Origin of the sequence: Pseudomonas sp. (assembly GCF_046581935.1) — a bacterium.
Classification (GTDB): Bacteria; Pseudomonadota; Gammaproteobacteria; order Pseudomonadales; family Pseudomonadaceae; genus Aquipseudomonas.
Window position 1 is genome coordinate 1 of the sequence record NZ_JAYGFK010000012.1, and the last position, 57,671, is coordinate 57,671.

At 57.2% G+C, this 57,671-nt stretch carries 46 protein-coding genes and 3 tRNA genes (1 of these 49 running past the window's edge); 12 read left to right on the forward strand and 37 right to left on the reverse strand.

The genetic code is table 11. The features are described from left to right. Positions 1–568: 568 nt before the first annotated feature. From VCA57_RS07805 to VCA57_RS07830, 6 genes are read left to right on the forward strand one after another with little or no spacing between them, the layout of a single operon-like run. On the forward strand, positions 569–1,528 hold the full coding sequence (locus tag VCA57_RS07805) for an AAA family ATPase (protein WP_411184411.1): 960 nt from the start codon (positions 569–571) through the stop codon (positions 1,526–1,528). A gap of 5 nt (positions 1,529–1,533) precedes the next feature. Beyond that, the gene (locus VCA57_RS07810) at positions 1,534–2,475 is read left to right on the forward strand and encodes a DUF58 domain-containing protein (RefSeq protein WP_411184413.1); all 942 of its coding nucleotides are present in this window, start codon (positions 1,534–1,536) and stop codon (positions 2,473–2,475) included. Continuing rightward, positions 2,472–2,966: a DUF4381 domain-containing protein gene (locus VCA57_RS07815; protein ID WP_411184414.1), complete on the forward strand. Its 495-nt coding sequence runs from the start codon at positions 2,472–2,474 to the stop codon at positions 2,964–2,966. Before VCA57_RS07810 ends, VCA57_RS07815 begins: the two co-directional genes overlap by 4 nt. Beyond that, on the forward strand, positions 2,959–3,990 hold the full coding sequence (locus VCA57_RS07820; RefSeq protein WP_411184415.1) for a vWA domain-containing protein: 1,032 nt from the start codon (positions 2,959–2,961) through the stop codon (positions 3,988–3,990). The genes VCA57_RS07815 and VCA57_RS07820 overlap by 8 nt, the downstream gene beginning before the upstream one ends. After that, entirely contained in the window at positions 3,987–5,738 is a 1,752-nt protein-coding gene (locus VCA57_RS07825; RefSeq protein ID WP_411184416.1) for a VWA domain-containing protein, read from the forward strand. Before VCA57_RS07820 ends, VCA57_RS07825 begins: the two co-directional genes overlap by 4 nt. Further along, the gene (locus VCA57_RS07830) at positions 5,735–7,375 is read left to right on the forward strand and encodes a BatD family protein (protein WP_411184417.1); all 1,641 of its coding nucleotides are present in this window, start codon (positions 5,735–5,737) and stop codon (positions 7,373–7,375) included. Before VCA57_RS07825 ends, VCA57_RS07830 begins: the two co-directional genes overlap by 4 nt. Before the next feature lie 294 nt (positions 7,376–7,669). Here the strand turns inward: VCA57_RS07830 and VCA57_RS07835 are convergent, their stop codons facing one another. The 10 genes from VCA57_RS07835 to VCA57_RS07880 form a co-directional block, all read right to left on the reverse strand. After that, the gene (locus VCA57_RS07835; protein WP_411184418.1) at positions 7,670–10,024 is read right to left on the reverse strand and encodes an efflux RND transporter permease subunit; all 2,355 of its coding nucleotides are present in this window, start codon (positions 10,022–10,024) and stop codon (positions 7,670–7,672) included. 15 nt (positions 10,025–10,039) lie between these two features. Next, complete coding sequence (locus VCA57_RS07840) at positions 10,040–11,110, reverse strand: WD40/YVTN/BNR-like repeat-containing protein (protein ID WP_411184932.1); 1,071 nt, start codon at positions 11,108–11,110, stop codon at positions 10,040–10,042. 209 nt (positions 11,111–11,319) lie between these two features. Continuing rightward, positions 11,320–12,690 (reverse strand): DUF1329 domain-containing protein, encoded by a 1,371-nt coding sequence (locus tag VCA57_RS07845; RefSeq protein ID WP_411184419.1) that lies wholly within the window; start codon positions 12,688–12,690, stop codon positions 11,320–11,322. 66 nt (positions 12,691–12,756) lie between these two features. Continuing rightward, a complete protein-coding gene (locus VCA57_RS07850) occupies positions 12,757–14,712 on the reverse strand; it encodes a DUF1302 domain-containing protein (protein WP_411184420.1) in 1,956 nt (651 codons plus the stop codon). A 630-nt stretch (positions 14,713–15,342) separates the two neighbouring features. After that, entirely contained in the window at positions 15,343–18,003 is a 2,661-nt protein-coding gene (pepN, locus tag VCA57_RS07855) for an aminopeptidase N (RefSeq protein WP_411184421.1), read from the reverse strand. 54 nt (positions 18,004–18,057) lie between these two features. Further along, positions 18,058–18,894 carry a DUF2797 domain-containing protein gene (locus VCA57_RS07860; RefSeq protein ID WP_411184422.1) on the reverse strand — a complete coding sequence of 279 codons (837 nt, stop codon included), beginning with the start codon at positions 18,892–18,894 and terminating at the stop codon, positions 18,058–18,060. Further along, positions 18,894–19,157 (reverse strand): YeaC family protein, encoded by a 264-nt coding sequence (locus VCA57_RS07865; RefSeq protein ID WP_411184423.1) that lies wholly within the window; start codon positions 19,155–19,157, stop codon positions 18,894–18,896. Before VCA57_RS07865 ends, VCA57_RS07860 begins: the two co-directional genes overlap by 1 nt. A 45-nt stretch (positions 19,158–19,202) precedes the next feature. After that, entirely contained in the window at positions 19,203–20,072 is an 870-nt protein-coding gene (locus VCA57_RS07870; RefSeq protein WP_411184424.1) for a rhomboid family intramembrane serine protease, read from the reverse strand. Further along, positions 20,069–21,043 carry a metallophosphoesterase gene (locus tag VCA57_RS07875; protein ID WP_411184425.1) on the reverse strand — a complete coding sequence of 325 codons (975 nt, stop codon included), beginning with the start codon at positions 21,041–21,043 and terminating at the stop codon, positions 20,069–20,071. Before VCA57_RS07875 ends, VCA57_RS07870 begins: the two co-directional genes overlap by 4 nt. After that, on the reverse strand, positions 21,043–21,930 hold the full coding sequence (locus VCA57_RS07880) for an NAD(+) kinase (RefSeq protein ID WP_411184426.1): 888 nt from the start codon (positions 21,928–21,930) through the stop codon (positions 21,043–21,045). Before VCA57_RS07880 ends, VCA57_RS07875 begins: the two co-directional genes overlap by 1 nt. Before the next feature lie 96 nt (positions 21,931–22,026). Between VCA57_RS07880 and VCA57_RS07885 the strand changes: the two genes are divergently transcribed. Further along, positions 22,027–22,971 carry a DUF1853 family protein gene (locus VCA57_RS07885; protein WP_411184427.1) on the forward strand — a complete coding sequence of 315 codons (945 nt, stop codon included), beginning with the start codon at positions 22,027–22,029 and terminating at the stop codon, positions 22,969–22,971. 19 nt (positions 22,972–22,990) lie between these two features. Here VCA57_RS07885 and VCA57_RS07890 read toward each other — a convergent pair whose 3' ends face one another. The 5 genes from VCA57_RS07890 to VCA57_RS07910 form a co-directional block, all read right to left on the reverse strand. Then, on the reverse strand, positions 22,991–24,100 hold the full coding sequence (locus VCA57_RS07890; RefSeq protein ID WP_411184428.1) for a cyclic nucleotide-binding domain-containing protein: 1,110 nt from the start codon (positions 24,098–24,100) through the stop codon (positions 22,991–22,993). 27 nt (positions 24,101–24,127) lie between these two features. Further along, positions 24,128–25,036: a 1-aminocyclopropane-1-carboxylate deaminase/D-cysteine desulfhydrase gene (locus tag VCA57_RS07895; protein ID WP_411184933.1), complete on the reverse strand. Its 909-nt coding sequence runs from the start codon at positions 25,034–25,036 to the stop codon at positions 24,128–24,130. A 41-nt stretch (positions 25,037–25,077) separates the two neighbouring features. Then, a complete protein-coding gene (locus tag VCA57_RS07900) occupies positions 25,078–26,451 on the reverse strand; it encodes a chromosome partitioning protein ParA (RefSeq protein ID WP_411184429.1) in 1,374 nt (457 codons plus the stop codon). Between the two features lie 264 nt (positions 26,452–26,715). Then, positions 26,716–27,147 (reverse strand): nuclear transport factor 2 family protein, encoded by a 432-nt coding sequence (locus VCA57_RS07905; RefSeq protein WP_411184430.1) that lies wholly within the window; start codon positions 27,145–27,147, stop codon positions 26,716–26,718. Between the two features lie 64 nt (positions 27,148–27,211). Continuing rightward, positions 27,212–29,245 carry an FAD-dependent oxidoreductase gene (locus VCA57_RS07910; protein WP_411184431.1) on the reverse strand — a complete coding sequence of 678 codons (2,034 nt, stop codon included), beginning with the start codon at positions 29,243–29,245 and terminating at the stop codon, positions 27,212–27,214. A 229-nt stretch (positions 29,246–29,474) separates the two neighbouring features. Between VCA57_RS07910 and VCA57_RS07915 the strand changes: the two genes are divergently transcribed. Beyond that, entirely contained in the window at positions 29,475–30,515 is a 1,041-nt protein-coding gene (locus tag VCA57_RS07915; protein WP_411184433.1) for an AraC family transcriptional regulator, read from the forward strand. A gap of 254 nt (positions 30,516–30,769) precedes the next feature. Here the strand turns inward: VCA57_RS07915 and VCA57_RS07920 are convergent. From VCA57_RS07920 to leuC, 17 genes are all read right to left on the reverse strand, one after another. After that, positions 30,770–30,846: transfer RNA gene (locus VCA57_RS07920), tRNA-Asp, on the reverse strand. A 98-nt stretch (positions 30,847–30,944) separates the two neighbouring features. After that, a tRNA-Asp gene (locus tag VCA57_RS07925) sits at positions 30,945–31,021 on the reverse strand. 33 nt (positions 31,022–31,054) lie between these two features. After that, positions 31,055–31,130 (reverse strand) — tRNA-Val (locus tag VCA57_RS07930). A 568-nt stretch (positions 31,131–31,698) separates the two neighbouring features. Continuing rightward, a complete protein-coding gene (locus tag VCA57_RS07935; RefSeq protein WP_411184434.1) occupies positions 31,699–32,910 on the reverse strand; it encodes an O-succinylhomoserine sulfhydrylase in 1,212 nt (403 codons plus the stop codon). A 43-nt stretch (positions 32,911–32,953) separates the two neighbouring features. After that, entirely contained in the window at positions 32,954–34,462 is a 1,509-nt protein-coding gene (gene purF, locus VCA57_RS07940; RefSeq protein WP_411184435.1) for an amidophosphoribosyltransferase, read from the reverse strand. A 45-nt stretch (positions 34,463–34,507) separates the two neighbouring features. Further along, positions 34,508–35,062, reverse strand: a complete 555-nt coding sequence (locus VCA57_RS07945) for a CvpA family protein (RefSeq protein ID WP_411184436.1) — start codon at positions 35,060–35,062, stop codon at positions 34,508–34,510. A gap of 146 nt (positions 35,063–35,208) precedes the next feature. Further along, positions 35,209–35,823 carry an SPOR domain-containing protein gene (locus VCA57_RS07950; RefSeq protein ID WP_411184437.1) on the reverse strand — a complete coding sequence of 205 codons (615 nt, stop codon included), beginning with the start codon at positions 35,821–35,823 and terminating at the stop codon, positions 35,209–35,211. Then, positions 35,807–37,114 (reverse strand): bifunctional tetrahydrofolate synthase/dihydrofolate synthase, encoded by a 1,308-nt coding sequence (gene folC, locus VCA57_RS07955; RefSeq protein WP_411184438.1) that lies wholly within the window; start codon positions 37,112–37,114, stop codon positions 35,807–35,809. The genes VCA57_RS07950 and folC overlap by 17 nt, the downstream gene beginning before the upstream one ends. After that, entirely contained in the window at positions 37,111–37,995 is an 885-nt protein-coding gene (gene accD / locus VCA57_RS07960) for an acetyl-CoA carboxylase, carboxyltransferase subunit beta (RefSeq protein WP_411184439.1), read from the reverse strand. The genes folC and accD overlap by 4 nt, the downstream gene beginning before the upstream one ends. Positions 37,996–38,218: 223 nt before the next feature. After that, on the reverse strand, positions 38,219–38,839 hold the full coding sequence (locus VCA57_RS07965) for a phosphoribosylanthranilate isomerase (RefSeq protein WP_411184440.1): 621 nt from the start codon (positions 38,837–38,839) through the stop codon (positions 38,219–38,221). A gap of 92 nt (positions 38,840–38,931) precedes the next feature. Further along, entirely contained in the window at positions 38,932–39,813 is an 882-nt protein-coding gene (gene truA, locus VCA57_RS07970; protein WP_411184441.1) for a tRNA pseudouridine(38-40) synthase TruA, read from the reverse strand. A gap of 3 nt (positions 39,814–39,816) precedes the next feature. Further along, positions 39,817–42,618, reverse strand: a complete 2,802-nt coding sequence (locus VCA57_RS07975; protein ID WP_411184442.1) for a FimV/HubP family polar landmark protein — start codon at positions 42,616–42,618, stop codon at positions 39,817–39,819. A gap of 153 nt (positions 42,619–42,771) precedes the next feature. Beyond that, positions 42,772–43,782, reverse strand: a complete 1,011-nt coding sequence (locus tag VCA57_RS07980) for an aspartate-semialdehyde dehydrogenase (protein WP_411184443.1) — start codon at positions 43,780–43,782, stop codon at positions 42,772–42,774. A 145-nt stretch (positions 43,783–43,927) separates the two neighbouring features. Next, on the reverse strand, positions 43,928–45,040 hold the full coding sequence (gene asd / locus VCA57_RS07985; RefSeq protein WP_411184444.1) for an aspartate-semialdehyde dehydrogenase: 1,113 nt from the start codon (positions 45,038–45,040) through the stop codon (positions 43,928–43,930). A 55-nt stretch (positions 45,041–45,095) separates the two neighbouring features. Continuing rightward, positions 45,096–46,178 (reverse strand): 3-isopropylmalate dehydrogenase, encoded by a 1,083-nt coding sequence (gene leuB, locus VCA57_RS07990; protein WP_411184446.1) that lies wholly within the window; start codon positions 46,176–46,178, stop codon positions 45,096–45,098. Between the two features lie 50 nt (positions 46,179–46,228). After that, positions 46,229–46,876, reverse strand: a complete 648-nt coding sequence (gene leuD, locus VCA57_RS07995) for a 3-isopropylmalate dehydratase small subunit (protein ID WP_411184447.1) — start codon at positions 46,874–46,876, stop codon at positions 46,229–46,231. A 10-nt stretch (positions 46,877–46,886) separates the two neighbouring features. Next, positions 46,887–48,314: a 3-isopropylmalate dehydratase large subunit gene (gene leuC, locus VCA57_RS08000; RefSeq protein ID WP_411184448.1), complete on the reverse strand. Its 1,428-nt coding sequence runs from the start codon at positions 48,312–48,314 to the stop codon at positions 46,887–46,889. A gap of 188 nt (positions 48,315–48,502) precedes the next feature. On the opposite strand from leuC, the gene VCA57_RS08005 reads away from it, so the two are divergent. Continuing rightward, positions 48,503–49,396, forward strand: a complete 894-nt coding sequence (locus tag VCA57_RS08005; RefSeq protein ID WP_411184449.1) for a LysR family transcriptional regulator — start codon at positions 48,503–48,505, stop codon at positions 49,394–49,396. A 103-nt stretch (positions 49,397–49,499) separates the two neighbouring features. After that, positions 49,500–52,799 carry a PAS domain S-box protein gene (locus VCA57_RS08010; protein ID WP_411184450.1) on the forward strand — a complete coding sequence of 1,100 codons (3,300 nt, stop codon included), beginning with the start codon at positions 49,500–49,502 and terminating at the stop codon, positions 52,797–52,799. Between the two features lie 66 nt (positions 52,800–52,865). Here VCA57_RS08010 and VCA57_RS08015 read toward each other — a convergent pair whose 3' ends face one another. After that, complete coding sequence (locus tag VCA57_RS08015) at positions 52,866–53,312, reverse strand: Hsp20 family protein (RefSeq protein WP_411184451.1); 447 nt, start codon at positions 53,310–53,312, stop codon at positions 52,866–52,868. 129 nt (positions 53,313–53,441) lie between these two features. On the opposite strand from VCA57_RS08015, the gene VCA57_RS08020 reads away from it, so the two are divergent. Then, positions 53,442–54,188, forward strand: coding sequence for an SDR family oxidoreductase (locus tag VCA57_RS08020; RefSeq protein WP_411184452.1), 747 nt, complete (start codon positions 53,442–53,444; stop codon positions 54,186–54,188). Positions 54,189–54,372: 184 nt separating this feature from the next. Here VCA57_RS08020 and VCA57_RS08025 read toward each other — a convergent pair whose 3' ends face one another. Then, positions 54,373–55,353 (reverse strand): tRNA dihydrouridine synthase, encoded by a 981-nt coding sequence (locus VCA57_RS08025; protein WP_411184453.1) that lies wholly within the window; start codon positions 55,351–55,353, stop codon positions 54,373–54,375. A 204-nt stretch (positions 55,354–55,557) separates the two neighbouring features. Here VCA57_RS08025 and VCA57_RS08030 point away from each other — a divergent pair, with 204 nt between their 5' ends. Next, on the forward strand, positions 55,558–55,953 hold the full coding sequence (locus VCA57_RS08030; RefSeq protein WP_411184454.1) for a hypothetical protein: 396 nt from the start codon (positions 55,558–55,560) through the stop codon (positions 55,951–55,953). 3 nt (positions 55,954–55,956) lie between these two features. Here VCA57_RS08030 and VCA57_RS08035 read toward each other — a convergent pair whose 3' ends face one another. The 3 genes in view from VCA57_RS08035 to edd are tightly spaced (at most 35 nt apart) and all read right to left on the reverse strand, a layout consistent with a single transcriptional unit that may run on beyond the window. After that, positions 55,957–56,406 (reverse strand): acyl-CoA thioesterase, encoded by a 450-nt coding sequence (locus VCA57_RS08035; protein WP_411184455.1) that lies wholly within the window; start codon positions 56,404–56,406, stop codon positions 55,957–55,959. Next, the gene (locus VCA57_RS08040) at positions 56,403–57,053 is read right to left on the reverse strand and encodes a bifunctional 4-hydroxy-2-oxoglutarate aldolase/2-dehydro-3-deoxy-phosphogluconate aldolase (protein WP_411184456.1); all 651 of its coding nucleotides are present in this window, start codon (positions 57,051–57,053) and stop codon (positions 56,403–56,405) included. The genes VCA57_RS08035 and VCA57_RS08040 overlap by 4 nt, the downstream gene beginning before the upstream one ends. Before the next feature lie 35 nt (positions 57,054–57,088). Continuing rightward, on the reverse strand, positions 57,089–57,671 hold the 3' end of the coding sequence (edd, locus tag VCA57_RS08045) for a phosphogluconate dehydratase (protein WP_411184934.1). It continues 1,226 nt past the right edge of the window; the window shows 583 of its 1,809 coding nt (coding positions 1,227–1,809); its start codon lies off the right edge, out of view — the gene reads right to left on this strand; its stop codon occupies positions 57,089–57,091.

Sequence of the window (57,671 nt, forward strand, 5' to 3'; positions counted from 1 at the left end):
CTTCCGTCAAGTGATTTCGAAAATTTCTTTTCAAACTCAACCACTTGCGCTTTCGATCAACTTCTAGCTTCTCGTCAGCGGGAGGCGAATTCTACAGCGTTTCAAACCGCTGTCAACTGCCTCTTTTACCGCTTTCGATCAACTCGACCGAACCACCGACAGGACCAAACCACCGCCCTACCAGCCCGGCGCATTTTACGCCGCGTCCAGCACCACCACCTGAAAGAACGATAAGAGTGCCCAAGACAGGGGCAACAGAGAAAGACAGCAATACGCCTATATATAGAAGACTCATATCTTTGCTCTGCCCGCCAGATGCCACCTAAATCGACGGACTGCTGCGCTGTCGCTTGTATGAGAGACAGCAAGACCAGCATCAGCAAGATCGAACCTGCTATCTACCATGGTGCGGCGCCCCCCATCTTAGATGTCGAGTCATACATAGCCTGACGCTCGGCAAATGCTTTAAAGTCTCGTCTCTAAGTGCAATGGCAGCAGCCACTGGCACCTTACTCGCGGCCCCTGTTGTCGTTGCACGACAGTACCTTCATCCAGAAAGAGCCCAACGATGGAACACCGTGAAGCGCTTGTCGCACTACGTCATTTTCTTTCCAGCCAAATTCTCGGCCAGGAAAAACTCATCGAAAGGCTGCTGATCGCCTTGCTCGCAGACGGCCACATGCTGGTTGAAGGCGCTCCTGGCCTGGCCAAGACCAAGGCCATAAAAGAGCTGGCCGAAGGCATCGAAGCAGAGTTTCACCGAATCCAGTTCACCCCTGACCTTCTGCCTGCCGATATTACCGGCACAGAGATCTACCGCCCGGAAACCGGCAGCTTCGTGTTCCAGCAAGGGCCGATCTTTCATAACCTGGTACTGGCCGACGAGATCAACCGCGCGCCAGCGAAGGTCCAGTCAGCCCTGCTTGAGGCCATGGCCGAGCGCCAGGTCAGCGTAGGCCGCAGTACCTATAACCTGTCGCCACTGTTTTTGGTGATGGCCACACAGAACCCGATTGAACAAGAAGGCACCTACCCACTGCCCGAAGCGCAGCTAGACCGCTTTCTGATGCATGTAAAAATCGGCTTCCCAGACGCCAGCGTTGAACGCAAGATCCTCGCCCAAGCACGTGGCGAGGCGCTAAACGGTGAGACCAAACCCGAACAATTGGTTAGTCAGCAGGCAATCTTTGCCGCCCGCCAAGAAATCCTCGGCCTTTATATGGCCGATGCAGTAGAGGAATACTTGGTGCAGTTGGTGATGGCCTCACGCACGCCGGCTAAGTTTGATGCGGAACTGGCCGAGTGGATTGCCTATGGCGCGAGCCCGCGGGGCTCGATTGCCTTGGACCGCTGCTCACGCGCGCATGCCTGGCTGGCTGGACGTGATTTTGTAAGCCCTGAAGACATCCAGGCGGTACTGTTCGACGTACTGCGCCACCGCATCATCCTATCGTTCGAGGCGGAAGCCGCCGGTATCGACCAAGACCGCGTGGTGCAACGTATTCTCGACGTTGTGGCGGTTGCCTAAGCGCCATGCACGAACTCCCCACGCAACCTGGCATTCGCGTCAGCCTCGCTGAGCTGATTGAGATGCGCCACCGCGTGCGTGAAGTGCAGCTGTTCTCCACACCAGCACGACGCAGCCCGCTAATAGGCCTGCACCACTCCAAGTTGCGCGGACGCGGCGTAGACTTCGACCAGGTGCGGGTTTATCAAGCGGGCGACGATGTGCGCACCATCGACTGGCGGGTTACAGCGCGCACTCAGGAGCCACACACCAAGCTGTTCCATGAAGAGCGCGAACGGCCGATTTACATCATGGTTGAGCAAAGCAGGCAGCTGTTCTTCGGCTCCGGCCTGATGTTCAAATCAGTACTCGCGGCCCAAGCAGCAAGCCTGATCGGCTGGGCTGCACTCGGCCACAATGACCGCATCGGCGGCCTGGTATTCGGTGACCTAGAACACCACGAAGTCAAACCGCGACGCAGCAAGCAGAGCCTGTTGCAACTGCTCAGCCGCCTCGCTAAAGCCAATCAAGCATTGAACAGCGACAGCCAGGGAGAGCGTGACAGTTTCGGTCTGGCTCTGCGTCGTGCCCGCGAAGTCCTGCGCCCAGGCAGCCTGGTGGTCGTACTGTGTGATGAGCGCACCCTCACTGACAGCAGTGAACAACAGCTACAACTGCTCGCGCGGCATACCGACCTACTGTTACTACCACTTTCCGACCCACTCGATCATGCGCTGCCGAACGCCGGCCTGCTGCGCTTTACCGAGCATGGCGCGCAGCTGGAGCTGGACACCCAGGACGCCGAACTGCGCCAGGCCTACCGCAGCCTGGCCGATGCCCGCCAAGCGCGCTGGCAGCGCCTAGCGCAGAAACTCGGCGTACCGCTGCTGGCCCTCAATACCCAGAGTGAGATGGTCGAACAACTGCGTGAGCACCTGAATGCACAACGCCCGAGGAAATCTCTGTGAATCCGCTGGAGCAGCTCGAACCGCTTATCGCTCCGGCACCGATCAGTTGGTGGCCACCCGCGCCGGGCTGGTGGATGCTCGCCGTTTTGCTACCACTGCTTCTGTGGGCCAGTTTCAAACTCATTAAACGCCTACCAAACAAGGCAAAGAGCCAGCCAGACGAAAGCCTGCTCGAACCATTGCGCCAGGCCGCACTGAATGAACTTGAACAGCTGCGCAAACCTTACGATGGCGTGGAGGCCGGCCCCTGGTTGCAGCAACTTAACGCCATCCTCAAACGCCTCTGTCGCGAGCGCTACCCGCAAAGCCATAGCCACGTACTCAGCAGCCGCGCCTGGCTAGCCTTTCTCGACAACCGCTGCCCCGCTGCAGGCCTAACGCGCTGGATGATCCTGGTCGAAGGAGCCTATCGCCCGCATTGCAGCCTGGATGACAAAGCAATCACTGGCCTCAACCAGGCCGTGGCAACCTGGATCCGCAAACATGTTTGAGTTTGCCTGGCCCTGGGTCTTTCTGCTCGCCCCCCTGCCCTGGCTTCTGCGCACCTGGTTACCGCCAGCAGACAGCGGCGAGGCGTCGTTGAAAATCAGCTTTCTCGCTGAATTGGAAGGTCTCAGCGGCCGCCGCGCTCGGCCGCGCCTGCCGGCCTTACGCCAGCAGGCACCCTTTATCCTCATCTGGCTATTACTGCTACTGGCTAGTGCACGCCCACAATGGCTCGGCGAACCACTGCCGCTACCCGCCAGCGGCCGTGACCTGCTGCTGGCTGTCGATGTGTCCGGATCGATGGATTACGCCGACATGACCTGGGAAGACCAGGAAGTCAGCCGCCTAACCTTGGTCAAACATCTGCTCGGTGATTTTATCGACGGCCGCCAAGGCGACCGAGTCGGTCTGATCCTGTTTGGCAGTCGCGCTTATCTACAGTCGCCGCTGACATTTGATCGGCAGACCGTACACACCTGGCTGGATGAGGCACAGAAGAATATCGCCGGACCGCAAACCGCCATCGGCGACGCCATTGGCCTAGCGGTAAAACGCCTGCGCGAGCGTCCGGCGCAGAGTCGCGTACTCGTACTGGTCACTGACGGTGCCAACAACGGCGGCGAAATCGACCCGCTGATGGCCGCTCGCTTAGCCGCAGATGAAAACATCACCATCTATCCCATAGGCATCGGTGCCGACCCCGAACAAAGTGGCGTATTGGGCATGCTCGGCTTCAACCCTGGTATTGATCTGGATGAGCCCAGCCTGCAGGCGATTGCCGAGGCCACCGGTGGCGAATACTTCCGTGCCCGTGACAGCGACGAATTGCAAGCCATTGAGGCCACCCTCGACCGTCTCGAACCCGTCGCGCAAAAACCTGCACTGGCCCGCCCAACACTGCCACTCTACCCCTGGCCACTGGGCCTTGCCTTGCTGCTCAGCATGCTGCTGGTAAGCCGACCACTCTGGCCAACCCTGCGGCAACGCTGGCGTGCCGAGCTGACCTTGCTTCGGGGGAAACAGCCATGAATCTGCTGAACAGCCTCTGGCCGCATTGGCAACGGCCCTTCTGGCTGCTGCTGATACCGCTGCTGGGCCTACTGCTGTGGCAGCTCTGGCACCGAGAAAAACGCAGTGGCCGCTGGCAAGCCCTGCTACCGGGAGCCTTCCACGCCGCACTGCTGACCAGCAGCCGCGGACGCAACAGTCGCCTACCCTGGATAGTTCTCGGCCTGGCTTGGTTACTGGCACTCTTGGCGCTACTCGGCCCAAGCTGGCAACGCATTGAGCAGCACAATCCCAAACCTGCAGACCCACTGGTGGTGGTGCTGGAACTAACACCAGAGATGCTCGCCAGCGACGCCTCGCCCAATCGCTTGGCGCAGGCTAAGCGTAAGTTGCTCGACCTGCTGGAAGCTCGCCAAGATGCACAAACCGCTATCGTCGTGTATGCCGGCAGCGCGCACACTTTGGTGCCGCTGTCTGATGACCTGGCCACCAGCCGCAACCTGCTCGATGCACTAACGCCAGGGATCATGCCGGAAGCGGGTAAACGGGCTGATCTGGCGATAGAAAAAGCCCTGCAACTCCTTGAGCAAGGTGCCCAAGGCAACGGTCGTCTACTGCTGCTGACCAGTGCCCTAAGCGAGGAAGAGCGCCAGGCAATTACGCCAATGCTGGGCAGCCGCGGAGAGCGCCTGAACATTCTCGGCATTGGTAGCACTCAGGGCGCACCGATCATTCAAGAAGACGGCTCGTTTTTAAAGGACTCGCAAGGAGCCATCCTGCTACCGCGTTTAGCCAGCAGCGGCCTCAAGCGCTTTGCCAATGAGCTAGGCGGCCAATACCAAGGCGTGACTCTTGATGACAGCGACCTGCGCAATCTGGGTCTGCTCGATGCGCCACAGCAGGTACGCCGTGACGGCGAGCTAACGCGCCTGCAGGCCTGGGCCGATCAAAGCCACTGGCTACTCCTGCCCTTGCTATTACTCGCAGCCTTTGCCGCACGCCGCGGCTGGTTGCTGTGTCTACCGCTGTTGCTACTGAGCGTGCCGCAAAACAGCTATGCCTTCGACTTTCAAGACCTCTGGCTACGGGCCGACCAGCAAGGCCAACGTCTACTCGACGCCCAACAACCAGCAGCCGCTGCGCAGCGCTTCACTGATCCACGTTGGCAGGGAATGGCGCTCTACCAGGCCGGTGACTTTGCGGCGGCTGCCGAACGCTTCGCCACTGGTGACACCGCCCACGACCACTACAATCGCGGTAATGCCCTCGCCCGCAGCAATGAGCTAGAAGCCGCCGTAGATGCCTATACCCAGGCCTTAGAGCTACAGCCGGGTCTAGTTCAGGCGCAGAAGAACAAGGCCTTGGTCGAAGCATTACTACAAAAGAATCAACAACAGCAGAATCCGGCCGACGGCCCGCCAAAGCCGGACACCCAGCAGAATCAAACCAACGCACAGCTGCAGGCCGGACAAGCAGGACAAAACACCCAAGAGCAAAGTGCGCAGTCATCTACCGCACAGAAGGCTCAAGGTGATGAAGAGCAGAAACCACAATCACCCGCTTCAGACACCGACGCCGCAACACTGTCAGCCCAGCAGGCAGGCGACGACGAAAGTCGTGAAGCGCAAGCAACCAGCGCCGAACCGGGTCTCGACAGCGAACGACGGCAAGCATTAGAACAATGGTTGCGACAAATCCCCGATGATCCGGGCGAACTGTTGCGGCGCAAATTCAGGTTGGAACAACAGCGTCAGGAACAACTGCAATGAGCCGACTGCTCTGTACCCTTCTACTCAGCCTGCTAGCCCTACATGCCAGCGCGCAAAGCCTGATTGCCAGCGTTGATCGTACGCGCCTGAATGCTGGCGAAAGTGTTGAGCTGATCCTCGAGTCAAATGACGCGACGCTGTTTGGCAAACCCGACTTGCAGCCGCTCAATGAGCTGTTCGAGGTGCTTGGCACCCGCCAGGTCAATCGCCTAACCGGAGGCAATAACGGCGCGCAGGCCAGCACCCGCTGGATAGTCACTCTGCAACCCAAGCACAGTGGCTATGTGGTGATACCACCGCTGACCCTCGGCCAACTGCGCAGCGAGCCAATCACCCTGCACGTCCAGCAGACTTCTAATGCCAGTGACAACCGCCTAGCACCGATCTTTATCGATGCCAGCCTGGACCAAGAAAGCGTCTATGTGCAGGCGCAAACTGTGCTGACACTGCGCATTTACCACTCTGTCTCGCTATATGACGACAGCAGCCTCACACCGCTAAACATGCCCCAAGCACGCATCGAAGCGCTGGGTAAACCACGCACCTATGAGAAAGACATCAATGGCGTGCGCCATGGTGTAATCGAACTGCGCTATGCCATCTTTGCCCAAGAAAGCGGCGAGCTGCTGATCCCGGCACAAACCTTCACAGCTACCGCAGTCGACCGTTCAAGCAGCAATTCCTACAACCCATTCGGCCCGAAGCCCGGCAAGGTGGTTCGGGTGAAATCCCCGGAAATACCCCTGAAGGTAAAAGCCAAACCAGCCAGCTACCCAGCCGATGCGCCCTGGCTACCTGCGCGTTCGCTGAGCCTCAGTGAAGTGTGGAGCCCGCAGCCGGAGGCCGCACGTGTTGGGGACTCGCTGACCCGTAGCCTGCTGCTTAAAGTAGACGGGCTTGCCAGTGCGCAGTTACCGCCTTTGCCGAGCACTCAGGTCAGCGGCCTGCGCAGCTATCCCGACCAACCGCAGCTGGCCAACCAGGCCAGCGACAACGGCCTGGTTGGCAGCCGTGAAGAACGCGAAGCCCTAGTGGCTAATCGTGAAGGCGTAATTACCCTGCCCGCCGTGGAGGTACTGTGGTGGAACACCACAACCGATCAGCTGGAACGCAGCAGCCTACCAGCACGCGAACTGCAGGTAGCGGCCAATCCAGACTTGGAAACACACCCTGCTGAACCGGATCGTTTTGCTCCAGTTGCAACATCTTCTGCAGTGTTGTGGCCCTGGCAATTAAGCACCGCCGTGCTAAGCCTGACGACCCTACTCGGCTTCTTCCTCTGGTGGCGCGCACGCCGCCAGCCGGCCGTATTGCCCAGCCAACAAACGGGCCCGACCCCACGCAACCTGCTGGATGACCTCAAGCGCACCTGCTTGGCCAACGACTCACAAGCCACCCGCCACGCCCTAGACGCCTGGGCCCGCCAACAACCGGAAACCTTGGCAGATATGGCCGCGCGCTTTACCCCGCTGTCAGATGCTCTCGACAGCCTGAACGGCGCGCTATACAGCGAAAGCGGTCAACACTGGCAAGGTCGCAACCTGTGGCAAGCAATCCGCAGCCTACCGGCGATGGAAGACCTAGAAAGCACCTCCAATCCCGACACCAGCACACTGCCTCCGTTATATCCGCGCTAGTCGTAATGCAACCTCCCAGCTTCTGCGCACAGATTTTGTAGAGTGGGTGGCGCGGAGCTGGGTTTGAGCACCAACAGCGCAATCTAAGCGCCACGTAACCCACCAGCGCTATCGGTTTTTCTCAGCTAATGGGTTATACGTCGGCTATGCAGAAGCGGACTTGTCCGCAACAACCACTGGCCTCGAGGCGATTCGCGGACAAGCTCTCCCTTACAAAAGCCATCTGTAATCGCTCCCGTAGACAATAAAAAACCGCGACCCAAGGGCCGCGGTTTTTAGTACTGCGTATCAGGCCTAGGCCTTATTGCGCAGCTTCTCCGGGTTGATCAGGAAGCGTGCCAGAGCCGGCAGCAGCCAGATCGCGCCAATCATGTTCCAGAGGAACATAAAGGTCAGCATCAACCCCATATCGGCCTGGAACTTGATGGCCGAGAAGATCCAGGTTGCCACACCGATTGCCAGGCAAACGCCAGTAAACAGCACGGCCTTACCCGTCGACTTGAGCGTCTCGTAGTAGGCTTCCTGCAGTGACAGGCCCTGACGCAGATACGTCTCCAGGCGGCTGTAGATATAGATGCCGTAGTCAACACCAATACCCACACCCAATGCGATTACCGGCAGCGTCGCGACCTTCACCCCGATGCCCATAAAGGCCATCAGTGCGTTACCCAGTACCGATGTCAGCACCAGCGGCAGGATCACACATAGGGTGGCGGCCAGCGAACGGAAGGTCAGCAAGCACATGATGCTCACGGCCGCATAAACCGCGATCAGCATGGTAGTTTCAGAAGCCGCAATCACCTCGTTAGTGGCGGCTTCGATCCCTGCGTTACCGGCGGCCAAGATGAACTCAAGGCCTTCCTTGTTGTTCTCTTTGGCAAAATCTTCGGCCACTTTAACCGCACGGGACAGGGTTTCTGCCTTGTGGTCAGTGAGGAACACCAACACCGGAGCAACCGAGCAATCGCCGTTGTACAAGCCGTCGGCCCGAGCGATGGAGTTGTTCAGTACGTCCTGGTTACGCGACAGGGTTTCCCACTTCAGGCTGCCCTCGTTCATACCTTTGATCACCTGACGCGACACGGTGACCATGGAAATGGCCGACTGTACGCCCTCGGTGTTCTCCATCTTCCACATCAACTCATCCATGGCCGACAGTGTCGGGTAAGTCGAGCAGCCTTCAGCCGCCGTCTTGACCATGATCACCAACACATCAGAGCTGGTGGAATAGTTGCGGATGACAAAGTCGTTATCTAGGTTGTAGCGCGAATCCGGATGCAGCTCGGGTGCACCCTGATCGAGGTCGCCGATCTTCAGGTTTTGCCCATACCACACACCACCAGCCAGCGCGACAACAGCAACGACAACAGAGATCGGCGCAACCATCGGGTGCGCACAGTTGGAAATCAAACGCCAGAACGGATGCTCCTTCTCGGCCTCATCCCGACTGATCTGCACGGCCTTCTTGCTAATCCCCACATAGGAAATCATCACTGGCAGCAGAATCAGGTTGGTCAGGATGATCACCGCCACGCCCATGGAGGCGCCAATCGCCAGCTCGCGGATTACCCCAATGTCGATCAACAGCAGGGTGATAAAGCCCACGGCATCCGACAACAACGCCACCAGCCCCGGGATAAACAGCTGGCGGAACGCCATACGCGCAGCGGACAGCGAGTCAGTCGCCTCCCCGGAGGCCATGGCGATACCGTTGATCTTCTGCACACCATGGGAAATACCAATGGCAAAGACCAGAAACGGCACCAGCATCGAATACGGGTCAAGACCGAAGCCTAGTGTATGCAGCAAGCCTAACTGCCAGATCACCGCAACCAGGGTTGTGAGGACGACTGCCAGGGCGCTCTTGAAGCAATGGGTGAACCACAGCAGCAGAACGAAGGTGATTGCGATGGCGACGGCAAAGAAGATTGCCACACCAAACAAGCCATCAATCAGATCGCCAACTTTCTTGGCGAAACCGATGATATGAATTTTTACATTAGGGTTTTGCGCTTGGTACTTGTCGCGGATCTTCTCTTCCAGCTCGTGGGAGAACTTCTGATAATCCAGCGGAATCTGCTTACTTTGGTCGTTAGGGTCGGCGTATGACTCCAGCAACGGCAAATCAATGATGCTCGATTTGAAGTTGTTACCTACCAAGCGGCCGATCTGCCCGGACTTGAGGATATTACTGCGCAGCTCCTCAAGGCTTTCCGAGGAGCCATCGTAGGTTTGCGGAATAACCTCGCCACCGGCAAAGCCTTCTTCAGTCACTTCGGTCCAGCGAACGCTAGGGCTCCAGAGCGACTTCAGACCAGAACGATCAACACCCGGAATATAGAAGGCTTCGTCGTTGATCTGACGCAGCGTCTCCATGTACTCCTTGGTAAAGATATCGCCATCAACCGCTTCCACCGAAATACGTACGGTGTTGCCCAGGTTGGCCAGATCATTACGGTGCTCAAGCATCTTTTGGATGTACGGATGCCCCAGCGGAATCATCTTCTCGAAGCTGGTCTGCGGGCGGACCTGCGCCGCTTGGAAAAACAGAAACAGGCTGATCAACAAGCACAGCAGAATGACCGCCGGGCGATTGTTGAAGATCAACCGTTCCAGAAAGGAGGCAGGTTGTTGTTGGTGCTTACTCATGCAAAGGCTCCCGGCTTATTGTTGTTGGCCCAGATCGGCGCCAGTAGGTGCAGCGGTATGAACGCCACCCTGCCCTACCAGAATCAGATTGCCGTTTTCCATTGCTGCAACGCCAGCCAGCGAAAGCCGGTCGGCACGATTGATTACGCTGAAACTGCGGCCATCATCGGTGCTTTTAAGCACAGTACCGCCATGACCAACCACCACAATTGAGCCATCAGCCAGACGATTACCGTCAGCCAGACCAAACTCAAGCGGACCATTGTGGTCGGTTTTCAGGCTGATTGCCTGCCAGCTCGAGCCGAAGTCGGTCGAACGAAACAAATGGCCGCGCAGGCCGTAAACCAACAAAGTACCAGGCTCGCCTGTGCCGATGACACCAAATAGCGAGCCCTCATAAGGACTCTCCACGGTTTCCCAGGTTTTGCCCCAGTCCGGGGAACGGAACATCGCGCCTTGCTCGCCGACAATAAACAAGCCGGAGTCTTTGACTTCGCCGATGGCATTGAGGTGATAGGTGTCTTCGTTGTCCAAGCGGTCGCTGACGTCCTCCCAGTTGGCACCACCATCAGTGGTTTCCAACAAGGCACCGTAAGCGCCTACCGCATAGCCGTTGTTGCGGTCCTTAAACCATATGTCGAGCAAAGGCGCTTCACGCTCAAGGTCTTCGAACTGCTTGGTCCAAGTAGCACCACCATCGGTGGTGGCAAGGATCTGTGAGTCATGTCCAACCGCCCAGCCGTTGCGTTCATCAATAAAGAACACCGCTGTGAGCATTTGTTTGGTTGGCACTTTTGCTTGGGTCCAGCTCGTCGCATTGTCATCGGAGAGCAGGATGTGGCCACGATCACCCACAGCAACCAGACGTTTACCAAGGCTGGCAACATCGAGCAAAAGGGAATGTGAGGCCTTGGCAGATGTAACCGAAAAATTATTGGCTTCAGCACTGGCAGCTTGCAGTGGAACACTGGCAAACATCAGCATGGATAGCACACTGCACAGCGACAGCGCTTTGGCTATCGGTGAGCGGCGGAGCACTGGTGCGCGGGATAAACCTGCAACACGCTCGGCCAGGGTGCGCCGCATAACGGGCTCACTCATATACCTTCCCCTTATTCTTATAGGTAGCACTACCCTTATAGCAGTGCACCTATCCTACTGAGCTTTCAAAAGGCCTGACAATCGGCGCGACGTTATGTTTTGTTAAACCGGCCCGTCTACCATGCATTGTTCGGCTGACAAATAGCAAAAGGCCGCTACAACAGTAGCGGCCTTTTGCTCAACCGACACGCGGATTAGCGCGTGCCGCGGCGACGCAGAGCGGCTGGTTTGAAATAACCATCATCCGGAACAGGCTGGCTGAAGTCGATGGTGCTCGGTTCTTCATTATCCAGGTTCTGTACGTGATAACGACGGGCCTGCAGATCGTGGAACGTATCCAGCGCAGACCAGGTCGTCGGTAGGTCGTAGAAGTTCTTCAGGTAGGCAATCGAGACGCGCCACAGCTCGCCACGACCGTCGTACTGATCAACCACAGCAGCCTGCCAGCTGTCCTCGTCGAGGAACAAGGTACGCTTGGAATAGATATGGCGAGCGCCTGCCTTCAGCGTGCCCTCTACCACCCATACGCGGTGCAGCTCATTGCGTGTGTATGCCGGGTTCAAGTGACCCACTTGCAGCAGATCCTCGTACTTGACGTCCGGGCTGGTGACTTTGTAGCTGTTGTACGGAATGTAGATTTCCTTCTTACCCACCAGCTTCCAATCAAAGCGATCTGGCGAGCCATTGATCATGTCGGTGTCGTCTGCAGTACGCAGGCCGTCCGCAGCAGCAATCGGGGTGTCATAAGCCAGGTTCGGCGCACGACGTACGCGACGCTGACCGGCGTTGTAGCCCCAAGCCTGACGCGGCTCTTTTACCTGATCCAGGGTTTCATGCACCAACACCGCACCACCAGCCAGGCGCGCCGGGCTCTTGGTGAAGGACAGGTAGTAGAACATGATGTTATTCAGATCAGCTGCAGTGCCTTTCGGGTTGTAGAACTTGAACAAGGCTTCCTGTTGCGAGGTTACCAGCGAGTAGCTGCCGTTACGCTGTACAGCCACTTCCGAGGCGCGACGCACGATGTAGGTACCACGGTAGCGGGCGATGTGGTTCCACAACGCTTCTACACCATTTTGCGGAATCGGGAACGGAACACCGCCATAGGCATCGGAGAAACCGTTACCACCATCAAGCAGCTTGGCAGTGGTCGCGTTTTTGATGGTGTTGTCATACACCCACTGCGGCGCAGAACCAGAACGACGAGTCGGGTAGACCGGCATCTGGTAGCTGTTTGGGTAGGTATTGAACATCGCAATCTGACCAGGCGTCAGGTGGTCTTTGTACTGATCCAGATTGGCCTTAGTGATGGTGAACAGCGGCTTGTCATCAGCAAAGGGATCAACGTGGTGCTGGCCTGGCGTGGTGTAACCGGCTGGAGCCTTGGTGATACCACCGGTCCACTCAGGAATGGTACCCGCAGCGTTACCGGCTTTCTCGGCACCGAACGGGGTGAGGCTGGCACCCAATTTGGCTGCCTCCTGAGGGGAAACGGCTGCCAGCGCGCTACCGGCGGTCAACGCCAGAACAATCGCTGCACTCATCAGCGTGTGCTTTTTCAGCATCTTGATTCTCCGTGAAATAAGTTATCAACCAAGTGCCCGCAGGCACTCGGTATTTTCTAGTTCTGTTTAGAAGGAATACTTGACGTTCAAACCGATATTGTCGCGGTCACGACTGGCGTTGTTTTGGCCACCGCCCGAGAACTCGGTGTAAGCCAGCTCGCCTTCCAGACTGTTCAGGTAACTGGCTTTTACACCGAGGGTGTATGCCTTGCGACCTTCAATAAAGTTACCGGTCTGGTAGGAGTTACCCTCGAAGTCATCTTTATAAACCACGTACGGGGAAACGTTCACACCGGCATATACATCGTTCCAGGTGCCGGAAAGCACCAGAGTGTAGCCATAAGCATTTTTGTTGACTTGATCATCGCGATCAGCTCCGCCCACATAGGAACTGTTGCCACGACCAGAGTAGTAACGAGTTGACCCGTCCAAGGCGGTGTACTTCAGATCAGAACCACGTAAGTGTTCAGAAGCCAATTCAGCAACACCGAATAGCGAGTCAAAACCTGCGGTTGGACCAAAATTATAAATAGTACCCAGGGAGGTGTTGTACGCCTCTACGCGTTCTACGTTGTGAATTTCGTCGCCAAGGCGAACTTGCTGACCACCGATGTTCACGGTGCTACCACTAGCCAGAGGAGTAGCCTGCTTAAGTAAGTCGCCCAGCAAGTCGTTAGTGGTAGCAATACCGATTGGCAAGTTTGGACGGTAGGCCAACTCACCAAAAACCGAGGCATTACCAACGGTAGTATTGAAACTGAAGCCGTACATTTGAATGTCTTCAGCGTACTCACGACGGGCATTGACGTTGTTTGCCACGTCGAGGGTGGCGAGACCACCTGCGGCAGTCGCAAAGTTGGTGTTCAAAAATGTCGAGTCCGCACAGAGCGGGTTAGCACCCAACGAAGCAACACAAGCACCAGCTGCAATCTGACCTACATTCAAGCCTTGATAGCTCCCAAGATCAGCCTCAATAGTGGGCTCTTTCGAGTGATAGTTCACGAAGTACAGGCCGAACTCGGTGGAATTCAGTTCTTCAGCGATGTATTTGAAGTTAAAGCCGTATTGACCATCGTTTTTGGCGTTAAGGTCGGAGCCAATTTTCGCAACTTGGATATTGCCGTTGGAGTCGACATTACGACCACCAGTCAAACCACCAGTATTACCTGCACTCAGGCCTGGATAAAGGGCACCAGCAGCGATGAGGGCTTTTTGCGTCGAGTAAGCAGTGTTACCCCCATCTGCAAACAAGTCGGTCTCAGAGAAGTAAGTGCCGACTGGATCGATAGCCGATTCTTTCCAGTTAAACTGGTAGAACGCTTCCATAGAAAGGTTATCGGTCAGGCCGACGTTGAAGCTCAACGCTTCAACCGGCACCAGCACCTCTTTCAGCTCTGAACCAGGCAGGCGAAACTTGGCAGCATCTACCGGGTTGGTGGTGTTTACGCCACCACGATAGAACAAGCCTTCACCCCAGTTGAAAACCTGCTTACCCAAACGACCAGAGACTGGCATATCGGCAACATCCCAGTTGCCATAAACATAGGCATCCAGGATCTGTGCACCGCGACCAGCCTTGTCACGCGTCTCATTGGTGAAGCTTGAGTTGTTTGGCGTATTTTGGCTCGGTTGGGAGGGATCGTTCTGACTCATGTAGTCGTTGCGCTTGTCCATGATCTGCGTGTCATAGAACGCAGTACCGCGCACAAATACGCCGTAATTCTGATAGCGAGCTTCCATATCCGTGGTGATTTTGAATACTTCGGAAACTAGGCCAGTATCGAAGTTACGATTACCGTCATTAGTATTGATGTCATCGTTGGTCTTGTCCTGGCCTTGTACACGCCAAAGCTGACCGTACGATACGGTGGAGTCGATGGAGCCGCTGATTTCATTGTCGGCGAAGCTGAATTCCACTGCTTGGGCATGGGCCGCAATCAGCAGCGGGAGGACACCAACAAAAGCAAAACCTGCCTTGGCAGGCGCGAAGCGCAATACGGGCTTACGGGACTTAATTTCCATCGAAACGTTACTCCGTGGACAGATCATCTTTTTTGCACCCCAACCGCAGGGTACGTTTTGGCCATACTGATGACGGCCTTAATGTTGATTGGAGGCAATCCCCCAAACTCGTTTTCACGCACCTCACTGCTTGGCATAGCCATAAAGAGGTCATATCAATGTTGCCTTCTGCAACCATAGTGCCAATTCAAACAAGCGTATAAAAAAATCACTCCGAATGAAACTAAACTACACAACCGCATTGTGACTGATCATTCAGCAACCAATTAACGTCACGCTGTAACCGTTTTACCCTTTTTTGTCCTACGATCTGGCGCGATTAGTCACTTTGGCTACACGGCTCAAGCACAGGCGTTTCAAACAAAACAGAGAAGGTCAAGGCAAGCTGCTCAAGCGGCATTACGAAGATTTTCTAACCTGCCGCCAGGTAACACAAAAAGTGTTACCAAGCCGAGCCAGGTAACACTTTTATGCAGATAAAAAAACTGAGTGAAAAATCTGGGCCCCTGCGACCGGACATCGAGCTGCTTGAGCAACACTTTAGTGTTAGCAGTCCCAAGTAGACCAAGCTGACAACTGCCGAATACCGCTGTAATGGTATTCGGCTCCAACACTGTCACAGGCTAATTACTAGCCCGCCAGACTCTTGCTAAGCACCTCATAAACATCGCTGGACAGCTCGCCAGAGGCCAGAATGCGCTGCAGTTCGGCCTTCATCTGCGCCTGACGCGCGCTGCCGTATTTCGCCCAACGTGTTAGCGGACCTAGCAAGCGCGAAGCAATTTGCGGATTAAGGGCATTCAGGGTGATCACCTGATCAGCCAGGAAGCGGTATCCGCTACCGTCAGCCTGATGGAAGCCCTGTAGATTCTGCCCGGCAAATGCACCGATCAAGGCGCGCACCTTGTTCGGGTTCTTCAGGGTAAACGCCGGATGCTGCATCAATTGCTCAACGCGCTGCAGCGCACCTGGCAAAGCGCAGGCAGCTTGCACGCTGAACCACTGATCCATCACCAGCGGGTTGTCTTTGAAGAAGTCCGCAAAACTGGCCAGTGCAGCGGCTTTCTCAGCCTCAAACGGCGAATTGACCAATACCGCCAAGGCCGTCAGGCGCTCAGTCATATTGTCGGCATTCTCGAACTGCTCCAAACAAGCCGCCAACACCTCGGCATTGCCGTTAAGCATCAGGTAGGACAAGGCGATGTTTTGCAGGCTGCGCCGGGCAAAGTGCCCTGCCTCAGCCACATAGGCACTGGCGCGGGAAACCTTGTGATTGTTCTGATAGCGCTGCCACAGCAGATCAAACAAGGCATCAGAGAGTTGCAGCCGAGCAAACTCACGAGCCGCGTGAATGGCCTCAACATCAGCGACTTCGCTGATTTCCGTCAGATACGCCTCACCTGGCAGTGAGAGCATTTCAGCCACCATGGCCTGATCCAGAGAGTCGTCGGCCAGCAGCGTGCGGAACGCCTCGACCAGACGCTGATCAAGCACCAGCGCGTCGCCGCGTTGATGCTGTCCAACCAGATCCTGCAATACCTGTACAGACAGCTGCTGCCCTGCCTCCCAGCGATTAAACCCATCACTGTCGTGCTGCATAAGGAACATCAACTGGTCACGGCTGTAAGGGAAGTTCAGCTTGACCGGTGCCGAAAAACCGCGCAGCAAAGAAGGCAGTGGTTGTTCCGCGAGGTTGATAAAGGTGAACGCCTGTTCGGCTTCCGTCACCTGCAGCACACGGGAAAGCCCCTGCGCGGCATCTTCACCGACCAACTGCAGCGGCAACTCGCGACCCTGAGCATCCAGCAGAGCCAACTCCACAGGAATAACGAACGGTTGTTTCTCCGCCTGCCCAGGTGTTGCCGGGCAGGTTTGGCGAAACTGTAGGCGGTAGCTATTGGCTGCTGCATCGTAGCTTTCGCTGACCTCCAAGCGCGGCGTGCCGGCCTGGCTGTACCAGCGTTTGAACTGGGTTAGGTCGATGCCATTGGCTTCTTCCATCGCGCGGATAAAATCGTCGCAGGTCACCGCCTGGCCATCGTGGCGGGCAAAGTACAGATCACTGCCTTTACGGAAGCCCTCGGCACCGACCAGGGTGCGGATCATCCGCACCACTTCCGAGCCCTTCTCATACACCGTCAGGGTGTAGAAGTTGGAGATTTCCATAAAGGCATCCGGGCGTACTGGATGGGCCATCGGGCCAGCATCTTCGGCGAACTGATGGGTGCGCAAGTAGGCGACATCCTCGATGCGCTTGACCGTGCGCGAGTGCATATCGGCACTGAACTCGGCGTCGCGAAATACCGTGAAACCTTCCTTGAGCGACAGCTGGAACCAGTCGCGGCAAGTAACCCGGTTGCCCGACCAGTTATGAAAATACTCGTGTGCAACAACGGCCTCAACGCGCTGGTGCGCAGCATCGGTCGCGGTCTCGGCCTTAGCCAGTACGCAGCTGGAGTTGAAAATGTTGAGGCCCTTGTTTTCCATGGCCCCCATGTTGAAGTCGTTAACTGCAACGATCATGAAGATGTCCAGGTCATACTCGCGGCCATAGACCTCTTCATCCCACGTCATAGACTTCTTTAGGCTGTCCATGGCGTGCTGGCATTTGTCGATATTTTCTGGCTCGACATAGATGCGCAGTGCCACTTCACGCTTGCTCATGGTGGTGAAGCTGTCTTCCACACACCAGAGATCACCCGCCACCAGCGCAAATAGATAAGCCGGCTTCATAAACGGGTCTTCCCAGGTCGCCCAATGCCGACCATCGCCCTCGTTACCACTGGCAATCGGGTTGCCGTTGGACAGCAGCACTGGATAGCTGTGCTGCTCGGCGCTCAGGGTGGTGGTGAACTTGCTCATCACGTCTGGGCGGTCGAGGTAGTAGGTGATCTTGCGAAAACCCTCGGCCTCGCACTGGGTGCAGAACATGCCACTGGACTTGTACAACCCTTCCAGCGCGGTGTTGCTCTCTGGGTGGATACGCACGCTGCTGTCGATAATAAAACTGGCACTATCGGGCTGCAGGGTCAGGTGGTTTTCGGTCAGCTGGTAATCATCGACCGTCAATTCGCGATCGTTCAGCGCCACCGAAAGCAGCTCCAGCTGCTGACCATCCAGCTGCAACGGCGGCAAACCGCTGCCGGCAGCCGGGTTACGGCGCATCACCAGTTGCGCGTGAACCAGGGTGTGATCCTCGAACAACTCGAAGGTCAGGTGCGTTTCATCGATCAGATAATCCGGGGCCTGGTAGTCCTTGAGGTAGATCATCTTCGGCTGTTCGGTGCGCATGGCTTGTGGCCCTTTATCTGCGGCGCGCAGGCGCCGGGTTCGCGAATAGAAAAGTCAGGCGGCCAGTTCGTGGACGGCCAACTGATAAGCAGTGTATTTACGGATATTGATCACACCGGTGTCGAACATCAGGTACTGGCCCTTGATACCCAGCAGCGTGCCTTCAGCCAGTGGGTTCTTATCCAGATTGAAACTGTTGATCTTGGCTGGGTAGGCGTCAATCGGATAAGCAATCTGCACCACCGGCTGCTCACTCAGCGGCTGAATGGCCTGGAGACCAAAGCGTTGTTGCAATTCAGTCAGGCCGCTGCCGCAACTGGTAAACAGCTGTTCGCGCACGGCGAGCAGATCGACCGGCGTGGCATCGCCCTTGAGCAAGGCCCGCCAGTTGGTTTTATCCGCCACTTGGCTGCGCAGTAGATCCTCAACAAAGCCGGACTGCTGGCGAGTGGCTACGCGCAGAATCGGCAACGCCTGGGTCGCACCTTGATCAATCCAGCGTGTCGGAATTTGCGTGGCACGGGTAATACCCACTTTCACGCCCGACGAGTTGGCCAGGTAAACCACGTGATCGGTCATGCAAAACTGCTCGCCCCAACTCGGCTCGCGGCAGGTGCCGGCGTCGTAGTGGCAGCGCTCCGGGCTCATGATGCAGATATCGCACTGCGCCAGCTTTTGCATACAGGGGTAGCAATAACCTTGGCTGTAACTGCTTTTGGTTTTGCGCCCGCAATGGCTGCAGTGGATCGCACCGAGGAACTCCAGGCGCAGGGTTTTTCCAATTAGTGGATTAACCGGCAGCAGTTCATCGCCGAGACGAAAGCTGTACTGCACGGGGGCATCCAGCTGCACTGCCATTTTGCTCAGGGCACCACGCGCCAACTCACTCATCAGTGCAGGGTATCCGACGATTTGAATAGCAGATTAGGAACCGCCTCGGACTTCGAGCTGCACTCTTGCGGGCCCATATAACCGATGCGCTCTTCTTCGGGCAGGTTGTGCATTTCCCAGGCAATCAGCGCTTGCAGGGTCAGCTCCTTTTGCTCTTGGGTCAGCTTGCGGCCATCCGGCCATTTGCCGATTTCAACAGCCAGTTTGAGGTTTTGATAAATCTCAGGGGTGATGTTTTCAATTGCTTCAAGAAAGGACGACATGGCGCCTCCAAATACAAAGTGGCAGTTTACCAGCCTGTTGCACAACTAACTGCGCTGCTGACGCGCCAGCAACCCGCCGAGCAGCCCAGTTAGACAACCTGCCAACAGACCGCCTACGTGCGCGGCATTGGCAATCGCGCCGAACTGCAGCAATTCGAAGATGCCTGTCATGCAGATCAGCAGCCAGGCCAACATCATCACCAGCACACCGGGCGGCAAGCGATAGGCATTGTTCGGGGCCAGGCGCTGATAGATCCAGCAATGCCCGAGCAAGCCATACAGCACCCCAGACAGCCCGCCAAACAATGAAGGGCCGGCCCACCAGTACTGCGCAAAATTCGACGCCAGACTAAACAACAAACTCAACCCCAGCAGGCCGATAGCGCCCTGACGAAACTCGATACGCCGGCCAAGCTCCCAGTACCACAGGCTATTCATCGCCAGGTGCAGCCAACCGAAGTGAATCAACATGGGCATGACCAGCCGCCACCACTGGCCGCTGGCCAACGTGTTATTGAGGTTGGCGAAGTAGATGTAATCACCCTGCACGCGGTAGTCGATAAAGCTCAGCCAACTCACCGCTTCCAGGTTATCGCCAAGCAGCGTGATAGCGGCGGCGACAAAACATAGCAACAGAACCACCGCAGTCATGCGACTGGTGCGCAACTGCTGAATAAAGCCTGGCATGGCACTCGTCGCGATTGGCGGCGACTCAAGCGTTATCGCGGCATCGCCTTGCGGATAACGTGCATACAGCGTTCGCACCTGCTCGGCCAGTTGCTCATCAGGCACCCAGAGCACCTGCTCGCCTGCCTCTTCCGCCACGCGATGGGTCACCTGCAAGCGCTGTAGCAGGCCAATAAAACCACTCAGGTCGACCTGCGTGGATAGACGCATCGCCGCAACTGCTTTCATGGCCGAGCCTCCGGGCTATCGACATCGACCCAAACAAACTTGCTGGCATCCAGGCGTGCTTCCTGGTCGAGCCGATACGCCACCAGCTTGCCATTGAGCACCGCGCTGTAATCCAGGCACGCCAGGTTGTTGCGAATCGGCGCGGGCTTACCGCTGCGCCAGTAGTGGCCAACAAACAGCAGCGGTTGATCAGCGCGATATTTGAGTAATTCGGTCTTCTGCATTTCGCTGAGCGGCATCTGCGCCGCCAGCTCCGGCAGCGCATCGGGCTGGAAGACGATATCACCATAGGTTTGCGGATCTTCCTCCCAGAATTTGGTGCGAAAGTGCGCGCGGGTAAAGCCATCATCGCTGGTCAAGGTCATGCCGTGTGGCAAGCGCATGTCAGTGCCGCGCAGCAAACGATCAAATGCCGTATTGGCAAAGCTGCCGTGCACCGCAGAGGCCTGAAGGAAATGCTCATCGATACAGCCATCAGCAAACTGCGCACGCAGTGGCTCGATCAGACTTTCGTCCCAACAGGCATGCACCACCCGAAAACGCCCGGCATCGAGAAATAAGGGCAACTCATAAAACCAGTCGAGAAATTCCCGCCACTCAGCTGGGTAGGCCTCGAATTGCTCCAGGGTCTCCTTGATCAGCCGCGTATGCCGAGGCGTATGTTCGCGCACGAACTGCCGGCCACTGCCTGGCGCTGCCGGCGTACTCCAGGCCAAGGCATTGAACTCATGATTGCCCATGATGCATAGCGCCTGCCCGGCCACGACCATGTCGCGCACCAGATGCAACGCCTCACGGATACGCGGGCCACGGTCGACCAGATCACCGAGAAAAATCACCATACGCTGCGGATGACGCCATACCCCAGCCTGCTGGCGATAACCCAGGGTGCTGAGTAAGCGCTCCAGGGTTTTCGCACAACCGTGAATATCACCAATCAGATCGTAACCACGTGCGAGGTCGAGGTGCATCAATCGCCCCCTCCAAGCCGGCTGCCCCAACCCAGCTTATTGCGGCAGACTTCGTAGTAGTTGTGATCCAACGGATGAATCAAGCGAAGCTTTTGTGGACGCTTGGCCACAGTGATGGTGTCGCCGGGCGCGCAGGTGAAGTGATTTTGCCCGTCGCAGGAAACCAACGGATAAATCTGCAAGTCCTTGGACACGACAATTTTCAGCTCGCTGCTGGCATCCACCACAATCGGCCGACTGGACAATGTGTGCGGGTACATCGGCACGATAACAATGGCATCCAGTTTGGGATGCATGATCGGTCCACCCGCCGACAACGCATAAGCGGTAGAACCGGTTGGGGTCGCCACGATCAGGCCGTCGGCCTTCTGACTGCAAACAAACTGGCCATCGATATACAACTCAAACTCAATCATCCGGGTGGATTTACCCGGATGCAGCACCACGTCATTCAGCGCGTCGCCTTGGCCAATGGCTTCACCATGCCGTCGGACTTCCGCCTCAAGCAGAAAGCGGTTCTCGGTCAGGTAGTGCCCTTCGAGCACTTGCGCGACCTTTACCTCCAGCTCATCAGGGCGAATATCGGTGAGAAAGCCCAGGCTGCCACGGTTAATCCCCAGCACGGGCACCTTATGCCGCGCCAGTGCCCGTGCGGCACCCAGCATACTGCCGTCACCACCAACCACGATCACCAGGTCGCAGATTTCCCCGAGAATCTTCCGTGACGAGGTCTGTAGACCATGCCCCGGCAGCACTTCGGCGATGGTGTCTTCGAGAATCACATGCAGGTGACGAGCGAGCAGAAATTTCTTCAGCCGGCGAATAGTGTCGAGAACCTGGGTGCTGCCCAGCCGACCAATGATGCCGATATTACGAAATTGCTCCATGGTGCTCCCGCCAGGCTGTAAATCTAAGGTCCGGATTATGGGCGAAAGCCCATGCTAGCGGCAAACCGCTGACCGGCTCTGCGCTATGCTCGCTGCATGATGCCCTTTCACTCACTGACCGACTTACCCTCACAACTACGCGACCCCGCCGTACGTGACCTGGCCTGGGCGCTACTTTCACCCCCACTGCTGGCGCAAACGCCCTGGCCACAGCGCCACCCACTCAGCGCCAGTCGCTGGAGCCAACACCCCGGCGAACTGGCGGGCTGGCTGTTGAATCTGGATGCTGACAGCCAGGCGCTGACGCATTGGCTTAGCCAAAAGTCGGTCCGTCGCCTGGGCCTGTACTACGAACGCCTCTGGCAATTCGCCCTGCATGCGGCTCCCGACATTGAAGTGCTGGCAGCTAATCTTGCCATCCGCCAACAAGGCCACACGCTAGGCGAGCTGGACATGCTGCTGCGCGATGAGCAAGGCGTGCACCACTTGGAACTGGCCATCAAACTCTACCTAGGCCGGCAACATGCCGACGGTAAAGACCTGGCAGACTGGCTCGGTCCCGGCAGCCACGACCGCCTGGATATCAAACTGGCACACCTAGGCCAGCATCAACTGCCGCTTTCAACACGCCTGGAAGCGCAACAGGCGTTGGGCGAACGCAATATTGCCCAACCACAAGCCGCTCTATGGCTGGCTGGCTACCTGTTCTACCCGTGGCAGCAGCCATACAACGCGCCGCACGGCGGCGACCCCACGCACCTGCGTGGACACTGGCTACACCGTAAGGATTGGCCGAACTTTGCCGCCCACAACCCGGGCCATTGGCAACCGTTGGCACGCCAGGCTTGGCTGGCACCTGCGCGCATCGATGGGCAACAGTTGTGGCCGCATGAGCAGTTCAAACAATGGCTGGCAACATTGCCGAACGATGCCAACACCCAGTTGCTCGTGCACCTGATCGAAGGCCCGCAGGGTTGCTGGCAGGAAATGCAGCGGGTTTTTCTAGTGAATGATTGCTGGCCAACCCAACCTGGCGATTAGCCAGACAAGCCACTCGCGCTTATACGCTGCGCTCGGTGCGGCCACCCGAGCGGGCCAGGTAACCCGCCCCACTCTCACAGAGCAGCGCATCGCGCTGTAATGCCGGCAAAGCATCCACCCCGTCACGCAAGGCATAAGCGCTGTAACCCAGCTGTGACAGAAGAAACACCGCGCTGTCACTACGCTTGCCGCTGTCGCAGTAACACAGGTAGGTGCGCGCCTTGTCCAACAACCGGGCCTTCAGGCGCAGCAGCTGCAGTGGCATATGCAGTGATTGCAGCGCATGAGCGCGCTCATACTCGTCTTGCAAGCGCACATCCAACCACTGCGCGCCTGACGCCAGCAAACGGGACGCCTCACCCAGCGACACCTCATCGACCACCGGTGCTTTGAGCAACGCGAAGAAGTCCTGGCGATCCAGGCGCAACACCACACCATCCTCAAGCATGGTTACTGTGGCATTGCGCGGACTGTCGGCCAGCAACGCTTCCTCACCAAAGCACGCACCAATTTCCAGTTCGGCCAACACCTGCTTGGCACTGCCAGCACCGCGAATCACCTCGGCCCGGCCGCTTTTCAAGAAGTAGCAACTGTCGCCTGCTGCGCCTTCCAATAGAACGGTGCTGCCTGCGTCCAGCGCAATGCGCTGCAGACGCCCAAGCATCGCGCGAACATTTGACGGCGGCACTTTGGCGAATAGCGGATTTTCCAGAAGCCGCTCTAGCCACTCGACCTCATCATGGTTCTGCCCCAGCTCCAGCAACAGATCCTGATAGGCCAAGCGCCAGGTAAGCAGGCGATTGAGCGTCGCGGTATCCAGCGCCAGCACACTGACATCGGTCAGCGCCCGCGCCTCATGCAAACGCGGCAAACTCGGCGATAAGGGGTGGCAACTGGCTTCACTGCCGACCTGCAAACGCTGCTCTTGACCATCAATAGAGCGCAACAGCAACTCGCCGGCCAGCAGGTAGTAGGTCAACCGCGCCTGATCCCCTGGGCGAAACAACAACTGCCCCGCCAGCAACGGCTGTGGGACCAATTGCGTACGCAGCTCGCGCCATTGCTGCTCAGACAACACATTAAGCGGCGTCAGGCTGCGTAACTGTTCGGGGTTAAGGGGTTCGCTCATGGAATATCCAGGCTCCGCTGGTTGGGTTCAGTCTAGCTGTGTTACACCTGCGTGCTGCAATAACGCAGCAGCACGACCTTGCAGACCACCGGTATGCACAAACACCACGCGGCTGCCGCGAGCAAAGTAACCGGCCCGGACTTGCTGGCGCAACGCCATTAACGCCTTGGCGGTGTACAGCGGCTCAAGCGGCAAGGCAGTGGCAGCCTCTGTCATATGCATAAAGTCGAGCAACTGCGCATCCACTTTGGCAAAACCGCCACGGCTAGCTTCATGCAGGTGATAATCGCCAACCGGCATACCAGCAGCCTGCACAATCGCCTGCACCTGCTGCTCGACACCATGATCTGCAGGTACGGCCAGCGCCGCATAAACCGGATGCGCAGCCGCCTCGCCTAACATCAAGCCGGCCAGAGTGGTCCCCGTACCAGCAGCCAACCACCAGGCATCGTAATCGTTCCACCCCAGAGCCGGCAGTTGCTTGCGCACTTGCTGCACCAGGCTCATACAGCCCAACGCTCCCGGCAAGCCACCACCACCCTCAGGTACGTTATAAAACCCTGGATATTGCGCCTGCCATGGCAGCCAGAAATCCGCCTCATGCCGCGCTCGATAGCCCGCATAGCCCAGCCAATCCACGTGCATACCGAAAGCCTGCAGATCACGCACAGTCGGCGTCTGCTGCGGGTGACCGCGCAACAACCCAACCGTTTGGAAATTGAAACGCTTACCGGCAGCAGCCAGAGCATGCAGGTGATTGGAATGTGCACCACCCAGACTAATCACACCTGTCGCGCCACTGGCCTGAGCAGCAGCCAGGTGCTGAACAAGCTTGAACCACTTGTTGCCACTGATTAGCGGATCAAGCAGGTCTAATCGCAACACCGCCAATTCAACCCCGGCAGCGTCGGCCCAATCAAGCCGCAAGGCTTGCAAAGGAGCCACGGGAACCCAGTCAGGCAGGACAACAGGCAAATTCAACTGACGACAGTTCGTAAACGGCTACTAGCCTTGTGCCGCGAACAGCAGTTGGACTCAGCCAAAACAAAACGGCTAGGCGTATCAATCCGATCAATCGGAATGGCGCAGCGCTCGCCACTTGGCAGCAAGGCTTCGCAACTTGGCTGTTGATAGTGCGCGAGCCAGTGGCGGTACTGCTCTTCGCTGACAAAACATTTGGCGGCGGCATAGGCCAGCGGGTTGTCCTGGTAAACCGCGACGTCCTGCAACGGAATAGTCAGGTGACCAGCCCCCGGGTGATAAACCACAAAGACCACACCGAGCTTGGCCAAGCGCTCAAGAATCTGATCCCCCCCCTGACTGGCCAAATCGGCATAGGCGCTCTTGAGGCGATTGATCTCCTGACGCGCTTGAGCATCCTGCTCGCTGCGATAAGCCAGCTCAACATCACGAATAGCAATCTGCTCTTTGAATCCAGCAACCGCTGCAGCAATCTTGGCCTGCATCTCACCTTCAAATTGCGCACGCAGGCTGTCGCTTTCACTGCGACCATCGCGCTCCAGCGCACGCAACTGCTCGGTCATATCTTCACGGGCGGTTTGGAAGCTAGCCGCCTGCACCGCTAACTGGGCCTTTAGCGCCGCGTTGTGCTCTTCTTGCTGTCGCAAAGCTTGATGCAGACCATGGATCTGCGCCTGAAGGTTCTTGCTTTGCTCATCGCTGGTCAGCTTGAACTTAGCCAACTCATCCTCGTACTGCTGCGTCAGGCTAGTGATGCGCAAACGTTGTTGCTTGATCAACTGGGCGGCTTTCAGGCGCTGCTCTTGATCAAGCTTTTGATTGACCTTGGCCGCTTCGTCCTGGGCCGGATCAGACGCATACCACTTATCTTCAGAGGCCATTTGCAGGCGTTCGGGCGCAACCGCCTGGGCATGTTCATCCTCAACGAGTAAACCAAGGCTGTTGCGTTTGATCGCATCACGCAGCATTGCCAAGTCGTTATTGCCTGGGGTCAGACTGGGGTCCCAGAGATGCATCTGATGCCAGGAAACCGGGCACTGGCTGCGGCAAGCCAAGCGGATCGGCCCGCCTCCCAGATCAGGGCCACGCCCGGCACGCTCCGCCAGGTGCTGCAACGGGAGATTCCAGCCGGAGTCGGGCGCGCCCTTTTCATCGAAATCCAAATAGAAAAACACCAACGCCTTGATCAATAAGCGCGGGTTGATTGATACATAAGCCACGCGCATCTGTTGATCAGCAAACTCGGGCATATTCACAACGCCATCGAGCAAGGCCTCGAACTCCGTGAAGAACATTTGCTTGCAGATAGCACCGCGCTCGCTGAAGAACAACACGGCCTCGACCATCTGCGGCTTGTTCTGCATGCTCATTGGTTTTCCTCTAGACCGAAACAGGATGGTCCGCTCAGCGTGCGACAGACCCGACGTATGCTGCGCAAAAACTGGCGCACATAGCAAGACCGTCAAAATCATGACGAACCTTAACAAACACCAGTTGCTGGTGCTCCATCCTTGTTCGGACAAGTCTAGGGGAATAAGCCAACCCAGCAATGTGACTGGGTTGGCAGTCACCCTGGCAACACGCCACGAAAACCGGCTAACAGGGTGAAACTGTGATGGGCTTGGTGCAACGCCTCAGCGCTTGGCCGCAGCCAGAAAAGGTGCCAACCGCTGGCCCATTTCCTCCCCCAGCGCTTGCAGGCCACTCATGGGGCGAATCATCACCTCGAACTCGACGATCTTGCCGGACTCATCAAAGCGGATCATGTCGATGCCCTTGAGCTCGCGCTCGTTCACCTTGGCGCTGAACTCCAACACCACATTAAGGCCATCGGCACTGATCAGTTCGCGGTGGTAGGCAAAATCGACAAACACCTTGCTCACCGTATTCAGAATCAGCGAAACCATGGGCGCCCCCGCATACGGCTTATAAGCCATCGGTGAGCGAAACACCGCCTGCGGATGCAGCAACTCGGGCAACGCACTGAGGTCGTTCTTTTGCATCAGGCTATGCCACTGCGCCAGTGTCGCAGCGGCTTCTGTCTGTAACTGAGGATTATCGGACACGGGCTTCTCCTTATTGTTTTAGGCCACATAAAAAACGCCCCGCACTGGGCGGGGCATTACCTGCTTACAGCTCGGCGGCGAGGCGCGAGCCCTGGTTGATCGCGCGTTTTGCGTCCAACTCGCTGGCCACATCGGCACCACCAATCAGGTGCACAATCTGCCCGGCGCTTTCCAGCCCTTCCTGTAGCTCACGCAGCGGGTCTTGCCCGGCACAGACGATCACCGTATCCACCGGCAATACCTGCGGCTCGCCGCCAGCGATGCTGATATGCAGGCCGGCGTCGTCGACCTTGAGGTACTCGACCGAGTTGAGCATCTGTACATTCTTGTTCTTCAGCCCGGTACGGTGGATCCAGCCGGTGGTTTTGCCCAGACCATCACCGACTTTGGATTTCTTGCGCTGCAACAGGAACACCTCACGCGCCGCCGGATGTGGGTGGGCCTGAATACCCGCCACGCCGCCGCGCGCTTCCAGTGCACCGTCGATCCCCCACTCTTTCCAGAACTCATCGCGATTGAGACTGGTCGATTCACCCTGATGCGTAATGAACTCGGAGACGTCGAAACCGATACCGCCCGCGCCGATCACCGCGACTTTCTGGCCGACCGGCTTGCGCTCAAGGATGGCATCCAGGTAGCTGACCACCTTGACATGTTCGATACCCGGGATGGCCGGGGTGCGCGGCGCAATACCGGTGGCCAGGATGATTTCGTCATAGCCGCCCTTGGCCAGTTCGCCGGCCGACACACGGGTGTTCAGGCGCAGCTCGACGCCAGTGGTTTCCAGCTTGCGTTTGAAGTAACGCAGGGTTTCAACGAACTCTTCCTTGCCCGGCACGCGCTTGGCCACGTTGAACTGGCCGCCGATTTCGCTGGCCGAATCAAACAGGGTCACGCTGTGGCCACGCTCGGCAGCCACGGTGGCCGCGGACAAGCCCGCCGGACCGGCACCGACCACGGCAATCTTCTTCACGGCAGTGGTTGGAATGTAGTTCAGCTCGGTTTCATGACAGGCGCGCGGGTTGACCAGGCAACTGGTCAGTTTGCCGCCGAAGGTGTGATCCAGGCAGGCCTGGTTGCAACCGATGCAGGTGTTGATTTCGTCGGCGCGGCCTTCTGCTGCCTTGTTTACGAAGTCCGGATCGGCGAGGAACGGGCGGGCCATGGAGACCATGTCGGCGTCGCCTTCGGCCAATACCTGCTCGGCCACTTCCGGTGTGTTGATACGGTTGGTGGTGATCAGCGGAATGCTCACCTCGCCGCGCAGCTTGGCGGTGACTTTGGTGAACGCAGCGCGCGGCACCTTGGTGGCGATGGTCGGGATACGCGCTTCATGCCAGCCGATACCCGTGTTGATAATGGTCGCACCGGCCTTCTCGATGGCCTTGGCCAGCAGGACGATCTCGTCCCAGGTGCTGCCGCCTTCAACCAAGTCGAGCATCGACAGGCGATAGATGATGATGAAATTCGGGCCAACAGCCTCACGCACACGGCGGACGATTTCCACCGGCAGGCGCATGCGGTTCTCGTAGCTGCCACCCCAACTGTCGGTACGGTGGTTGGTATGGGCGGCGAGGAACTGGTTAATGAAATAGCCTTCCGAACCCATAATCTCAACGCCGTCGTACTCGGCCTGCTGGGCCAGCACGGAGCAGTTGATAAAGTCCTGGATCTGCTTCTCGATGCCTTCCTCGTCCAGCTCTTTCGGCTTGAACGGATTGATCGGCGCCTGAATCGCGCTCGGCGCGACCGATTTAGGGCTGTAGGCATAGCGACCCGCGTGGAGAATCTGCATGCAGATCTTGCCGTCCGCTGCGTGCACGGCGCGGGTAACGATCTTGTGCTTTTCCGCCTCTTCCGGGGAGGTCAGCTTGGCTGCGCCGGAATACACGCCACCTTCATCGTTCGGGCCAATACCACCGGTCACCATCAAGCCAACGCCACCACGGGCGCGCTCGGCGAAATAGGCCGCCATGCGCTCGAAACCATTGGGCTTTTCTTCCAACCCGGTGTGCATCGAGCCCATCAGGGTGCGGTTCTTCAGCGTGGTGAAGCCCAGATCGAGCGGGGCCAGCAGATTGGGGTACAGAGCAGTCATGGATATCTCCACATCGGGTGTTGGCTTTCACGGATGCCGCAACCTCTTAACGGGTCGCGGTCGAGTATGGTCTAGACGATAATCAGCCGCGCCGAACAGCTCAATGACCTAAAGTAACAACCTAATGATCAAAAAGAGCAGCGAGTCTTGGCAAAGCCCAAGTACCTGCCTACCCTGACACCCTATCTAAATGCCCAAAACTGAATGAGCGCAGAGGGATAACGTTGCAATGCTGAAAAGCACGCGGGTCAAACTCGGTGATCTATCAGTCGGCTTTGTCGACAGCCTGGCCGATGCCATGCGCGATTGCGCCCAGGATCCACAACCGCTGCTCGACAGTTACGGCCTGGATGCCGCACGCCTGGCCGAACCCCGTGCGCGACTGTCGATCCCGCGTTATATGCGCCTAGGGCATGCCGCTATCCAGCAATGCGACGAGCCGGGGCTGGGCCTGCTGATGGGGCAAACCAGCCGCCTAAGCCAACTTGGTCTGGCCGGTGTCACTGCTATGCAGGCACCGACGGTGCGGGAAGCGGCGCGCGCATTGATTCGTTTCGAACCGCTGTATGCCAGTAATTACCGCGGCCAATCCAGCCTGCACGAAGACAATCGGGGCACCTGGCTGCGCTTCTATTCCATCAGCCCGTACAACGCCTATAACCGCTTCGTCGTCGATTCGGTGCTGGCAAGCTGGACGCAACAACTCAGCAAGCTGGCGCAACAAGCATTACCTGTAGAGAAGGTGCAGATAGAGTTTCCCGCGCCTGATTATTGCGCGCAGTATGCCGAGCTATTTGCCTGCCCGGTGGAATTTGCCAGTGAACACAACCAGCTGCGCCTGAATCAGCAGAGCCTAAACCTGCGTAACCCGGAGCACTGCCCGAGCACCTGGCGGCACCTGCTGGAAATCTGTGAGCGGGAACTGACGCAACTGACTCGCACGCGCAACCTGCGTGAGCGAATCACTCAGCTGCTCGGCCCACTGCTGCATGGCCGCGAACCGGATCTGGCAGAAGTGGCTGCGCGCCTGCAGCTACCGACCTGGACCCTGCGGCGCAAGCTGGCCGAAGAAGGTACGCAATTTCGCAGCATCCTCAACGACACCCGTCGCGACCTGGCCATGGCCTATATCCGCGACACCGAACTGGCATTCGGCGAAATCGCCTACCTACTCGGTTTTGCCTCTGCCGAGGCGTTCCAGCGCGCGTTCAAACGCTGGAACCAGCAAACCCCCGGCGAGTACCGCCGCGAGCAACGTCGCGCGCTGTAGCTGCTCTGGCAACGCTCAAAGCTCAGTAGCATCTTCTTCAAGCTCTGGCACGTCTAAATCAGTGGCACGAGCATCCAGCAGTTCTTCTTGATAATCATCCATTCCCCATTCCTCTTATTCGACAAGTCAGCTAATGCTCAATGCATTAACAAAGAACATGCCAATCAGGCTAAAGAAGACAAATGAACACAAGATGACAGAATGTCGCGCGCAATAAAAAACCCTCAGGTATCGCTACCTGAGGGCTTCATATATGGCGCAGCGGACGGGACTCGAACCCGCGACCCCCGGCGTGACAGGCCGGTATTCTAACCGACTGAACTACCGCTGCGTGTCGGTGGACTTACGTCCGTACAACTCTTGCTTCATCTGATGAATCAGCCTTTAGGCTTTTCCATCTCAACCTGAAGGATCTCAGGCTGGAAAATATGGCGCAGCGGACGGGACTCGAACCCGCGACCCCCGGCGTGACAGGCCGGTATTCTAACCGACTGAACTACCGCTGCGCGTCGGTGGACTTTCGTCCGGTTTCACAAGAGTGGTGGGTGATGACGGGATCGAACCGCCGACCCGCTGCTTGTAAGGCAGCTGCTCTCCCAGCTGAGCTAATCACCCGCTGCTTGTGAGGCGCGAAATTTACGCAAGGGCCGCACCTAAGTCAATACCCTGCTTCAAGTTTTTCTAAAATAAGTGAAAAAACGCTACTCGCAGCAAGCGCCACCATAAAAGCCACGCACCAATATGCAGCGGCCCGAATTAGCACGAAGGTATCCGTCAAACCAGCCAAACGACTACCCCGCTTACACCAGACACCAACGAGCTACACGGCCAACTCATTCAGCCTCGTGAAACTGCAAATAACTCCGCCCGCATCAATAAACTGTGATCCTTAGCGATAAGCCAACAAGTCACCGACAGAGCCGCCAGGAACCAAGTAGCGATGGCCCACACCCGAGCACCAACAAATGCTGATCAAGAGCACTGGCTTGCTGTGAAGAACTCACGATAGCGCGTAACAAGCAGCCCCATAAGCGGCGATGAGCCGGCCAAACCCGGCCCCGACTTACCCGCAGTATCACTATCGCGGTAATACCCGACCTACTAGCCAATAGAACCGCAGCATAGAACCAAAAAAGCCCCGGGATTAACCGAGGCTTTTTACTTCAGGCCACGACCTACTGATTCAGAGTGCAGCTAGACCGCGAGCGAGATCCGCCTGCAGATCCGCCAAGTCTTCCAAGCCGACTGCTACACGAATCAAGTTGTCATGAATACCAGCACTGGCACGCTCAGCTGGCGTCAAACGGCCATGGGACGTGGTTGCAGGATGAGCGATGGTGGTTTTGGTATCACCGAGGTTGGTGGTGATCGAGATCACGCGCGTGGCGTCGATAAAGCGCCAGGCAGCCTCTTTACCACCCGCTACCTCAAAACTCACCACCGCACCAAAGGCACTCTGCTGACGCTTGGCCAGCTCATGCTGCGGATGGCTAGGTAAACCCGCGTAGTAAACGTGCTCGATGCCTGGCTGTTGCTGCAACCACTGCGCCAATTGCAGCGCGCTGGCGCAATGCGCTTGCATGCGAATACGCAGGGTTTCCAGCCCCTTGAGGAAGATCCAGGCATTGAACGGGCTCAGCGTCGGCCCAGCGGTACGCAAAAAGCCCACCACCTCTTTCATCAACTCAGCCTTGCCCGCCACCACGCCGCCCATACTGCGACCCTGGCCGTCGATGTATTTGGTCGCAGAGTGCATCACCACGTCAGCACCGAGCTTGATCGGCTGCTGCAATGCAGGGGTACAGAAACAGTTGTCCACCGCCAGCAGTGCGCCTTTGCTGTGGGCGATCTCCGCCAGAGCCGCAATATCCACCAACTCAGCCAGCGGATTAGATGGCGACTCGACAAACAACAGCTTGGTGTTGGGCTTGAATGCAGCAGCCCAGCCATTAAGATCAGCCAACGGCACGTAGTCGACCTGAACGCCAAAACGCTTGAGGTATTTTTCAAACAGACTGATGGTCGAACCAAATACGCTGCGCGACACCAGCACGTGATCCCCAGCGCTGCACAAGCTCATAACGATGGCCAGAATCGCGGACATACCGGATGAAGTAGCAACTGCCTGCTCAGCACCCTCCAGAGCAGCAAGGCGCTCTTCAAAAGCCCGCACAGTCGGGTTGGTGTAGCGCGAATAAACGTTACCCGGCACTTCACCAGCAAAGCGCGCTGCCGCATCGGCAGCCGTACGAAACACATAGCTGGACGTCGGATAGATCGCCTCACTGTGCTCGCCTTCCGGCGAGCGATGCTGACCCGCACGTACCGCTAAGGTATCGAAGCCCACCCCGTCGAGATCGCTGTCCAGACGCCCGGCTTGCCATTCACTCGTCATTGCCAATCCTCTCACCAGCCCGTCGCAACGGGCTGTGCACAGCTTAGTTGTTGTACAGATCGATAATTGCACTGACGGCCTGAGACTTGACCTTCGAGAGGTCATTACGAGCCTGCTCGATTTTGTTCAGGTAGGCCTCATCGACGTCGCCGGTCACATACTTGCCGTCAAACACCGCGCAGTCGAAATTGTCGATCTTGATCTTCTTGCTACCACTGACTGCCTCGATCAGGTCAGGCAGATCCTGATAGATCAACCAGTCAGCACCAATCAGCTCGGCCACTTCTTCGGTAGTGCGGTTGTGTGCGATCAGCTCGTGCGCGCTAGGCATATCAATGCCATACACGTTCGGATAACGCACCGCTGGGGCTGCCGAGCAGAAGTACACATTCTTCGCACCGGCTTCTCGGGCCATCTGAATGATCTGCTTACAGGTAGTACCGCGCACGATGGAATCGTCCACCAGCATCACGTTCTTGCCACGGAACTCCAGTTCAATGGCATTGAGCTTCTGGCGCACGGACTTCTTACGCGCAGCCTGCCCCGGCATGATGAAGGTACGGCCGATATAACGGTTCTTGACGAAGCCTTCACGAAACTTCACACCCAGGTGGTTGGCCAGTTCTAACGCAGAGGTACGGCTGGTATCAGGAATCGGAATGACCACATCGATGTCGTGCTGCGGACGCTCACGGAGAATCTTGTCGGCCAGCTTCTCGCCCATACGCAGGCGTGCCTTGTACACCGAGATACCGTCCATGATCGAATCCGGGCGTGCCAGATAGACATGCTCAAAGATGCACGGTGCATACTTCGGATTCGCCGCGCACTGACGAGTGAACAGCTTGCCATCTTCGGTGATGTACACCGCCTCGCCAGGTGCCAAATCACGGATCAGGGTAAAACCCAGCACGTCCAGCGAAACACTTTCCGAGGCGATCATATACTCCACACCTTCATCAGTGTGGCGCTGACCGAAGACGATCGGACGAATGCCGTTAGGATCGCGGAAGCCGACAATACCGTAGCCAGTGATCATCGCCACAACCGCGTAACCACCGACACAACGTTCGTGCACGTCGGTCACAGCAGCGAACACATCTTCTTCAGTCGGCTGCAACTTGCCGCGCTGCGCCAGCTCGTGGGCAAATACGTTAAGCAGCACTTCCGAATCGGAATTAGTGTTCACATGACGCAGATCAGACTCGTAGATCTCCTTGGCCAACTGCTCAACATTGGTCAGGTTGCCGTTATGCGCCAGTGTGATGCCATACGGCGAGTTAACGTAGAACGGCTGTGCTTCGGCAGAACTGGAACTGCCCGCCGTCGGGTAACGAACATGACCGATACCCATGTGACCGACCAGGCGCTGCATGTGGCGCTGCTGGAAGACATCACGAACCAAGCCGTTGTCCTTACGCAGGAACAGGCGACCATCATGACTGGTAACAATACCGGCAGCATCCTGGCCGCGGTGCTGGAGGACGGTGAGCCCGTCATACAGCGCCTGATTGACGTTCGATTTACCGACGATACCGACAATGCCGCACATGTGACGCAACCCCTACGTAATGAAACAGGATGATTCTCAATGCACTTACGGCAGCCGAGACTGCAGTAACGCTTCTTTAAACGGTAACTCCACCGGCGTCGTTACGCCGCTGGCAAGCCACTGACTGGACAGCCCTAGAATCAGGTTCTTAGACCAATCTGCAACCATCAGGAAATGCGGCAGAAGTGCTGACTCCTGCCACCAACTGTCTTGCTGAACGGGGGCCAGGCTTATTAAGCCGACTAACACCACGACCAGCAGGCCGCCGCGCGCGGCGCCGAAGACCATACCGAGGAACCGATCCGTTCCCGACAACCCTGTGACCCTGATTAGCTCACCAATCAGGTAATTGACCAGCGCCCCTACCAGCAAGGTGACCACGAATAGAATTGCGCAACCTGCAATCACTCGCGCCGAGGGCGTTTCAATAAAGCCCGCCAGGTGCTGCGACAATGCGCCACCGAACATCCAGGCAACCACACCGGCAATAATCCAGGTAAGTAGAGACAAGGCCTCTTTAACAAAGCCTCGACTAAGACTGATAAGACTTGAAACGGCGACAACGGCGATAATCGCCCAATCGACCCAGGTGAATGCCACGATGCAGGTTACCAACGGGAAAGGCGCTGCATTTTAGCAGAGCACCCGCGCAGTGAGTAAGCAAAGGATTCGCCAACTGCTGAAATGCTTGAGCAGCTTATCCCAGGCCAATACATCAGGCCTGGGCACGCCACAGGATTAACCAATCAGCCGGCTTCAGGCTGAAAACGCACCACAAAACCATTGAGTTTGTGCTGGCGATTGAGCTGATCACGCAGACGATCCGCTTCCGCACGCTCAATCAATGGCCCAACGAACACTCGGTTCATCCCATCAAAGGTGCGGATATAGGCGTTATAGCCCTGACTACGCAAGGTTTTCTGCAGTTTTTGCGCACCATCACCACTAGACAGGCTAGCCAACTGCACCGACCAACTAATTGGCAAGCTGTTGGCATCCAGCTTACTGGAGGCCGCTGGTGGTATAGCAGCAGGCGCACTCGTTGCTGCTAGTGCACTTGCTGCAGCCGGCTTAGGCGCAGTGGCGGGCTCCTCGACTGCAGGAGCCTCAGGCGGCTCCAGACTTTGCGCAGCATCAAGGCCAACCGGTTCATCGGGCAGTATTTGCGGTTCGGGAACGAGCACCGACTGCACCTCGATACTTGGCGCCTCTGGTGCAGCCGGCATCTCAGGTGCATCGACCTGCACCCGACGTGACTCATCTTGACGCGATAACAGCATGGGCAGAAAGATCACTGCCAGCGCCAGCAACACCAGCGCACCGACCATACGCTGCTTCAATCCTTTATCCAGCAAAGCCATCCTGCACGCCCCCATTGGCTTGGCGGGCCAGCCAATCCAGGGCCTCGGCCACGCAATAGAAAGATCCAAACAGCAGTATTTCATCACCATCCACAGCCTGCTCGCATTGCGCCTCGAGCGCAGCCTGCACACTGGCATAGGCCGCAACACTGGCCCCACACTCACGCAAGTGTGCATACAACTCAGCAACCTCACGCGTGCGGCTGGTCGGCAATGGCGCAACCGCCCAACCACCCACTTCGCTTAACAGAGGAGCCACAACGCCAGACAAATCCTTGTCCGCCAGCAAGCCAAACACAGCCAAGCGCTTATCTGGCGATACTCCATTTGCCAGGCGCTTTGTCAGATATTCAGCTGCATGGGGATTATGCCCAACATCGAGCAACAACGTGAGTGACTTGCCACGCCAATTTAGCATTCGACGATCGAGACGCCCGGTCACCCGGGTCTGCAGCAGCGCCTCACGGACAGCCTCAGGCTGCCAAGGCAGCTGCATAAGGGCGTAGGCCTGCAAAGCCAAGGCCGCATTCTCCATAGGCAGATCAAGCAGTGGCAACTGCGTCAGGCGCAGCACTTCGCCTTGCTGGTCACGACCAGACCAAGACCACCCTTGCACATCAACATGCAAGTCATAGTCGCGCCCGCGCAAGAAAAACGGCGCAGCCAACAACTCCACCTGGTCAAGTAGAGGCTTCGGCGGATCAAGATCACCACACAGCGCAGGCTTGCCCGCCCGGAAGATGCCCGCTTTTTCAAAGGCTACGGACTCACGGCTATCGCCCAACCAGTCAGAGTGGTCGATACCAATACTGGTGACTACCGCGATGTCGGCATCCAGCAGATTCACCGCATCAAGCCGCCCACCCAACCCAACTTCGAGCACCAGCGCATCCAAACCAGCCTGCTGAAACAACCAGAAGGCAGCCAGGGTGCCCATTTCAAAATAAGTCAGGGAGATTTCAGCGCGAGCAGCCTCAACCACAGAAAAGGCTTCGCAGAGCATGGCATCACTGGCCTCAACACCAGCAATCTGCACCCGCTCGTTATAACGCAGCAAGTGAGGCGAACTGTAAACGCCGACCTGCAGTTCTTGCGTTTGCAGCAAAGAAGCAATGAAAGCGCACGTCGAACCCTTGCCATTGGTACCGGTGACCGTGATCACCCGTGGCGCAATTTTGCCCAGGCCAAGACGCTGTAGCACTACCCGGCAACGCTCCAACCCCATATCAATGGCGCTGGGGTGCAGTTGCTCCAGGTAGCTCAACCAATCAGCAAGGGAGCGCTCAGTCATGCAGTTGCCGGCAAAGCCACAGGTGATGGCAGTCCCATAAATTGAGCCAACAGACGAGCCAGACGCGAACGCAGCTCGGCACGATGAATGATCATGTCGATAGCGCCGTGCTCAAGCAGGAACTCACTGCGCTGGAAACCTTCCGGCAGTTTTTCACGTACAGTCTGCTCAATCACGCGCGGACCAGCGAAGCCGATCAGCGCACGAGGCTCGGCAACAATGACATCGCCAAGCATAGCCAGGCTGGCAGATACGCCGCCATATACCGGGTCAGTTAGTACCGAAATAAACGGAATACCTTCTTCACGCAAACGCGCCAGTACAGCCGAGGTTTTCGCCATCTGCATCAACGAGATCAGCGCTTCCTGCATACGCGCACCGCCTGATGCGGCGAAGCAAACCAACGGGCAACGCTGCTCAAGGGCTGCATTGGCCGCACGCACAAAGCGCTCGCCAACGATTGCACCCATCGAGCCACCCATAAAGGAAAACTCAAATGCACAGGTAACTACCGGCATACCTTCCAAAGTGCCACGAATAGCAATCAACGCATCCTTCTCACCGGTCTGCTTCTGTGCACCGACAAGGCGATCCTTATATTTCTTGCTGTCACGAAACTTCAGACGGTCGACCGGCTCAAGCTCAGCACCCAGCTCCTCACGCCCCTCTGCGTCCAGGAAAATATCCAGGCGTGCGCGGGCGTCGATACGCATGTGGTGATTACACTTGGGGCAGACATCTAGGGTCTTGGCCAGCTCAGGCTTATACAGCACAGCCTCGCAAGATGGGCATTTGTGCCACAAGCCTTCGGGCACCGAGCTCTTCTTGACCTCGGATCGCATGATCGATGGGATCAGTTTATCTACCAACCAGTTACTCATGCTCTTGACTCCCCAAAGCGGTTATCCGGACGGGCTGCTCTATACGTGAACAGACCTACCGGGAAAATTCATTAGTACTGCCGTTCCAGGGGCCGGTGCATGGCCATTACAGCGCCACCTGTAACACCCGCCACCCTCGAACGACCGTCTGCAGCGTTCTTAAACCCTGCAACAGGGTTATGGACGGCCAACCCAGCAGCGCCGTCACATCCACCCGAACACCTCAGGCAGTCTTTACTGCCTGCATAAATGCGCAAATCTTCTCCGCCCCCTTGATGCCTTTAGCAATTTCCACACCACCACTGACATCAACGGCATAAGGGCGGACGCGCGTAATAGCCTGCGTAACATTCTCAGCAGTCAAGCCGCCAGCCAAGATCACCGGCTTGCTCAAGCCCTGCGGCACCAACGCCCAATCGAACACCTCGCCTGTACCTCCCGGAACACCTGGCACATAGGTATCCAGCAAGACACCACTGGCATTCTTGTAAAGCGCAACCTGCGCGGCGATATCATCGCCAGGCTTGACCCGCAACGCTTTGATATATGGCCGGTGATACCCGTCACAATCAGCCGGGCTCTCATCGCCATGGAACTGCAGCAGATCAAGCGGTACCGCATCGAGGATTTCGCCCAACTCGCAGCGACTAGCATCGACAAATAGGCCTACCGTGGTCACAAAAGGCGGCAAGGCCGCAATGATTGCACGTGCTTGCTGCACCGTAACAGCTCGCGGACTTTTGGCATAAAACACCATACCAATAGCATCCGCCCCAGCATCGACAGCTGCCAATGCATCCTCAATACGGGTAATGCCACAAATTTTGCTGCGTACGGCTGACAACAGGATGACCTCAATTAATTCAGCGAAAGCCGGATGCTAGGTGCTGCTGACACTTATAAGCAAGCTGCGCGACCGCAAAAAATTAGCAACATTTAAGCATCAGCCTTCGCAGCCTCAGCCACAACATCCGGCAAGCCGGAGAGAAAATGCGGCCCAAGATAGCGCTTGGGCAAATCGAACTCTTCAGGGTAATCAACCTGAACCAGGTATAACCCATAAGGATGCGCGGTCACGCCACCGGTGCGGCGCACGCGGGTTTCTAGCACTTCCTGCGCCCACTCAATGGGTCGTTCACCCGTACCGATGGTCATCAGCACACCAGCGATATTGCGCACCATGTGATGCAAGAAGGCATTGGCGCGGATATCCAGCACGATAAAACGGCCGTACTGCAACAACTCCAAGTGGTGCACCGTTTTAATTGGCGACTTAGCCTGACACTGGCGTGCCCGAAATGCACTGAAGTCATGAGTCCCGATAAAGGCCGCTGCAGCTTGACGCATGCGCTCGATATCTAGCGGCCGATGATTCCAGGTCACCTCTTCAGCCATATGCGCCGGACGAATCTGGTCGTTATAAATCACATAGCGATAACGCCGTGCCTTGGCACAAAAGCGCGCATCAAAATGTGCCGGCATCGACTTAGCCCAGGTCACGCTGATATCACCGGGCAGGTTCATGTTTGCCCCCATGACCCAGGCGTGCATGGAGCGCTCAACAGGCGTATTGAAGTGCACCACTTGGGCACTGGCATGCACCAAAGCATCGGTACGCCCGGCGCAACTCAAGGTAACGGGGACGCCACCGGCGACTTTCGCCAGGGCTTTTTCCAGCGACTCCTGAATGGAAGGCACGCCAGCACGTTGCCGCTGAAAACCGCGATAGCGTGAACCTTTGTACTCAACACCAAGGGCTATCTTGAAAACGCCAACGGCAGCCGAGTCGGCTGCCGTTGTAGTAAGACCATCAGACATGTATCAGACCAATTTAGCGATCAGCTCACGCGCTTCTTGTTGCTGACCTTCATTACCTTCAGTGATGACTTCATCGAGAATATCGCGAGCACCCTCGGTATCACCCATATCGATATAGGCGCGAGCTAGATCGAGCTTGGTAGCTGTTTCATCAGTGCCCGAAAGGAAATCAAAGTCATCGTCATTGTCGAGCGCAGCAGTATCAGCGCTTGTCGGCGCATCAAAAGCAGCAGGCTGATCCAGATCATCAGAGAGCAAGTCCAACTCAGCGCTAACCTCATCCAATTGAGCCGCAAAGCTATCACTCGACGGCTGAGCATGCGCTTCATCATTTAATGAAAGATCGAAGTCAGCCGACAAATCGAAGTCATCAGCGGCCTCATCTGCAGGCAGATCAAAGCTTGGCTCGGCAGCAGCTGGCACAGCGGTTGGCTCATCATCGAGGCTCAGGAGGAAATCATCCTCGGCAGCCTCTGCTGGAGTAGCAGGAGCATCCAAATCCAGACTGAAATCAGCCAAATCGTCAGCTGGTGTCAAGCTCGAGCTGTTGCTGTCGTCCAAGCTGAGGGCAAAGTCCAAGTCATCATCTTTATTGCTGGCTTGCTCAATAGGAGAGTTGAAGTCCAGATCATTATCGAGCGACAGGTCATTCATTGAAGATCTGCCACCTGCCGCCTGCAGGTCACGATCCAGCTCGGATTCAAGATCATCCAGACTCAAGTCAAATGCATCATCCTGATCGCCATTAGCAGGCTTAAGCGCTGGCTCATCCAGCGTCAGATCATCAAGACTGAAGTTATCAAAGTCATCCTCAGCAGCCGCTGCAGCCGCAAAACCGGCACTGCCAGCAGCAACCATTGCCGGATACTTGGCCTTGATCTGGTCGATTTCAGCCGCGCTACCACCAATTTCACGCAGTTCATTGTCTTGACGGGCGAAACCATTACGATCACCCATCTCGGCATAAACCTCCATCAACTTCAGGCGCAGATCACTGCGCTGAGGCTCATCATTGATGGCGGTCTGCAGCAACTCGGCAGCCTGAGGGAAGCGGCCGTAGGCGATATAGATATCCGCCTCACCCAGTGCATCAGCGGTTTGCGCGGTAACACGCTCCTCACTCGGCGCTTCTGGATCTAAGTTGCCCAAATCATCATTCAAACCGGCAAAGCTGTCATCAGACAGATCCAAGTCAGCGCCCAACCCAGAAGGTGCATTCTCAGCAGCCAGGTTTTCCTGCAGCTCAGCTTCCTTGAGAGCGTTACGACGAGACAGCATCATTAACGCAACAAGCAGCACCAGCAGCGCACCGCCACCAGCAATACCCAGCAGCATTGGATTAGCCAAAACATCGTCAAAGGCGCCGCTCTCAGCAGCAGGCTCTGCAACAACAGGAGGTTCAACGACAGGGGTAACTGGCGCAGGCGCAGGCTCAGGTGCAGCAACAGGCACGGGCTCTTGCGCTGCTGGCTCAGCAGCTGGCTCTTCGCTGTAATTGAAATCAGGCTCTTCTGCCGCAGGTTCAACAGGGGCTGGAGTGACGACTGGCTCTTGTGGTGCTACTGCCGGTGCCGGAGCTGGCTCTACCGGAGTTTCAGCAGTAACCGGTGCTTCGGGAGCAGCAACAGGTGCAACAACTGGAGCCTTACCTTGCGCAGCTAGATCAGCCTGCAGCTTGGCCATTTGATCATCTTTCAATTGAATAAGACGCTGCAGTTTGTCGAGTTGGCTCTGCAGATCCGTCATGCGGCCTTTCAGCTCGTCGTTTTCGCGGCGACTGGAGTCAAGGCTCTCCTGGGTAACGGCCAACTTATCGGACAGAGCCTTGCTGTTGGCAGAACCCTTGTCGCTGCCTGCAGTAGCTTTGCCGCTATCGGCAGCAACCAGTTTCAGGCTGTCACTAGCCTCAACCTTCGCAGGCGCTACTGCAGCACTGGTGCGTTTGGTTGCATCTAATTGGCGGGTGCTGGCAGCAATACTGCGGCCTTCACGCCATGCTGCATTCTGCTCAGCAACCTGGGCAATCGCCTCGCCTTGAGCGCGACTTTTGACCTGCTGTTGATCAGGAAGACGCAGCACCTGACCGCTTTTCAGGCGGTTGATGTTGCCACCAATAAAGGCATCCGGATTCAGATCCTGAATCGCCAGCATGGCCTGATGCACGCTACCACCGGCGCGGGCGCGCTGGGCAATTTCCCAGAGGGTGTCATTGGCCGTGGTTTTGTATTCATTGCCTTCCAGTGGTTTGGCAACTGGGGCGGCTACGGGGGCTGGGGCCACACCTGAGGCCGAACTAGCAGGTTTGCTTGCGACAGATACAGGACGCGGGGCGGGAGTTTGGATTCGTGGCGCAGGTGTAGCGACTGGTAGTTGCGCGGCGGCAGGAACAACACTTTGCGGGGTGTACAGTGGCGGATCGAGCAGCACCGTGTACTCACGAAGCAAACGGCCACTGGGCCACAACACTTCAACCAGGAAGTTCAGGTAGGGCTCACGCATCGGCTTGCTGGACGTGACCCGAATGACACTTTTGCCATTGGGTTTAAGTACCGGGGTAAATTTAAGATCGGTCAGAAAGTACTGACGATCTACGCCCGCCTTAGTGAACGCTTCGGGAGATGCCAGGGTCGGAATAACCTCATTGGAAGCCAGGTCTCGCACTTCCAGCAACTCGATCTCAGCGACCAATGGCTGATTGAGCGCTGATTGCAGGGTAACCTCACCCAACCCCAGCGCGTGCGCCATACCGGATGACAGCGCCGAAGCGGCTGCAATTGCCAGCACCAGTTTGCGAACCCGAACCATAGCGTTATCCCTTGTTTTTTCTTTTTTCTCGACAAGCGAGAGGATCTTGAAAATTGCTGCCTGTTACACCCTAAGGTGTGTCCCCATTCAGCAATCAACTCAGCCAGTATTGCCAAGCTCGAAAGATTCTTCAAATTTCTAGGTAAGTATCTTTTACAGATAGTGTTTTATCAACAACTCGGCTATTTGCACAGCATTCAGCGCGGCGCCTTTTCTCACGTTATCAGACGCAATCCACAAATTGAGTTCGGCAGAATCATCCAAACCGCCGCGCACACGCCCCACATAGATGACATCCTGGCCGACAGCATCGCCCACCGCAGTCGGATAATCGCTCAGCTCAACCAACTCCAGCGCCGGCGCAGCCTCCAATGCGGCATAGATCTGTTGAAGATCAATAGCTGATTGCGCCTGCAACGAAACACTCAAACTGTCGCCAAAAAACACAGGGGCCTGAATGCAGGTCACTGCAACCGGCAGTTGCGGCAAGCCCAGCAATTCCTTTATTTCGCCAGCTATTTGCCGCTCCAGCGCGGTATGTCCATCGCTAGCGGTCGACTCAACCTGCGCCAGCAGATTGAACGCCACTTGCCGATCAAACAACCGAGGTTCAAGCGCACGACCATTGAGTAATTCAGCCGTTTGCCGCGCCAGCTCGGACACTGCCTCACGACCACGACTGGAGACAGCCAAGCAAGCGGTCACCGTCAAACGTTGGATATTGATCGCGCTAGGCAGCGCCGCCAGCACAGAGGCCAGCGCGATACCGGGAGCGCTAGGGCTGGTTAATAGGCAGGGAGCGGCAAGGTTTGCCAGCGCTTGCGAATTGACCTCTGGAATAACCCGCGGTGCCTGCGCAGCAGGCAAACCACTGGCCAAGTCGATGACCGCACAACCGGCAGCACTCGCCTGAACCGCATATTTCTGCGTTACCTTGCTGCCAGCAGCAAAGAAAGCCAGGCGCACGGTGGAGAAATCAAAGGTTTCAAGATCACGTACGCGCAGGTTCTTGCCTTTATAAGACAAGGAGCGCCCGGCTGACTCACCGCTGGCTACCAGATGCAGATTGGCCACCGGGAACTCGCGCTCCTCTAGCAGCTGCACCAGGGTTTCGCCAACGCTGCCGGTGGCACCAATTACGGCAATATCAAAAGTACGGGTCATGACAAGGCTCGAGGAAATAAGCCCAGCACTGTATAGGCGCACCCGCCAAATGCAAAGGAGCGAACTGCTGAGCGCTCGATTTGATTCGAACACCCAACAGCCCGCTCCTCTTAGATAGCTAGCGCTACTTACCAGCGCTGCGCGATCAACGCTCCAACAAAATTCGCAGCATGCGGCGTAACGGCTCCGCCGCACCCCACAACAACTGGTCACCGACAGTGAACGCACCCAAGTACTGCGAGCCCATGTTGAGCTTACGCAGACGACCGACCGGCACACTCAAAGTACCTGTCACCGCAGTCGGACCCAGTTCACGGATGCTTGCTTCACGCTGATTTGGCACCAGCTTGACCCATGGATTGTGCTGACTGATCAAGCCTTCGATATCCGCCAGCGGAACATCTTTGTTCAGTTTGATGGTCAGCGCCTGGCTGTGGCAACGCATGGCGCCGATGCGCACGCAAAGACCGTCGACCGGGATCGGGTTCTTGAAACGGCCGAGAATCTTGTTGGTTTCCGCCTGGCCTTTCCATTCTTCACGGCTCTGGCCGTTCGGCAGTTCCTTGTCGATGTAGGGGATCAGGCTGCCGGCCAGCGGCACACCGAAATTGTCGACGGGGAACGACTCACCACGCATGGCTTCAGCCACTTTGCGGTCGATATCCAGAATGGCGCTGGCAGGATCTGCCATTTCATCAGCCACCGAAGCGTTGATCGCCCCCATCTGCTTGATCAGCTCGCGCATGTTCTGTGCGCCGGCACCAGATGCCGCCTGATAGGTCATAGCACTCATCCACTCAACCAGACCGGCTTCGTAGAGGCCACCCAAGGCCATCAGCATCAGGCTGACCGTGCAGTTGCCACCGATGTAGTTCTTGGTGCCAGCATCCAGTTGCTGGTCGATCACCTTGCGGTTGACCGGATCGAGCACGATGACCGAGCTATCGTCCATGCGCAGCGACGAGGCGGCATCGATCCAATAACCCTGCCAGCCGGCTTCGCGCAGCTTGGGAAAGACTTCATTGGTGTAGTCGCCGCCCTGGCAGGTCAGGATCACGTCCAGACTTTTCAGCTCGTCAATGCTGTAGGCATCCTTCAAAGGTGCCGTTTCCTTGCCAATCGCCGGGCCTTGGCCCCCGACATTGGACGTAGTGAAGAACACCGGTTCGATCAAGTCGAAATCCTGCTCTTCCAGCATGCGTTGCATCAGCACAGAACCTACCATGCCGCGCCAACCGATCAGACCTACACGTTTCATAACCACTACACCTATATAAGCTGACCGCCGGAGACTGTCCGGCGGGCCAGAAAGATTACAGACTGCGCAACGCTTCGACTACCGCATCACCCATAGCCGCCGTACCGACCTTGGTCGTACCCGCGCTGTAAATGTCGCCAGTACGCAAGCCCTGATCCAGTACTTTGCTTACAGCCAACTCAATGGCATCAGCCGCAATCGACTGGTTAAAGCTATAACGCAGCATCATCGATACCGAGAGGATGGTCGCCAACGGGTTGGCAATGCCCTGCCCTGCGATATCCGGTGCGCTGCCGTGGCACGGCTCGTACATGCCCTTGTTGTTGGCATCCAGCGAAGCGGACGGCAGCATGCCGATGGAGCCGGTCAGCATCGACGCTTCATCCGACAGGATGTCGCCAAACATGTTGTCGGTAACCATCACATCGAACTGCTTCGGCGCGCGCACCAGTTGCATGGCGGCGTTGTCGACGTACATGTGGCTGAGCTCAACGTCTGGGTAATCCTTGGCCACTTCAATAACTACGGCACGCCACAGCTGGCTGGAGGCCAGCACGTTGGCCTTGTCCACCGAGCAGAGTTTTTTGCCACGTACGCGGGCCATATCAAAGCCGACGCGGGCGATCCGGCGGATTTCGCTCTCGCTGTACGGCAGGGTGTCATAGGCCATGCGCTCGCCGTTTTCCAGCACCTTGCTCTCGCGCGGTTGGCCGAAATAGATGCCTCCGGTCAGCTCACGCACGATAAGGATATCCAGACCGGCAACGATTTCCGGTTTGAGGCTGGAAGCCCCAGCCAACTGCGGATACAAAATCGCCGGGCGCAGATTGCCGAACAGCCCCAGCTGCGAACGAATCTTCAGCAGGCCGCGCTCAGGACGAATGGCAGGATCAATCGCATCCCACTTCGGGCCACCGACAGCGCCCAAAAGAATCGCATCGGCCGCTCTGGCGCGGGCCAGGGTTTCGTCAGCCAACGGCACGCCGTAACGGTCGATAGCCGCGCCACCGAGGTCATCGAAGCTCAGCTCGAAACCCAGGTTGTACTTATCGTTGGCCAGGGTCAGCACCTTGACCGCTTCGGCCATGATTTCCGGACCGATACCGTCGCCGGGGAGAATCAGAATCTGCTTGGACATGCTTTTCTCAACTCATTATTCGGCGAGTGACGGATGCACTCGCCCGCTGATTACTTGATTGCGCCGAACAGCCAAGGGCTGCGCTGCTGATAAGTGCTTTCAAAAGTCTTGATCGCATCGCTGTCCTGCAGGGTCAGGCCGATATCGTCCAGACCATTGAGCAGGCAATGCTTGCGGAAGGCATCGACCTCAAAGCTGTACTGCACACCATCCGGACGGGTCACGGTTTGCGCGGCCAGGTCGACGGTCAGTTGATAGCCAACTGTGGCTTCCGCTTGCTGGAACAGCGCATCGACCTCCTCTTCCTTGAGGATGATCGGCAGTAGACCGTTTTTAAAACTGTTGTTGAAGAAGATGTCGGCAAAGCTCGGCGCGATGATTGCGCGGAAGCCGTACTCTTCCAACGCCCATGGCGCATGCTCACGGCTCGAACCACAACCGAAGTTCTCCCGCGCCAGCAGCACACTGGCACCTTGGTAACGCGGGAAGTTCAACACGAATTCCTGGTTAACCGGGCGTTTGGAGTTGTCCTGATTGGGCTGGCCTACATCGTGATAACGCCATTCATCGAACAAGTTAGGGCCAAAACCAGAACGCTTGATCGACTTCAAAAACTGCTTGGGGATGATCTGGTCGGTGTCGACGTTGGCGCGATCCAGTGGAGCGACCAAGCCGGTATGTTGAGTAAAAGCCTTCATCGTCAGCTCCTTAGGCCTGGATCAATTCGCGCACGTCGATAAAGCGACCGGTCACTGCCGCCGCTGCGGCCATCGCGGGGCTGACCAAGTGGGTACGCCCACCGGCCCCCTGACGGCCTTCGAAGTTACGGTTAGAGGTGGACGCGCAATGCTCGCCGTTGCCGAGTTTGTCCGGGTTCATCGCCAAGCACATGGAGCAGCCCGGCTCACGCCATTCAAAACCGGCCTCGATAAAAATCTTATCTAGCCCTTCTTTCTCTGCCTGGGCTTTAACCAGACCAGAACCTGGCACCACCATCGCCTGCTTGATGGTCGCGGCAACCTTACGGCCCTTGGCCACTTCAGCGGCGGCGCGAAGATCTTCAATACGCGAGTTAGTGCAGGAGCCGATAAACACGCGATCCAGCTGGATGTCAGTAATCGCCTGATTGGCCTGCAAGCCCATGTACTTCAAGGCGCGCGTGATCGAATCCTTCTTCACCGGATCGTTTTCAACAGCTGGGTCCGGCACGTTCTGATCGACGGCCAAAACCATTTCTGGCGAAGTACCCCAGCTGACCTGCGGCTTGATGTCTTCGGCTTTCAGCTCTACTACGGTATCGAAAACAGCATCCGCATCGGACACCAGGTCCTGCCACTGCGCCACAGCATTGCTCCAATCCGCACCTTTCGGGGAGAACGGACGACCCTCGACGTAAGCGATGGTTTTCTCATCCACCGCCACCAAGCCAACACGAGCACCGGCCTCGATAGACATGTTGCAGATGGTCATGCGCCCTTCCAGCGACAGATCGCGAATAGCGCTACCGGCGAATTCCAACGCGTGGCCGTTGCCGCCTGCGGTGCCGATCTTGCCAATTACAGCTAACACGATGTCCTTGGCAGTGACGCCGAATGGCAACGTGCCTTCGACGCGCACTTGCATGTTTTTCATTTTCTTCGCCACCAAGCACTGGGTCGCGAGCACGTGCTCGACCTCGGAGGTGCCGATACCGTGGGCCAGCGCGCCGAATGCGCCGTGAGTGGAGGTGTGCGAGTCACCGCAGACCACGGTCATGCCCGGCAAGGTCGCACCCTGCTCTGGGCCAACCACGTGAACGATGCCTTGGCGCACGTCGTTCATCTTGAACTCGAGGATGCCGAAGTCATCGCAGTTTTCATCCAGGGTTTGCACCTGAATACGCGAGACTTCATCAGTAATGGCCTCCAGACCGCCCTGACGTTCGGCTTTGGTGGTCGGCACGTTATGGTCCGGAGTGGCGATGTTGGCATCAATGCGCCACGGCTTACGGCTAGCCAGACGCAAGCCCTCAAAGGCCTGCGGCGAGGTCACTTCATGGAGGATATGCCGGTCGATGTAGATCAGTGACGAACCATCGTCACGACGTTTTACCTCGTGCATTTCCCAGAGCTTATCGTAGAGCGTTTTGCCAGCCATCAGCTTTCCCTCATCAGCGTGTTTCTATGCCTGGGCGAATAGCCCTTTGGCTTATGTGACAATCGTATGGGCTTGCTTGAAATTACTCAAATTCATATTTTTCATTCAAAGAATTCCAAACGGGAATACAGTTAGGTTACAACTGCGACTCTCTCAAACACTTAGCACTCGCTGCCAGGACTCACCGCATGGATCTCGCCACCCTCAATGCATTTATTGCCATCGCCGAGCTGGGTAGTTTTTCCGAGGCAGCGGAGCGTTTGCACCTGACTCAACCAGCAGTGAGCAAGCGCATCGCCAGCCTGGAGCACCAGCTTAATGTGCGCCTGTTCGACCGCCTGGGCCGCGAAGTCAGCCTGACCGAGGCCGGGCGCGCCCTGCTACCGCGTGCGTACCAGATTCTCAATGTGCTGGATGATACGCGCCGTGCGCTGACCAACCTGAATGGCGAGATAAGCGGTCGCCTGACCCTGGCCACCAGTCACCATATCGGCCTGCATCGCCTACCACCGCTACTGCGCGCCTTTACTCGGGCGCACCCGCAGGTGGCGCTGGATATTCAATTCCTCGACTCGGAGGTGGCCTATGAAGAAGTGCTGCATGGCCGCGCCGAGCTGGCGGTGATCACCCTGGCCCCGGAAACCCGCGAGCCAGTGCATGCCGTGGCGGTGTGGGACGACCCACTGGATTTTGTCGCTGCCCCCGAGCACCCCCTGGCACGTAATGGTGCAGTCAGCCTGACAGATGTTGCGCACCATCCGGCGGTATTCCCCGGTGGCAACACCTTCACCCACCACATCGTACGCCGCCTCTTCGAGACTCAAGGGCTAACGCCGAACATCGCCATGAGTACCAACTACCTGGAAACCATCAAGATGATGGTCTCCATCGGCCTGGCCTGGAGCGTGTTGCCGCGCACTATGCTCGACGAACAAGTGGCGAGGTTGCCATTACCTGGCATTCAACTGACCCGCCAACTGGGCTATATAAGCCACACCGAGCGCACCTTATCGAATGCCGCACGGGCCTTTATGAACCTGCTCGATGCCCAACGCGACGGCCTTGCACTAGCAAGCGAGTAAGGGCTAACGTGGGTCTATAACGATAAAAAAGGTTTCTGCATGATTCCGTTTAGTTGCTCAGCCAACTGCCACGAAACCCACGCTTATAAAGGAAGAGTTGCTCGTGGCCGAACCCAGTGATCGCAACCCTCCACTGCCGTTTATCCCAGCATCAGATCCCACCGAATTTGAAAGCACCTGGGATGATGCTCCACGCCTGCTACGTGCACTCAACGGTGCCAACCTCGGCACGTGGTACTGGGACATCGAAAGCGGCCGGGTCAGTTGGTCACGCGGAGCACAGGCCTTATTCGGTCTTGACCCGACCCGCCCACTGCGAAAACAGATTGACTACATCGAACTGATCCCCACTGAAGATCGCGCCGAAGTCCTCAAGCTATTCGAACAGTTACTCGCCGGCAACCCAACCAACCGTGCCTTTAGCCATCGTATTCTCTGGCCTGACGGCAGCCTGCATTGGCTGGAAATCAGCGGCAGCTTGCAGCTGGATGCCGATGGCAAACAGCGAGTAATAGGTGTAATCCGCGACATCACCAGTCAGCAAGCCAAGGAACAGGCACTGCGTAGCAGTGAGGATAAGTTCGCCCAAGCCTTCAACCACAGCCCAGACGCGCTAGTGATCACCGATAAGGCCAGCGGCCGCTTTATTGAAGTTAACGCAGGTTTTGAACGCCAGTTTGGTTGGACCAGCGCGCAAGTTATCGGCCGAACCTCGCTAGAGATGAACCTCTGGGAGCGTCCGGATGATCGCCAGCGAATGATGGACGCCATAAAAAACCGTGCACTAAGCGGACTGAAAGTGTCGCTTTACCATCGTGATGGTAGCCTCCTTTACAACCAGCTATTTGGTGGCGAAATCACCCTGGAGGGCAAAACCTGCCTGGTACTTTCGCTGCGCGACATAACCCAGCAACGCGCTCAAGAGCAGGCATTAAGAGACAGCCAAGAACGCCTCAATCTAGCGCTGGACTCAGCAGACCTAGGCACGTGGGACTGGCATATACCCAGCAATATGCTGTTCGGCTCGGCCCGCGCCTCGAAATTGCAAGGCCTCGAAGAATCCCCCTTTCATGACGACTTCCGCAAATTCTTTAATTTCGTGCCACGGGAAGATCGCCATGCCATGCGTAAGCACTTCAATGACCTAGCCCAGGGCCTGACCGAGGATTACCAAGTCACCTATCGAGCGATCCACGCCAACCAGGAGGTGCACTACCTTGAGAGCACCGCCAAGCTCTACCGGGATGCCAATGGCAAGCCCGAGCGCATGGCTGGAATTCTTATCGATATCAGTGAGCGTGTACTCAGAGAGCAGAGCCTGACCGCCTCGGAAGCCAAATTTGCCAGCCTATTCCAAGCCAGCCCTGACCCAATCACGCTGACAACGCTACCAGACGGCCTGACCTTAGAGGTCAACTCCAGCTTTAGTCAGACCTTTGGCTGGCAACCAGAGGAAGTGGTCGGGCGCAAGATGACCGACCTGCAATTTTGGGCGGATCTGAATCAACGCAACCGCCTAGCAGGGAAACTTAAACGCAACCAAATGCTGCACAACGAGGTGGCGGACTACCGCGATAAAAAAGGCGGCATCATCACCTGCGTGGTTTCTTCACGGGTTGTGCTTGTTAGCAACCAACGCTGCATTCTGACCACCTTTCGCGACATCAGCGAACGGCAGAAAGCCCAAGCACAATTGCAGGCCAGCCAAGAGAAATTCGCCCTGGCATTTCACTCAAGCCCAGACGCCATCACCATTACCGAGCGCGACAGTGGCCGCTATATCGAGGTCAATGACGGCTTCTGCCGGCTGACCGGCTACAAAGCAGAAGAAGTCATTGGTTGTAGCGCCATGAAGCTGAACGTCTGGGCTGACATGTCAGAGCGCCAGCTTATGATCGAACGGCTTATGCGCGACGGCCATGTCTACCACATGGAGATGCACGGTAAACACCGCGACGGCACGATCAAGCTGGTCGAGGTATCGGTCGAACCCATTGAGCTCGACAACACGCCCTGCCTGTTGCTAACCGCACGGGATATCAGCGAGCTAAAAAACGCCCAAGCCCAAGTGCAACACCTGGCCTACCATGACTCGCTGACCAACCTGCCCAATCGCGCCTTGCTGCTCGACCGCCTGACCCAACAGATCGCCCTGCTCAAGCGCCACGATCTACGCGGCGCACTGCTGTTTATCGACCTTGATCACTTCAAACACATCAACGACTCACTCGGCCACCCGGTGGGTGATGCCGTGCTCAAGCTGGTGACTGCACGTTTGGAAGCCAGCGTGCGCCAGGAAGACACCGTGGCACGCTTAGGCGGCGATGAGTTTGTTGTGCTGATTTCGGGCTTGGAAGGCAAACGCTCAGCAGTGGTCAGCCAGGTTCGCAGCCTGGCGGAAAAACTCCGCAACCTGCTGGCAGAACCGATGCTGCTTGACGGTCAACAACTGCAAGTCACGCCAAGCATCGGTATTGCGCTGATCCCCGACCATGGCAATACCCCATCAGATTTGCTCAAACGAGCCGATATCGCGCTCTACCGAGCCAAGGACTCCGGACGTAACTGCATCCAGCTATTCCGAGACACCATGCAAAAAGCGGCCAGCGAACGCCTGCGTATGGAGAACGACCTGCGTCTGGCCCAGGCACGCGGCGAGTTTGAACTGCACTTTCAACCCCAGGTCGACGCCCGCAACAACCGAATCATCGGCGCTGAAGCCCTACTGCGCTGGATGCATCCAACACTGGGCGCGCAATCACCGGCACTGTTTATTCACATTCTTGAGGAAAGCGGGTTGATTCTCGAAGTCGGCGGTTGGGTGCTCGCTGAAGCCTGCCACGCCTGCGCACAACTGCTTCAACAGGGCATGGTCGACGCCGCGCAGTTCAGCTTGTGCGTGAATATCAGCCCACGACAGTTCCGTCAGAACAACTTTGTTGAGCGAGTAGAAAGCTGCCTGAACAACAGCCAACTGCCACCGAAGATGCTCAAGCTGGAGATCACTGAAGGCATCGTTATCCAGAATATCGACGACACGATTGCCAAAATGAACCGACTAAAGCGCCTCGGCGTAACCTTCGCCATGGATGATTTCGGTACTGGCTACAGCTCGCTGACCTACCTCAAGCGCTTACCGGTGGATGTACTGAAGATCGATCAATCCTTCGTGCGCGATGCCACCCAAGATGCCAACGATGCCGAGATCATCCGCGCCATCATTGCCATGGCACGCAGCCTGGGCCTAGACATGATTGCCGAGGGGGTTGAGCAAACCGAACAGTTGGCGTTCCTGCAGCAACAAGGCTGCCACCACTACCAAGGCTATCTGTTCAGCAAACCGGTACCGCTGGAGCAGTTTCGTCAATTGCTACACGACAACTGTAGATCGACGAGCCGGTAAAACAACCAGAGCACCCGCAGGTGCTCTGGTTGGTAACGTAAGGCTGCCTCGAGCAGAGACGCGCTCTTAGCTCTGCAGCACAGTGCGGCTCGCGCCGATCGGGATGCGCTTGGCCTTGGCCTCTTCCGGTACGATGCGCAGCAAATCGATATTCAGCAGGCCGTTGACCAAACTGGCTGCCTTGACCTCGATATGGTCGGCCAACCGGAATGACAGTTTGAACGCTCGCTGAGCGATGCCTTGATACAGGTAGGTGACGTTCTCGGCGCTGGCTTCACGCTTGCCGCCACTCACGGTCAGCACACCGCGTTCGACTTGCAGCTCCAGGTCGTCTTCCTGAAAGCCAGCAGCGGCGACAACGATGCGGTATTGGTCGTCTGCGTACTTTTCGACGTTATAAGGTGGGTAGCTGCTGCCTGCCTCGTTGCGCATGGCCGACTCGAACAAATCGTTAAAACGGTCGAAGCCAACGGACTGACGGAACAGTGGGGTCATGGAAAATGCGGTGCTCATGGATAAATCTCCTGAATTTCAGCGAGTGATTAAGCGCAGGACCCGACTTCGGCATCCCACATCACTGAAAATGTGGTTACTCAGGTAGATTTCAAGCCTTCGGTAAATTTTTTACAGGGAGAATGCGTAATGACCAAAGTCATGTTGATTACCGGCGCCAGCCGCGGCATCGGTGCCGCTACCGCCAGACTGGCTGCTACCCAGGGCTATACGCTCTGCCTGAATTACCAACGCCAGCGAGCGACAGCTGACGCACTGGCAGAGGAAATCATCGCAGCCGGCGGTCAGGCCATCACCGTGCAGGCTGACGTAGCAGACGAAAGCCAAGTCTTGCAGCTATTCGCCCACATCGATCAGCGCTTTGGCCGTCTCGATGTGCTGGTCAACAATGCCGGCATACTGGAAACCCAAATGCGCCTGGAGCAGATGGAGCTGGCGCGCTGGCAACGGGTGTTTGCGACCAATGTGTTTGGCAGTTTTCTCTGCTGTCGCGAGGCGATTAAACGCATGTCGACGCGCCAGGGCGGCAACGGCGGTGCCATCGTCAACCTGTCATCGGCGGCCGCACGGCTTGGCTCACCCGGCGAGTACATCGACTACGCCGCCGCCAAAGGCGCAATCGACAGCATGACCCTAGGCCTGAGCAAAGAAGTGGCAGCGGATGGCATTCGCGTCAACGCGGTGCGCCCCGGCGTGATTGCCACTGAAATTCACGCCAGCGGTGGTGAGCCGGAGCGCGTTGCGCGGGTCAGCCAGGGCGTGCCCATGGGCCGTGGCGGCCTGGCCAGTGAAGTGGCCGAAGCTATTCTCTGGCTGGCCAGTGAGCAGGCGTCCTATACCAACGGTGCGCTACTGGATGTCAGCGGCGGGCGCTGAGAACCTATTTACGATCTGCTGCGCGTCGGCCCTGCTGCGTTAAAAACAGGCTCGGATGCGAGCCCAGTCGGAATGCTCATGTACAACAGCACACTTGCGGACGAGCGCAGTCCGCTTCCTCGCCTGTTTTTGCCTTACATGACTCTAGCTCGCGAGATCGTAAACAGGTTCTAAGGGGAAACGCTCAGGCGCTGGCCTGTTCGACGCACCCGGAGTCGAGAAAGTCGATACCGAGCAGGGCATCGATACGCATGCAGTCGCTCTCGCGGCGCAGCAAGTTGAACAGCTCGGTGGCTTCCGGATAGCTGCGGGTCAACATAGCCAACCATTGCTTGAGCCGCCCTGGCGCATAGCGTGGCGATATTTTGCGCCGCGCCTGCAGCCAGAAGTCCGCCAACAGCGGCTGCAACTCTGCCCAACTCATGGCCACCACCACCTGCCCGGCCTTGGCGGCGGCAATCTGCCGAGCCAGGTCGGGGCGTGCCACCAGGCCACGGCCAAGCATGATGTCTTCGACGCCACTGACCTCGCGACAACGCCGCCAGTCATCCAGCGTCCAGATCTCGCCATTGGCGAACACCGGCACCTTAACTGCATCCTGCACCCGCGCCACCCACTCCCAATGCGCCGGCGGCTTATAACCTTCGACCTTGGTCCGCGCGTGCACCACAATTTGCGCCGCGCCACCCTCAGCCAAAGCCTGAGCGCACTCCAGGGCATAGTCCTTATGGTCAAAACCTAAGCGCATTTTCGCCGTTACCGGGATCGCCACCGGCACTGCGCGGCGCACCTCGCGGACGATGGCGTGGAGCAACTCGGGCTCTTTGAGCAATACCGCGCCACCACGGGACTTGTTTACCGTCTTGGCAGGACAGCCAAAATTGAGGTCGATAACGGGTGCGCCCAACGTGCAGGCAAAGGCAGCGTTATCGGCTAAACAAGCGGGATCAGAACCCAGAAACTGCACGCGCAGCGGCGTGCCCGCTGCCGTTTGCGCACCGCTGAATAGCTCAGGCGCGAGCTTCTGGTAGGTGCTGGCGGGTAATACCCGCTCAGTTACCCGAATAAATTCCGTCACGCACCAATCAATACCGCCCACTCGGGTCAGTACATCGCGAAGGATTTCGTCGACCAACCCCTCCATCGGGGCCAGGGCGATTTGCATAAGTCAGCTCTCGAAAAGTTGCCGGGAGCAATAATTGACGTTGCACAGCAACGGCCCCGGAGGGGTGGCCGCCATGGATGGCGGACCACAAAAAACGCCGCGTAGTGTACGCGTACAGATATCCAGCAAGAAGTAGCAAACGGGGGAACGCAGAGCGCCAATCACCAGTCCATACAGCACAGGCACCACGTCAGGAGACACATCATGCGTATCGCACGGCTACTCGCAAGCCTGCTGCTAGGCTTCAGCACCCTCGCCTCCCAAGCCAATCCACCGATCCCCAGCCCAACGCAGCATGTGTTGAGTTCAAGTATCCCGGCACGGCTGATCATCAGTCGCGATAAGGATGCACCCAACGCCTGCGATGTGGCGCTGCAAGTGGATGAGCAACTGAATGCCAGAGTACCGCTCGGCGAAACCTTAGAGTTACAGGTCCCGGCGGGAGAAGTCGGCCTGCTCTTGCAACTGGAGCCAACCGGCTACTGTGCGCAGATACCGCTGCAAAATGCCCAATCGATACTGATCCAACCAGGCGAGACCCGCTACTTTCAGCTCGTCTATCGCAACGATGCACTGTTCCTCGCCCCGCAAGTAAATTGAACGCTACAACCCCAACGGGAAAGCGGATGGCAACGCCCTGCCATACCCCTCAACAAACTCGCGAGGCATGCGCTTGGGCTTGCCGCTAGACAGCTCAATGCAAACAAACGTGGTTTTCGCCCGCAGCAAGGTGACGCCATCGGCTGGCCGGATTAATTGAAAGCGCCGATCCATCTTCAAGCGCTGATCCGACTCGACGATCCATGTCGCCATCTGCAGCTGCTGGTCTTCATAGGCACTGGCCAGATAATCGATTTCATGACGCAGCACGGCCATGGCGCGATTCAGCCGACGGTACTCAACCAGGTCCAACCCCAGAAACTGCGAATGCCGCCAAGCGCAGCGCTCCAGCCAGCTGACATAGACGGCGTTATTGGCATGCCCAAGACCATCGATATCGTCCGCAGTAACCTGGATATCGATGACAAAGGGATTGCTCAGCTCCCAACTCATTTGGGCTGTTCCTGGCTACCCGCCAAGGCAAGCGCTTCAGCGGCCAACTGGGTAATCTGATCCCAGGCGCGAGCGCGCACCAAGTTGCTAGGCGCAACCCAGGTCCCCCCGACACAGGCCACATTGGGCAGGCGCAGGAAGCTCATCAAATTATCCGGAGTTACTCCACCGGTTGGGCAGAAACGAATACCAGTGAACGGCCCTTTAAAGCTCTTGAGCATTTTGATGCTCGTGGCACCGTCAGCCGGAAAAAGCTTCAGCGAACGGTAGCCGAACTCCAACGCCATCAGCACTTCAGACGGCGTCATCACCCCAGGCAGATAGGGCAGGCCAGAATCTTCAGCCGCAGATGCTAGGCGCTCGGTGCAGCCGGGGCTGACGGCAAACTGCGCGCCCGCATCGCGGGCTTCGATGAATTGCTCGGCGTGAATCACCGTACCCGCGCCAATCAACAGATCCGGCAGCTCCTTACGCATGGCTGCCAGCGCGTCCAGCGCCCGAGGCGTGCGCATGGTCACTTCCAACACGCGAATGCCACCGGCGTGCAGCGCGCGGGCCAAGGCCACCGCCAAACTGATGTCTTCGATAACCAAAACCGGTAATACCGGGCGGGCCTGTTGCAACACCGCATCCATCGTCAGGCTCATGCTTTGCTCCCCGCTCTCAAGATTCATCTTCACGCTTATTCTTCAAACAAGCTGCTGGCACCCTGCTCAGCCGAGCCGACCAAGCGACGCTGCGCGGCAAACATTTCCAGACCATAACCCAATTCCAACTCGGTACTGGCAGAGGTGAGTGGCCGTGCAGCAAGTTGCTGTTCGCTTAGCTCTACCTGCAACAGGCCATGCTGTGCATCCAGCACCAACCAGTCGCCATCTTGCAAACGCGCCAGCGGCCCACCCGCTGCAGCTTCTGGCGTCACGTGCAAAGCCGTGAAAACCTGCCCTGAAGCCCCAGACATTCGCCCATCAGTCACCAAAGCCACACGCTGGCCAGCTAGCTGCAAGTTGGCCAGCAAGGGCATCAACTTGTGCAACTCCGGCATGCCATTCGCTTGTGGGCCTTGGAAGCGCACCACCAACACCAGGTCACCTTGCAGCTCACCAGCGGTATAAGCCTCCTGTACGGCAATTTCCGAATCGAAGATGCGTGCTTGAGCGCGAATTTGCCAGAACGCCGGATCGACTGCCGAGGTTTTCACAATCCCACGGCCCAGGTTGCCTGTTAGCAACACCAGCCCACCTTCTTCGGCAAACGGTTCAGCC

Excerpts from the sequence above, each read along its gene's own strand:
- VCA57_RS08020 (WP_411184452.1), top strand. The coding sequence starts at position 53,442 with ATGACCAAAGTCATGTTGATTACCGGCGCCAGCCGCGGCATCGGTGCC.
- asd (WP_411184444.1), bottom strand. The coding sequence starts at position 45,040 with ATGAAACGTGTAGGTCTGATCGGTTGGCGCGGCATGGTAGGTTCTGTG.
- VCA57_RS07875 (WP_411184425.1), bottom strand. The coding sequence starts at position 21,043 with ATGCACCTCGACCTCGCACGTGGTTACGATCTGATTGGTGATATTCAC.
- purF (WP_411184435.1), bottom strand. The coding sequence starts at position 34,462 with ATGTGCGGCATTGTCGGTATCGTCGGTAAATCGAACGTCAATCAGGCG.
- truA (WP_411184441.1), bottom strand. The coding sequence starts at position 39,813 with ATGTCTGATGGTCTTACTACAACGGCAGCCGACTCGGCTGCCGTTGGC.
- VCA57_RS07830 (WP_411184417.1), top strand. The coding sequence starts at position 5,735 with ATGAGCCGACTGCTCTGTACCCTTCTACTCAGCCTGCTAGCCCTACAT.
- VCA57_RS08035 (WP_411184455.1), bottom strand. The coding sequence starts at position 56,406 with ATGAGTTGGGAGCTGAGCAATCCCTTTGTCATCGATATCCAGGTTACT.
- accD (WP_411184439.1), bottom strand. The coding sequence starts at position 37,995 with ATGAGTAACTGGTTGGTAGATAAACTGATCCCATCGATCATGCGATCC.
- leuD (WP_411184447.1), bottom strand. The coding sequence starts at position 46,876 with ATGAAGGCTTTTACTCAACATACCGGCTTGGTCGCTCCACTGGATCGC.
- VCA57_RS07885 (WP_411184427.1), top strand. The coding sequence starts at position 22,027 with ATGATGCCCTTTCACTCACTGACCGACTTACCCTCACAACTACGCGAC.
- VCA57_RS07810 (WP_411184413.1), top strand. The coding sequence starts at position 1,534 with ATGCACGAACTCCCCACGCAACCTGGCATTCGCGTCAGCCTCGCTGAG.
- VCA57_RS07845 (WP_411184419.1), bottom strand. The coding sequence starts at position 12,690 with ATGCTGAAAAAGCACACGCTGATGAGTGCAGCGATTGTTCTGGCGTTG.
- VCA57_RS07880 (WP_411184426.1), bottom strand. The coding sequence starts at position 21,930 with ATGGAGCAATTTCGTAATATCGGCATCATTGGTCGGCTGGGCAGCACC.
- VCA57_RS07935 (WP_411184434.1), bottom strand. The coding sequence starts at position 32,910 with ATGACGAGTGAATGGCAAGCCGGGCGTCTGGACAGCGATCTCGACGGG.
- pepN (WP_411184421.1), bottom strand. The coding sequence starts at position 18,003 with ATGCGCACCGAACAGCCGAAGATGATCTACCTCAAGGACTACCAGGCC.
- VCA57_RS07950 (WP_411184437.1), bottom strand. The coding sequence starts at position 35,823 with ATGGCTTTGCTGGATAAAGGATTGAAGCAGCGTATGGTCGGTGCGCTG.
- VCA57_RS08040 (WP_411184456.1), bottom strand. The coding sequence starts at position 57,053 with ATGAGCCTGACGATGGATGCGGTGTTGCAACAGGCCCGCCCGGTATTA.
- leuC (WP_411184448.1), bottom strand. The coding sequence starts at position 48,314 with ATGGCTGGCAAAACGCTCTACGATAAGCTCTGGGAAATGCACGAGGTA.
- VCA57_RS07805 (WP_411184411.1), top strand. The coding sequence starts at position 569 with ATGGAACACCGTGAAGCGCTTGTCGCACTACGTCATTTTCTTTCCAGC.
- VCA57_RS07915 (WP_411184433.1), top strand. The coding sequence starts at position 29,475 with ATGCTGAAAAGCACGCGGGTCAAACTCGGTGATCTATCAGTCGGCTTT.
- VCA57_RS07835 (WP_411184418.1), bottom strand. The coding sequence starts at position 10,024 with ATGAGTAAGCACCAACAACAACCTGCCTCCTTTCTGGAACGGTTGATC.
- VCA57_RS07975 (WP_411184442.1), bottom strand. The coding sequence starts at position 42,618 with ATGGTTCGGGTTCGCAAACTGGTGCTGGCAATTGCAGCCGCTTCGGCG.
- VCA57_RS07820 (WP_411184415.1), top strand. The coding sequence starts at position 2,959 with ATGTTTGAGTTTGCCTGGCCCTGGGTCTTTCTGCTCGCCCCCCTGCCC.
- VCA57_RS07890 (WP_411184428.1), bottom strand. The coding sequence starts at position 24,100 with ATGAGCGAACCCCTTAACCCCGAACAGTTACGCAGCCTGACGCCGCTT.
- VCA57_RS08005 (WP_411184449.1), top strand. The coding sequence starts at position 48,503 with ATGGATCTCGCCACCCTCAATGCATTTATTGCCATCGCCGAGCTGGGT.
- VCA57_RS07825 (WP_411184416.1), top strand. The coding sequence starts at position 3,987 with ATGAATCTGCTGAACAGCCTCTGGCCGCATTGGCAACGGCCCTTCTGG.
- VCA57_RS08030 (WP_411184454.1), top strand. The coding sequence starts at position 55,558 with ATGCGTATCGCACGGCTACTCGCAAGCCTGCTGCTAGGCTTCAGCACC.
- VCA57_RS07850 (WP_411184420.1), bottom strand. The coding sequence starts at position 14,712 with ATGGAAATTAAGTCCCGTAAGCCCGTATTGCGCTTCGCGCCTGCCAAG.
- VCA57_RS07860 (WP_411184422.1), bottom strand. The coding sequence starts at position 18,894 with ATGAGTGAGTTGGCGCGTGGTGCCCTGAGCAAAATGGCAGTGCAGCTG.
- VCA57_RS07910 (WP_411184431.1), bottom strand. The coding sequence starts at position 29,245 with ATGACTGCTCTGTACCCCAATCTGCTGGCCCCGCTCGATCTGGGCTTC.
- VCA57_RS07980 (WP_411184443.1), bottom strand. The coding sequence starts at position 43,782 with ATGACCCGTACTTTTGATATTGCCGTAATTGGTGCCACCGGCAGCGTT.
- VCA57_RS07865 (WP_411184423.1), bottom strand. The coding sequence starts at position 19,157 with ATGTCGTCCTTTCTTGAAGCAATTGAAAACATCACCCCTGAGATTTAT.
- VCA57_RS07870 (WP_411184424.1), bottom strand. The coding sequence starts at position 20,072 with ATGAAAGCAGTTGCGGCGATGCGTCTATCCACGCAGGTCGACCTGAGT.
- folC (WP_411184438.1), bottom strand. The coding sequence starts at position 37,114 with ATGACTGAGCGCTCCCTTGCTGATTGGTTGAGCTACCTGGAGCAACTG.
- VCA57_RS08015 (WP_411184451.1), bottom strand. The coding sequence starts at position 53,312 with ATGAGCACCGCATTTTCCATGACCCCACTGTTCCGTCAGTCCGTTGGC.
- leuB (WP_411184446.1), bottom strand. The coding sequence starts at position 46,178 with ATGTCCAAGCAGATTCTGATTCTCCCCGGCGACGGTATCGGTCCGGAA.
- VCA57_RS07840 (WP_411184932.1), bottom strand. The coding sequence starts at position 11,110 with ATGCGGCGCACCCTGGCCGAGCGTGTTGCAGGTTTATCCCGCGCACCA.
- VCA57_RS08025 (WP_411184453.1), bottom strand. The coding sequence starts at position 55,353 with ATGCAAATCGCCCTGGCCCCGATGGAGGGGTTGGTCGACGAAATCCTT.
- VCA57_RS07900 (WP_411184429.1), bottom strand. The coding sequence starts at position 26,451 with ATGAGCATGCAGAACAAGCCGCAGATGGTCGAGGCCGTGTTGTTCTTC.